The 56,016-nt window shown below is 55.3% G+C and carries 61 protein-coding genes and 5 pseudogenes (2 of these 66 cut by a window edge); 30 read left to right on the top strand and 36 right to left on the bottom strand.

What is annotated here, in order from left to right; translation table 11 throughout:
• Positions 1–279, bottom strand: partial view of a CPBP family intramembrane glutamic endopeptidase gene (locus CP556_RS24520; RefSeq protein WP_176548345.1) — the 5' end (the start) only. The gene continues 432 nt to the left of window position 1, outside the view; 279 of the gene's 711 nt are visible here — the first part of the coding sequence; its start codon is at positions 277–279; the stop codon falls past the left edge of the window.
• A gap of 531 nt (positions 280–810) precedes the next feature.
• On the opposite strand from CP556_RS24520, the gene CP556_RS24515 reads away from it, so the two are divergent.
• From CP556_RS24515 to fabG, 3 genes are read left to right on the top strand one after another with little or no spacing between them, the layout of a single operon-like run.
• Positions 811–1,026, top strand: a complete 216-nt coding sequence (locus tag CP556_RS24515; protein ID WP_098728166.1) for a helix-turn-helix domain-containing protein — start codon at positions 811–813, stop codon at positions 1,024–1,026.
• Positions 1,013–1,609, top strand: coding sequence for an HTH domain-containing protein (locus CP556_RS24510; RefSeq protein WP_098728165.1), 597 nt, complete (start codon positions 1,013–1,015; stop codon positions 1,607–1,609). The genes CP556_RS24515 and CP556_RS24510 overlap by 14 nt, the downstream gene beginning before the upstream one ends.
• Positions 1,606–2,406, top strand: coding sequence for a 3-oxoacyl-ACP reductase FabG (gene fabG, locus CP556_RS24505; RefSeq protein ID WP_098728164.1), 801 nt, complete (start codon positions 1,606–1,608; stop codon positions 2,404–2,406). Before CP556_RS24510 ends, fabG begins: the two co-directional genes overlap by 4 nt.
• 32 nt (positions 2,407–2,438) lie before the next feature.
• On the opposite strand, the pseudogene CP556_RS24500 reads toward fabG, so the two are convergent.
• A pseudogene (locus CP556_RS24500) lies at positions 2,439–3,074 on the bottom strand (IS6 family transposase).
• Between the two features lie 233 nt (positions 3,075–3,307).
• Here CP556_RS24500 and CP556_RS24495 point away from each other — a divergent pair.
• Positions 3,308–3,490 carry a HalOD1 output domain-containing protein gene (locus CP556_RS24495; protein WP_098728163.1) on the top strand — a complete coding sequence of 61 codons (183 nt, stop codon included), beginning with the start codon at positions 3,308–3,310 and terminating at the stop codon, positions 3,488–3,490.
• A gap of 160 nt (positions 3,491–3,650) precedes the next feature.
• Here CP556_RS24495 and CP556_RS24490 read toward each other — a convergent pair whose 3' ends face one another.
• The 4 genes from CP556_RS24490 to CP556_RS24475 all read right to left on the bottom strand — a co-directional run bounded on the left by CP556_RS24490 (position 3,651) and on the right by CP556_RS24475 (position 6,913).
• Positions 3,651–4,481 carry an IS5 family transposase gene (locus CP556_RS24490; protein ID WP_098728280.1) on the bottom strand — a complete coding sequence of 277 codons (831 nt, stop codon included), beginning with the start codon at positions 4,479–4,481 and terminating at the stop codon, positions 3,651–3,653.
• A gap of 219 nt (positions 4,482–4,700) precedes the next feature.
• Positions 4,701–5,510 carry an IS5 family transposase gene (locus CP556_RS24485; RefSeq protein WP_098728162.1) on the bottom strand — a complete coding sequence of 270 codons (810 nt, stop codon included), beginning with the start codon at positions 5,508–5,510 and terminating at the stop codon, positions 4,701–4,703.
• A 328-nt stretch (positions 5,511–5,838) separates the two neighbouring features.
• On the bottom strand, positions 5,839–6,093 hold the full coding sequence (locus CP556_RS27665) for a DUF7344 domain-containing protein (RefSeq protein ID WP_486187795.1): 255 nt from the start codon (positions 6,091–6,093) through the stop codon (positions 5,839–5,841).
• Positions 6,094–6,343: 250 nt separating this feature from the next.
• Positions 6,344–6,913 carry an HTH domain-containing protein gene (locus CP556_RS24475; RefSeq protein WP_098728160.1) on the bottom strand — a complete coding sequence of 190 codons (570 nt, stop codon included), beginning with the start codon at positions 6,911–6,913 and terminating at the stop codon, positions 6,344–6,346.
• Positions 6,914–7,669: 756 nt separating this feature from the next.
• Here CP556_RS24475 and CP556_RS24470 point away from each other — a divergent pair.
• Entirely contained in the window at positions 7,670–8,419 is a 750-nt protein-coding gene (locus CP556_RS24470; protein ID WP_098728159.1) for a proteasome assembly chaperone family protein, read from the top strand.
• Positions 8,420–8,755: 336 nt separating this feature from the next.
• Here the strand turns inward: CP556_RS24470 and CP556_RS24460 are convergent, their stop codons facing one another.
• The 4 genes from CP556_RS24460 to CP556_RS24445 all read right to left on the bottom strand — a co-directional run bounded on the left by CP556_RS24460 (position 8,756) and on the right by CP556_RS24445 (position 14,166).
• The gene (locus CP556_RS24460) at positions 8,756–9,034 is read right to left on the bottom strand and encodes a hypothetical protein (RefSeq protein ID WP_098728157.1); all 279 of its coding nucleotides are present in this window, start codon (positions 9,032–9,034) and stop codon (positions 8,756–8,758) included.
• A gap of 253 nt (positions 9,035–9,287) precedes the next feature.
• Positions 9,288–9,548, bottom strand: a complete 261-nt coding sequence (locus CP556_RS26330) for a DUF7521 family protein (protein WP_486187794.1) — start codon at positions 9,546–9,548, stop codon at positions 9,288–9,290.
• Positions 9,549–10,003: 455 nt separating this feature from the next.
• Positions 10,004–13,189, bottom strand: a complete 3,186-nt coding sequence (locus CP556_RS24450) for a PAS domain-containing sensor histidine kinase (protein ID WP_098728156.1) — start codon at positions 13,187–13,189, stop codon at positions 10,004–10,006.
• Between the two features lie 149 nt (positions 13,190–13,338).
• Complete coding sequence (locus CP556_RS24445) at positions 13,339–14,166, bottom strand: nucleoside-diphosphate kinase (RefSeq protein WP_098728155.1); 828 nt, start codon at positions 14,164–14,166, stop codon at positions 13,339–13,341.
• A gap of 253 nt (positions 14,167–14,419) precedes the next feature.
• Between CP556_RS24445 and CP556_RS24440 the strand changes: the two genes are divergently transcribed.
• Complete coding sequence (locus CP556_RS24440) at positions 14,420–15,730, top strand: hypothetical protein (protein WP_255291599.1); 1,311 nt, start codon at positions 14,420–14,422, stop codon at positions 15,728–15,730.
• Positions 15,731–15,800: 70 nt separating this feature from the next.
• Here the strand turns inward: CP556_RS24440 and CP556_RS24435 are convergent, their stop codons facing one another.
• Positions 15,801–16,664 (bottom strand): CPBP family intramembrane glutamic endopeptidase, encoded by an 864-nt coding sequence (locus CP556_RS24435; protein WP_176548342.1) that lies wholly within the window; start codon positions 16,662–16,664, stop codon positions 15,801–15,803.
• Between the two features lie 317 nt (positions 16,665–16,981).
• On the opposite strand from CP556_RS24435, the pseudogene CP556_RS27100 reads away from it, so the two are divergent.
• Positions 16,982–17,065, top strand: a pseudogene (locus CP556_RS27100) (MarR family transcriptional regulator); the annotation flags it as partial.
• A 131-nt stretch (positions 17,066–17,196) separates the two neighbouring features.
• Here CP556_RS27100 and CP556_RS26325 read toward each other — a convergent pair.
• The 3 genes from CP556_RS26325 to CP556_RS26320 all read right to left on the bottom strand — a co-directional run bounded on the left by CP556_RS26325 (position 17,197) and on the right by CP556_RS26320 (position 18,285).
• Entirely contained in the window at positions 17,197–17,367 is a 171-nt protein-coding gene (locus CP556_RS26325) for a hypothetical protein (RefSeq protein WP_176548341.1), read from the bottom strand.
• Positions 17,368–17,400: 33 nt separating this feature from the next.
• Positions 17,401–17,799 carry a type II toxin-antitoxin system death-on-curing family toxin gene (locus tag CP556_RS24430; RefSeq protein WP_098728153.1) on the bottom strand — a complete coding sequence of 133 codons (399 nt, stop codon included), beginning with the start codon at positions 17,797–17,799 and terminating at the stop codon, positions 17,401–17,403.
• A 345-nt stretch (positions 17,800–18,144) separates the two neighbouring features.
• The gene (locus CP556_RS26320; protein ID WP_176548340.1) at positions 18,145–18,285 is read right to left on the bottom strand and encodes a hypothetical protein; all 141 of its coding nucleotides are present in this window, start codon (positions 18,283–18,285) and stop codon (positions 18,145–18,147) included.
• Positions 18,286–18,341: 56 nt separating this feature from the next.
• On the opposite strand from CP556_RS26320, the pseudogene CP556_RS24420 reads away from it, so the two are divergent.
• From CP556_RS24420 to CP556_RS24390, 7 genes and pseudogenes are all read left to right on the top strand, one after another.
• A pseudogene (locus tag CP556_RS24420) lies at positions 18,342–19,643 on the top strand (RNA-guided endonuclease InsQ/TnpB family protein).
• A 541-nt stretch (positions 19,644–20,184) separates the two neighbouring features.
• Positions 20,185–20,946, top strand: a complete 762-nt coding sequence (locus CP556_RS24415; protein ID WP_176548339.1) for an IclR family transcriptional regulator — start codon at positions 20,185–20,187, stop codon at positions 20,944–20,946.
• 132 nt (positions 20,947–21,078) lie between these two features.
• A complete protein-coding gene (locus CP556_RS24410) occupies positions 21,079–23,109 on the top strand; it encodes a hydantoinase/oxoprolinase family protein (protein ID WP_098728151.1) in 2,031 nt (676 codons plus the stop codon).
• A 14-nt stretch (positions 23,110–23,123) separates the two neighbouring features.
• Positions 23,124–24,857, top strand: coding sequence for a hydantoinase B/oxoprolinase family protein (locus CP556_RS24405; protein WP_098728278.1), 1,734 nt, complete (start codon positions 23,124–23,126; stop codon positions 24,855–24,857).
• 2 nt (positions 24,858–24,859) lie between these two features.
• Positions 24,860–26,002 (top strand): NAD(P)/FAD-dependent oxidoreductase, encoded by a 1,143-nt coding sequence (locus tag CP556_RS24400; RefSeq protein WP_098728150.1) that lies wholly within the window; start codon positions 24,860–24,862, stop codon positions 26,000–26,002.
• A gap of 344 nt (positions 26,003–26,346) precedes the next feature.
• Entirely contained in the window at positions 26,347–27,003 is a 657-nt protein-coding gene (locus CP556_RS24395; RefSeq protein WP_098728149.1) for a helix-turn-helix domain-containing protein, read from the top strand.
• Between the two features lie 71 nt (positions 27,004–27,074).
• Positions 27,075–27,434 (top strand): DUF7344 domain-containing protein, encoded by a 360-nt coding sequence (locus CP556_RS24390; RefSeq protein WP_098728148.1) that lies wholly within the window; start codon positions 27,075–27,077, stop codon positions 27,432–27,434.
• A gap of 429 nt (positions 27,435–27,863) precedes the next feature.
• Here the strand turns inward: CP556_RS24390 and CP556_RS27095 are convergent, their stop codons facing one another.
• On the bottom strand, positions 27,864–27,998 hold the full coding sequence (locus tag CP556_RS27095) for a DUF8158 family protein (protein WP_255291598.1): 135 nt from the start codon (positions 27,996–27,998) through the stop codon (positions 27,864–27,866).
• A gap of 584 nt (positions 27,999–28,582) precedes the next feature.
• Between CP556_RS27095 and CP556_RS24380 the strand changes: the two genes are divergently transcribed.
• Entirely contained in the window at positions 28,583–29,071 is a 489-nt protein-coding gene (locus CP556_RS24380) for a DUF411 domain-containing protein (protein ID WP_098728147.1), read from the top strand.
• Between the two features lie 663 nt (positions 29,072–29,734).
• On the opposite strand, the gene CP556_RS24370 is transcribed toward CP556_RS24380, so the two are convergent.
• The gene (locus CP556_RS24370; protein ID WP_098728145.1) at positions 29,735–30,373 is read right to left on the bottom strand and encodes a MaoC/PaaZ C-terminal domain-containing protein; all 639 of its coding nucleotides are present in this window, start codon (positions 30,371–30,373) and stop codon (positions 29,735–29,737) included.
• A 286-nt stretch (positions 30,374–30,659) separates the two neighbouring features.
• On the opposite strand from CP556_RS24370, the gene CP556_RS24365 reads away from it, so the two are divergent.
• The gene (locus tag CP556_RS24365; RefSeq protein WP_098728144.1) at positions 30,660–31,364 is read left to right on the top strand and encodes a DUF7546 family protein; all 705 of its coding nucleotides are present in this window, start codon (positions 30,660–30,662) and stop codon (positions 31,362–31,364) included.
• Between the two features lie 36 nt (positions 31,365–31,400).
• Here CP556_RS24365 and CP556_RS24360 read toward each other — a convergent pair whose 3' ends face one another.
• The 5 genes from CP556_RS24360 to CP556_RS24340 form a co-directional block, all read right to left on the bottom strand.
• Positions 31,401–32,402 carry a potassium channel family protein gene (locus CP556_RS24360; RefSeq protein WP_098728143.1) on the bottom strand — a complete coding sequence of 334 codons (1,002 nt, stop codon included), beginning with the start codon at positions 32,400–32,402 and terminating at the stop codon, positions 31,401–31,403.
• A 50-nt stretch (positions 32,403–32,452) separates the two neighbouring features.
• Positions 32,453–34,678 (bottom strand): copper-translocating P-type ATPase, encoded by a 2,226-nt coding sequence (locus CP556_RS24355; RefSeq protein ID WP_394340758.1) that lies wholly within the window; start codon positions 34,676–34,678, stop codon positions 32,453–32,455.
• A 111-nt stretch (positions 34,679–34,789) separates the two neighbouring features.
• The gene (locus tag CP556_RS24350) at positions 34,790–35,191 is read right to left on the bottom strand and encodes a hypothetical protein (protein WP_098728142.1); all 402 of its coding nucleotides are present in this window, start codon (positions 35,189–35,191) and stop codon (positions 34,790–34,792) included.
• A 52-nt stretch (positions 35,192–35,243) separates the two neighbouring features.
• A complete protein-coding gene (locus tag CP556_RS24345) occupies positions 35,244–35,519 on the bottom strand; it encodes a DUF7521 family protein (protein WP_098728141.1) in 276 nt (91 codons plus the stop codon).
• Between the two features lie 3 nt (positions 35,520–35,522).
• Entirely contained in the window at positions 35,523–35,873 is a 351-nt protein-coding gene (locus tag CP556_RS24340) for an ArsR/SmtB family transcription factor (RefSeq protein WP_098728276.1), read from the bottom strand.
• Positions 35,874–35,987: 114 nt separating this feature from the next.
• Between CP556_RS24340 and CP556_RS24335 the strand changes: the two genes are divergently transcribed.
• Complete coding sequence (locus CP556_RS24335; RefSeq protein WP_098728140.1) at positions 35,988–36,548, top strand: DoxX family membrane protein; 561 nt, start codon at positions 35,988–35,990, stop codon at positions 36,546–36,548.
• Between the two features lie 30 nt (positions 36,549–36,578).
• Positions 36,579–36,974, top strand: coding sequence for an SHOCT domain-containing protein (locus CP556_RS24330; protein WP_098728139.1), 396 nt, complete (start codon positions 36,579–36,581; stop codon positions 36,972–36,974).
• A gap of 69 nt (positions 36,975–37,043) precedes the next feature.
• Here the strand turns inward: CP556_RS24330 and CP556_RS24325 are convergent, their stop codons facing one another.
• Positions 37,044–37,241 carry a heavy-metal-associated domain-containing protein gene (locus tag CP556_RS24325; protein WP_098728138.1) on the bottom strand — a complete coding sequence of 66 codons (198 nt, stop codon included), beginning with the start codon at positions 37,239–37,241 and terminating at the stop codon, positions 37,044–37,046.
• A 278-nt stretch (positions 37,242–37,519) separates the two neighbouring features.
• On the opposite strand from CP556_RS24325, the gene CP556_RS24320 reads away from it, so the two are divergent.
• The 6 genes from CP556_RS24320 to CP556_RS24295 all read left to right on the top strand — a co-directional run bounded on the left by CP556_RS24320 (position 37,520) and on the right by CP556_RS24295 (position 41,492).
• Entirely contained in the window at positions 37,520–37,891 is a 372-nt protein-coding gene (locus tag CP556_RS24320) for a DUF411 domain-containing protein (protein ID WP_255291597.1), read from the top strand.
• A 452-nt stretch (positions 37,892–38,343) separates the two neighbouring features.
• The gene (locus tag CP556_RS24315; protein ID WP_098728136.1) at positions 38,344–38,889 is read left to right on the top strand and encodes a DoxX family membrane protein; all 546 of its coding nucleotides are present in this window, start codon (positions 38,344–38,346) and stop codon (positions 38,887–38,889) included.
• A 14-nt stretch (positions 38,890–38,903) separates the two neighbouring features.
• Positions 38,904–39,191, top strand: coding sequence for a hypothetical protein (locus CP556_RS24310; RefSeq protein ID WP_098728135.1), 288 nt, complete (start codon positions 38,904–38,906; stop codon positions 39,189–39,191).
• Positions 39,192–39,280: 89 nt separating this feature from the next.
• Positions 39,281–40,012: an ABC transporter ATP-binding protein gene (locus tag CP556_RS24305; protein WP_098728134.1), complete on the top strand. Its 732-nt coding sequence runs from the start codon at positions 39,281–39,283 to the stop codon at positions 40,010–40,012.
• A gap of 110 nt (positions 40,013–40,122) precedes the next feature.
• Positions 40,123–40,743, top strand: a complete 621-nt coding sequence (locus CP556_RS24300; RefSeq protein WP_218012009.1) for an ABC transporter permease — start codon at positions 40,123–40,125, stop codon at positions 40,741–40,743.
• The gene (locus CP556_RS24295; RefSeq protein ID WP_098728133.1) at positions 40,740–41,492 is read left to right on the top strand and encodes an ABC transporter permease; all 753 of its coding nucleotides are present in this window, start codon (positions 40,740–40,742) and stop codon (positions 41,490–41,492) included. The genes CP556_RS24300 and CP556_RS24295 overlap by 4 nt, the downstream gene beginning before the upstream one ends.
• A gap of 137 nt (positions 41,493–41,629) precedes the next feature.
• Here the strand turns inward: CP556_RS24295 and CP556_RS27090 are convergent, their stop codons facing one another.
• The 9 genes and pseudogenes from CP556_RS27090 to CP556_RS24255 all read right to left on the bottom strand — a co-directional run bounded on the left by CP556_RS27090 (position 41,630) and on the right by CP556_RS24255 (position 47,324).
• Positions 41,630–41,848 (bottom strand): SHOCT domain-containing protein, encoded by a 219-nt coding sequence (locus CP556_RS27090; RefSeq protein WP_255291614.1) that lies wholly within the window; start codon positions 41,846–41,848, stop codon positions 41,630–41,632.
• A 172-nt stretch (positions 41,849–42,020) separates the two neighbouring features.
• Positions 42,021–42,278 (bottom strand): plastocyanin/azurin family copper-binding protein, encoded by a 258-nt coding sequence (locus CP556_RS27205; RefSeq protein ID WP_343124894.1) that lies wholly within the window; start codon positions 42,276–42,278, stop codon positions 42,021–42,023.
• 342 nt (positions 42,279–42,620) lie between these two features.
• Positions 42,621–42,968, bottom strand: coding sequence for an SHOCT domain-containing protein (locus CP556_RS24285; protein WP_098728132.1), 348 nt, complete (start codon positions 42,966–42,968; stop codon positions 42,621–42,623).
• 5 nt (positions 42,969–42,973) lie between these two features.
• Positions 42,974–43,390 carry a DUF302 domain-containing protein gene (locus tag CP556_RS24280; protein ID WP_098728131.1) on the bottom strand — a complete coding sequence of 139 codons (417 nt, stop codon included), beginning with the start codon at positions 43,388–43,390 and terminating at the stop codon, positions 42,974–42,976.
• 104 nt (positions 43,391–43,494) lie between these two features.
• A pseudogene (locus tag CP556_RS27480) lies at positions 43,495–43,841 on the bottom strand (SHOCT domain-containing protein).
• A gap of 64 nt (positions 43,842–43,905) precedes the next feature.
• Complete coding sequence (locus CP556_RS24270; protein WP_098728130.1) at positions 43,906–44,223, bottom strand: hypothetical protein; 318 nt, start codon at positions 44,221–44,223, stop codon at positions 43,906–43,908.
• A 272-nt stretch (positions 44,224–44,495) separates the two neighbouring features.
• Entirely contained in the window at positions 44,496–45,200 is a 705-nt protein-coding gene (locus CP556_RS27660; RefSeq protein WP_486187793.1) for a DUF7546 family protein, read from the bottom strand.
• Positions 45,201–45,213: 13 nt separating this feature from the next.
• Entirely contained in the window at positions 45,214–45,810 is a 597-nt protein-coding gene (locus CP556_RS24260; RefSeq protein ID WP_098728128.1) for a helix-turn-helix transcriptional regulator, read from the bottom strand.
• 125 nt (positions 45,811–45,935) lie between these two features.
• Positions 45,936–47,324: a permease gene (locus CP556_RS24255; RefSeq protein WP_098728127.1), complete on the bottom strand. Its 1,389-nt coding sequence runs from the start codon at positions 47,322–47,324 to the stop codon at positions 45,936–45,938.
• Positions 47,325–47,651: 327 nt separating this feature from the next.
• Here CP556_RS24255 and CP556_RS24250 point away from each other — a divergent pair, with 327 nt between their 5' ends.
• The gene (locus tag CP556_RS24250; protein WP_098728126.1) at positions 47,652–49,118 is read left to right on the top strand and encodes an amidohydrolase family protein; all 1,467 of its coding nucleotides are present in this window, start codon (positions 47,652–47,654) and stop codon (positions 49,116–49,118) included.
• Positions 49,119–49,491: 373 nt separating this feature from the next.
• Here the strand turns inward: CP556_RS24250 and CP556_RS27475 are convergent, their stop codons facing one another.
• The 4 genes from CP556_RS27475 to CP556_RS24225 all read right to left on the bottom strand — a co-directional run bounded on the left by CP556_RS27475 (position 49,492) and on the right by CP556_RS24225 (position 51,921).
• On the bottom strand, positions 49,492–49,785 hold the full coding sequence (locus tag CP556_RS27475) for an NAD(P)-dependent oxidoreductase (RefSeq protein ID WP_394340759.1): 294 nt from the start codon (positions 49,783–49,785) through the stop codon (positions 49,492–49,494).
• A gap of 17 nt (positions 49,786–49,802) precedes the next feature.
• Positions 49,803–51,119, bottom strand: coding sequence for an RNA-guided endonuclease InsQ/TnpB family protein (locus CP556_RS24235; RefSeq protein ID WP_098728123.1), 1,317 nt, complete (start codon positions 51,117–51,119; stop codon positions 49,803–49,805).
• Positions 51,120–51,268: 149 nt separating this feature from the next.
• A complete protein-coding gene (locus tag CP556_RS24230) occupies positions 51,269–51,700 on the bottom strand; it encodes an NAD(P)-dependent oxidoreductase (RefSeq protein WP_098728122.1) in 432 nt (143 codons plus the stop codon).
• Complete coding sequence (locus CP556_RS24225; protein ID WP_255291595.1) at positions 51,697–51,921, bottom strand: hypothetical protein; 225 nt, start codon at positions 51,919–51,921, stop codon at positions 51,697–51,699. The genes CP556_RS24230 and CP556_RS24225 overlap by 4 nt, the downstream gene beginning before the upstream one ends.
• A gap of 419 nt (positions 51,922–52,340) precedes the next feature.
• Between CP556_RS24225 and CP556_RS24220 the strand changes: the two are divergent.
• The 3 genes and pseudogenes from CP556_RS24220 (at position 52,341) to CP556_RS24210 (ending at position 54,833) form a co-directional block, all read left to right on the top strand.
• Positions 52,341–52,720 (top strand): annotated as a pseudogene (locus tag CP556_RS24220) (SHOCT domain-containing protein).
• Between the two features lie 236 nt (positions 52,721–52,956).
• Complete coding sequence (locus tag CP556_RS24215; RefSeq protein ID WP_255291594.1) at positions 52,957–53,379, top strand: hypothetical protein; 423 nt, start codon at positions 52,957–52,959, stop codon at positions 53,377–53,379.
• 446 nt (positions 53,380–53,825) lie between these two features.
• Positions 53,826–54,833 (top strand): serine hydrolase domain-containing protein, encoded by a 1,008-nt coding sequence (locus tag CP556_RS24210; RefSeq protein WP_218012008.1) that lies wholly within the window; start codon positions 53,826–53,828, stop codon positions 54,831–54,833.
• Between the two features lie 160 nt (positions 54,834–54,993).
• Here the strand turns inward: CP556_RS24210 and CP556_RS24205 are convergent, their stop codons facing one another.
• On the bottom strand, positions 54,994–55,518 hold the full coding sequence (locus tag CP556_RS24205; protein ID WP_098728118.1) for an ArsR/SmtB family transcription factor: 525 nt from the start codon (positions 55,516–55,518) through the stop codon (positions 54,994–54,996).
• A 199-nt stretch (positions 55,519–55,717) separates the two neighbouring features.
• Here CP556_RS24205 and CP556_RS24200 point away from each other — a divergent pair, with 199 nt between their 5' ends.
• A complete protein-coding gene (locus tag CP556_RS24200) occupies positions 55,718–55,933 on the top strand; it encodes a heavy-metal-associated domain-containing protein (RefSeq protein WP_006183492.1) in 216 nt (71 codons plus the stop codon).
• Between the two features lie 4 nt (positions 55,934–55,937).
• Positions 55,938–56,016, top strand: the 5' portion of a protein-coding gene (locus CP556_RS24195) for a heavy metal translocating P-type ATPase (protein WP_098728117.1). Its footprint extends 1,841 nt past the window's final position; only the first 79 of its 1,920 coding nucleotides appear in the window; it begins with the start codon at positions 55,938–55,940; the stop codon falls past the right edge of the window.

Below are 56,016 nucleotides of genomic sequence, written 5' to 3'. Positions count from 1 at the left end.
TGCGAGTGCGAACGCGAGGGTCAGTCCGATGAGTGGGAGTGCAACCACGGCGGCCGCAGCAAGCCATCGGAGTCGGCCACGTTGCAGTCCGGCATCTGCCAGTGGGATACCCTGGGACAGGCAGACTGCGAGGCCAGCGACCATCGGCGAGAACATGTAGGCCGGTGCAAGCGTGATCGGGTTCATGTCCAAACTGGCTGCAATGAGAACAAGCGCTGCGGCAGCAACCAGCAGGATACCGACAAATATCCCGATTCGGCCGCTATCGGGATCAGTCATCGAAACCACCCTGAAATACATCGCCGTATATGGACGGCTCACCCGCTTCAAGGGTGGTCCAGCAGAGATGGTGACAACTCATTTTCATCATGTCGAGTCCCTACAGAATACGGATACATGATATTACCTGACAACTTCTTCTGACATCAGCCACCGATAGAGGAGTCCTGAGTAAGTGCCGGGTGATTTCCTCTTCTGTTCAACTCCGTGTAATCAGTCGCTCTCGGCATCTACCCAACTATGTTGGCCATACAGCTTTGTCCTCTAGTGATATGGAGTGAGATGCGGTTAATCCAGATCCGGTATCTGGATGTCCCGCACACGGCTGGCCGCTACGCAGCGGTCACTCGTGGACATCATCTCCGTTCCAGTCACGGTTCTGCTTCCAGTGATCTATCCGCTGTTGCTTGTCTGCTAATTATTCACCGGTAATACCACTTTACTATGGCTGTTCTTTCCCTTGATTTTCTGCCCTGCATGTGCATGTGTCTCAGTCTGTCTTTATACGTCGGGCTGTGGGAGTAGCGGGTGATGTCCACGAGTCAGCAGCTGACCGCGATTCCAGGAGATCTTACATCACCACAGGCAAAACTTGTCTATCTGTCCCTCCTCGTGACTGAGGATGCGACAGTGACCGATCTCCAGGAACTGCTCGGACTATCCAAGCTCACACTGTTCGCCGTGCTTGAGTCGCTTCTTACAAAGGATCTCGTCCAGCGGACGGAGGATGGCTATGCCAGCCAATAACGTTTCAGCGTCCCCGATCGTCCCGACCGAGACAGCGACCGATCTGCGGGTTGACTGTTACGTGCGGTCGACCATTTCGGGACCGACTGGCGAAACGATCACCACGATCGACAACCGGCTGCAACAGCTCTGTGACCACGGGCATATTAGCGCGTATCAACTCCACTCATGGCCGCCGGAACAGCATGCGGTCAGTGAGACGGACGACACACATGAACCGACGCGACACGATCTCGTGGCCGAGTTCGAACGCTGGGCTGACCAGCACGGTGTGACGCTCGAGCCAGCATTCCGGCGACAGGAGGTTCCCTCGTCACCACTCGGCATCAGCGCCGACGAACCGCGTGAACGCGTTCGGGTTCCGATCGTGGCGCTGGCACTCTACGAGGACGAGTCCTCTACGGCAGATCAGGAGAGAGCGTCCCTCCAGGGAGTTGTCCCCTATACGGACCAGCCACGGACAGACACCGCGCGGACATACACCGTCGACGAGTGGCTTACTGCAGTCGGCACGGATACGGGAGAAATTGTTACGTATGATTCCCAGGACGATCAGCAGCCCCTGCTGGAGCGACAACAATGAGTGTCAAACAGAAAGAGCGGCCACCCGAACTGGAACAGCCGTCTCGCCAACTACTTGCAGGCCGGACGTGTCTCGTTACCGGCGGCTCGTGTGGTATTGGTCGCGGGATCGTCCGTGAACTAGGCCGTCACGGTGCGACTGTCATCGTGAACTATCGGTCGTCGGAGGCTGCCGCCCACGAGATCGCTGACGTGATCACGGAAGCCGATACCGAGGGAACGGCCCATCCGATTCAGGCCGACGTCACGAACCGTGACGAAGTCGACGCGATGCGCGAGGCAGTTTCCGACTCGTTTGGGTCGATCGACGTCCTCATCAACAACGCCGGGATTACAGCCGATTGTACGCTCGCCAATATGAGTCATGAGGACTGGCACCGTGTGATCGATGTCTCTCTCCACGGGTCGTTCAATTGCACCAAGGCGTTCTACGATGATTTCCAAACTGTCGACGATGGACGGGTTATCAGCATCTCGAGCGTGATCGGGAAGCAGGGGAACGTCGGCCAGGCGAACTATGCGGCGGCGAAAAGTGGTCTGTTCGGCTTCACCCGGTCGCTTGCGCTCGAGTTGGCGGATGTGGGCGCAACGGCGAACTGTATCGCGCCCGGCTTCACATTGACGGAGATGGTGGAGGCGATTCCGGACGAGATTCAGAACGATCTCCGTGCGGATATCCCGCTTGAGCGGTTCGCCGACGTGAGCGAGATTGCAGGGCTTGTTCGCTACCTTGCCAGTGAGGAATCGGGCTATATTACCGGTGAGGTTATCGACATCAACGGCGGACTTGATCTGTAAGTAACAGCATCTAATCCGCTCTTCGGCATTATTCAGATTAGCTGATTCCAGCAGTATGCGTAGCTCTGCAACCATGTTTCAGCGGTTGCTGGATCGGCGTTTCTAAAGTAGTTTCCGAGCTGAGTAGTACGTCGTTTTTATCTCTTTGAATAGACGTTCGACGGCATTCCGGTTTCCATGTTTCTCATATCGAAATCGGAGCCCAAGGTGATAGAGTGCAGCTTTAAGCCACGGAGCTGAATCAACGAGAAACACGGCATCTTGGACATCGTGTTTCTCTCTCAGTTCACTCAGAAACATCTCAGTAAGTGCGGTTGTACGCGTTGGGTAGAGCTTGACATGGAGAAATTCGTTCGTTTCGGGATCGACAGCAGCATACAGCCAGTAGCGCTGATTATCAGGTTTGATCACAGTTTCGTCGAGCACAACGTGATCTGGCTAGCTTCCCGTTGTCGGCTGTAGATGTCTTTCTGTACCCAATTATGGATCGTCAATCTCGCCCGTTCGACACCGAATCTCTCTAAGACAGAAACAGTATCTGAAAGTGACAAGCTCGGTAAATGGAGCTAGATACTCAATTGCATCAGCTCGCGCGGTGTCGCTTCTCGCTCCACAAAATCTAATTGAACGCCGTTACTAGAGCCGTTGGGGTGGCTAAATTCGGGCATGGACGTCTAGAATTCTGACCGCCTCGCTTTTCAGACCTTATCTGAACAGCGCCAGTCACCCCAGCAGGATTCATGTGGTGGGAAACGTAGTTACCCATGAGTGAAGCAGACAACAGTCACAAAGCCGCAGTCTCTCCACTGTACATGACTTCCGTCTCAGCAGATCAACCGGCCAGTCTTGCAGTAATCGATGCTATTGCGCGGTATCGGACCGCTCGTCTGTCTCTGGATCGGTGGCTGAGGAAGAGGGTACTGAGGCGCTCGACCCGCTCTACGAAGCGATCGATCCTGACGCCTTAGATTCGTTCTTCCTGTCAGAAACCGCTGGGACACAGCTCACGACGGTCACGTTCACATACTGTGAATATGAGGTAACAGTCAATAATAGCAGAACGATAACGGTTGTCGAGAACTAATGCATCGGACGCCACCCTTGGACTGAATTTCTGCTGGTTTGTATCGATATTTTATCAATTGGTTGAATTATCTGTACCGATACTCCCTCCCCAATTGAAGGCGTCAGTGACTGCTGAATCCGCGCGGTGGGGCTTGTTTAGACGTGTGAGATCAGTGGTATCAGAGCTTCACGGCTTGCTCGATGTTTCTGACGGCAGCCTTTAGGACGAGCTTTCTGAACTGACCAAACCACGATCTGGCCCGCAACGTTTCGCCGAACCGATGCTTCAGCGCGAAGAAGATCGCTTCGACGATCGAGCGGCGGTGATAGACGTTCTCGTTGTGGCGAGCGTTGTGCGCTTTGTCAAGTGCGTAGAACTCTCGATGTTTAATCACCGGACGGATGCCAGCATCCCTGAGTTCGTGCCGCAGCGCGTCCCAGTCGTAACTTTTGTCAGCAGTGATCGTGTTTAGCTGTGCCAGGTTTCTCGTCAGTACCTGTCGTCCAACTTGTGTATCGTGCGGCAGTTTCATCGAGCAATGGATATCGAGGATGACGCTGGTATCGCAATCTACGAGCGCTGTCGTCTTAATATCGTCAAAGTTGTAGCCGACGCGGAGGACATAGTGGCGGCTGGCTTGATGGCGTTTGAAGCCGGTCGCGTCGATCGCCTGAACGTCGCCGAGGTCGTGCAGTGAGACAGACAGCCGCAGTAACACCCGCCAGATCCGCATTTTGAGATCTTGTTTCCGCGTACAGACGGTGGTGAAATCCGGTAGCTGATCCACAGAATGTCCGAGATTAGCTGCGATTCCGGGGATCTCGTACAAGATATCGAGTAATCGGCGGTAGGGCTGGTTCAGATACTCTCTGAGACAATGGATCGAGACAATCACCCAGTCAGCGTAGCCGCCGTCACCCTTCTTGATCGCCGGCGCTGGCTTGCTGATGACAGCGTTCTGGGACAAATCGACGCATCGGTCGGTAAAGCGGGCGAGTTGAGACGGCATACTCGCCGCTTCCTCGCTCAACTCCACATAATCCTGGTCGAGGCGTCAACTGAGCGGCGTCTAAACACGGCCCGCGCGGTGTATTCAGCATGGCTCTGCCGATATCACCGATAGCTGATAGAATTGCCAGCGTTAGATTTGCACAATCTATTTAACGGCTCGTTCTTGAGCGGCTGCATTGATGAATACACCCTCTGGGCCTTGTTTGAACGCGCGATTTCACGGGTGTGAGTCCTCGATGGCGCGTTCGATGTTGCGGACGGCGGATTTCATGACAAGTTCATAGAACTGTCCGAACCAGGTTCTCGACCAGAGCGTATCGCCGTATCTGCGGCGGAGCCCGAAAAACGCTGATTCAGCGTTCGAGCCCTGGTGATACGCCCGATCCTTGATGAGCAAGTTTCTCGTCCACCCCCGCATCCCAGGATCTCGCTGCGGAATCAGCGGCGTGATACTTTCTGCACGCAACCTCGTACGAAGTTCCTCCCAGTCGTAGCCCTTATCGGCAGCGACAGCCGCCAAATCGTCGAGATTCCGCACTAACACCTGCCAGCCAACTTGCGTATCGTGCGGTTGTTTTATCGAACAGTGTATATCGAGAATCGCACTGGTTTCACAATCGATGAGCAGCGTCGTCTTCACCGCCTCGAACGTGTAGTCCGTCCGTTTTGCGTAGTGCTGGCTGGCCTGGACGTGATCGACACCGGTTGCGTCGATCGCCTGCACATCACCGAGATCATACAGTTCGACGGACTGATCGAGGATCGCTCGCCACCGCTTCATCGGAATCGCCTGCTTTCGCGTACACACCGTCGAGAAGTATGGCACCGTTTCAGGCGTCAAACTGAGTGATTTCGTCACTCTTGGCATCTCGCGGAGGACATCCATCAGCTTCCGGTACGGATGGCCGAGATACTCTTTCAATCCCTGAACGGCGAGAATCACCCAGTCAGCGTAGCCTTCCTCTCCCGGTCGGTACGCCGGAGCTGGCGGACCAACGACGGCTTTTTGAGCGAGCGACACAACCATCTCTGTGAAGCGGGAGGTCTTCGTGTGCACAACGAGCTCGTCCCGCTTCCCTTCCTAGTAGATTTGGTATTTCCTCCGAGATACTAGCACAGCGATACGAGTTCGATCGACTCTACACTGCTAAAGTTAGAGCATCTAAACAAGGCCCACCCTCTGTATTCAGCACGGCACTTTTAACAGTAACTGGACAGATTAGGTGCCGCTTCGGTAACTGTCTCTCCTGTACTTACCGCGATTTTCACACCATACCCTGAATAAAGAAACTGTATTACCAACTACTGATATGAACTCGAGTGCTAATGAGTTGCAGGTGGAAAATGACCAATACCTATCTGTTTTCTTCAATTGGGAGACTGGTAAGGATATCCTCAAGGACAGCATGACGCCGGTACCGCAGTTCCTCGGACCGCTGGTCATACTCAATAAGACCCACCTCTTCCAACTTTGGCAAATGAATATGATGGAGAGAGATTTTGATCTCGGCCGAGGAACACCCCGGGTGATTCCCTATCTGCTCGGTTTCTCGACTTCTAAGGTGTTCTACAAGGTCATCAATGGTCGTTGTAGCGTCGCAACTGTCCATGAGAAACCGCAGGATTTCACGTCGTTGATGGTGGGCGATTGCTTCAAGAATCACCGTCTCTGACAGGTATTTAGTATGGACGGTTGACTTGATGGATACCTCTGATATGGACGTCCGATCACAATCATCATCTGTCATATGTTCGAGGGGGAGATAGCGCCATTGATGTGGAGGATTTTGTCATCGGTGGTGTTTATCGCTAGAGCGGATACGCACAGTGATTTGTATGATGGCAAGCCACGCAACCCCATCATTGCTCTCCTTCCACGAGTGACCACTGTTCATCTTGGCAGTCGTGCGCTTTATTCCCGTCCTCTGCTCGTTCAACTGTAGAGAGCAACTCTTCAACGGTGTGTGTCCGCTTACCACCTTCAGAGGTCTCTTCCGTGTATGGAATGACACCTTGGAGTGTCTTCGAGTCGGCTTCTCCATCAGTATCGGCCTCGTAGAGGGCGAGCGCTACAACTGGCACTCGAACGCGCTCACAGGGGTCGTTGAGTCCAGGCAATGAGGGGGTGATTTGTTTTCGGTGAAATGCTGGTTTTAGCGAACACTCGTGCTGCTCAGCCCAGCTTTCGAATTGAGCTATGAGTTCATCACGCGTTGGTACATTCGTATTGACCGTTTCTGGCGGCCAACAAGTGACATGGCAGTCAGCAATACTTCCGTTCTCACATAGATACAGCAACCGGTCAATAATTGTATTGATTGTCTTGATAAGAGGTGCCGGGACAGTGGACCGGACATAGCAGTCGATCTGAATAGACTCTGCTGTATCGATCGCGATAGCAGGAGTCGTTAGTGGCTTATTGACTGGCATATTCTTCCTCCGTACTTTGAACAGAACCCTTTGCTCTAATTGTCATTATGAATGGTCGAAGCGTATACCTAGGTAGACTTGACAGGGCCTGGAGGCAGGTTACTGCCGTCATTTCCGACATGGGGATGGCTAAATTTCCACGTTTAGCCTGTGGTAACAGGGAACTGTCCGATATTGCTAGTTGGTGTTTACTCGCGGACATCATCCTGGTATGTGACGGATAAACACATAAATTCAGGTGATTAAAACTCTCCCACTGTTTCAGAATAATTGCCTGAATAAGACCTATTCCCTGGTTTTAGTAGTGGGAAATAAATTCGAAGACTGTTTTTCATTCTCCGACGCTCTTGTGAAGGGCGTTGTTGGTTAGTGAGAGGGCAGTTTGAATAATTTCTTTCAAGGCTTCTCGTCCCGGTTTGCGTAGGATTCTCCGGCGAAGTTGGAAGAATCTGAGATACGCTGTGAATTTGTCCTTCGAGATTCCTCTCGCACGTATTCACGTACACGTTTTGAACCGGACGTGCTGGAGCCGCTAGAGGGCGAGACGCAGGACGAGTACTTCTACGCGGAGTTTCTGGACGAGTAGGCGTTTTCCTGTGGATCCCGTAGATCAGATTCGCCACGGAGTGAGACACAGGAAGACTACTTTACACAGAAGAATCAGGGTGAGTAGTGCTATACAGAAGGCTGAGTGGCTGACACGAATCTACTGGTGCCCCGTACGCATATCTGACTGGTCGGTGTAGGTCGCCGGGCATGACTCCAGAGACGCCTGACGTGACGTTTCACCGGTCAGCCGATCTCGATGCAGCGGCACCGACACTGATCGAGGGACTGCCAGGCCACGGATTGGTGGCTTCAATCGCCGTCGATCAGATCACCGACCAGCTGGGCCTCGAGCAGTATGGTGCAATCCGGTCCGACACCTTGCCACCCGTTGCATCGTTTACGGACGGTCTGGTTCAGGATTCGGTACGCGTCTACGGTGGTTCGGATCCTGACATTATGACGCTGCAGAGTGATGTCCCGATCCCGGAAGACGCATTCTTGGATCTGAGCCAGTGCGTACTAGAGGAACTGGTCGAGGATTTCAACCGGGCGATCTTCCTTGCTGGTGCACCAGCCCAGTCAGAGGAACAGCAGGGCAACGTCGTCGGTGTGGCAACGACCAATGACCGGAAGACGGAACTCGAGGAGGCGGATATCGCACTCGCAGAGGAGGACGGCGCTGTGAGTGGTGTGACCGGTGCCCTCATCAATGCGTGCTATCTGGCGAGTGTTCCGGCAGCGTTGCTGCTCGTCCGGGCGGATCCACGGCTCCCGGATCCGGCCGCGGCCCGGTCCGTGATCGAGAACGCGCTTGAACCGCTCGTCGAGTTCGAGATCGACACCAGTGAGCTACAGGAGAAAGCAGAGGAGATTCAGCGCCAGAAACAGCAGGTCGCACAGCAATTACAGCAGGCGCAGGGCCAGCAGGAAGAACCTGTCCGGGGGATGTTTCGATAGGAGAGCACCTCGATCTTGGGAGATCACGCTGACCCCGGTATTTCGGTTACTCGATCGCGTACGTCGCAATTTCTGATACACCGCATGCCGGACAGTACTCCGTTCGCTGATCCACAGTCGTTCCACAGTGCCGACACTCATAGATCACGTCAGCGGAGTCGGTTTCCGTTGAGCGCCTCGGTTCCCCATCTGCCGAAACCGCTCGTTTCAGTCGCTCCCAGCCCCCCATATTGAATCACTCGTGCCTGTTTCACCAGTAACGCCGAAAAGCGTTTCGCTGGTCCATCTCCTCGCCGTCCGGCGATATACACGTCACTAATGCTGGACGACGTGGACTTAGATGTCTTCAGGTGGCTCGGTGACGCGGAGTTCGCTGTCAACCTCGTAGAGATAGCCACGCTCGAGCAGCCGCGTCAGTGCATGGTCAGCATCCCCCGGTTCAAGCCTGATCTCGTCAGTGGATCGCAGCACTTTGATCGCCTCGTCACGAGGGATCGCCAGGACGTGGCGCTGGCTTTCACCGTGTTCCTGCTTGGTGATGTGATCACGGAGGATAGTGTATGCGTCCAACACCCAGTCGGGAAGTGGTGGACGGGGATCAGTGGCCAGGGACATCTGTCAGATCACCTGTCAACAGACCGTTCCAGATGCTCGGGCTTAACTATATTCCCCGATCCGACTGCCGGCACTGTACTCGTGACTGTTCACACGGTGACAGAGTGTACCGAATGTCAATTCATAGTATATAATTAGCAGTATCTCGGAGCACGACTTCTTGATTCGGAACTGCTCGCGAAACTCGTGTTCAATACAGGGCACCTACCTAGTAGGGTAGTCGGGCCGGATTAGTCTGCAAGATACGCCAGCCTCATTCCATCGCCGGCGCGATGAATCCGTACAGAATCGTCCCCATGCCGAAAATTTCGACGAACTGTGTCGCGCCGCCGACGACCAGTGGCGGTATGGGGAAGACCAGTGAGACGATGAAGATCAGTCCGGGTCCTCCAAAGGTGAGGACGAATCCAGTTGCGATGAGGAGCATCGGTCGGCTGTCGTTTCGACTATACCCTTGATAGGCGATGTACGCGATGACGAGTGCTATTGCGACAGTAACGTAATCTGAAAGCAGAAAGATGAGTTCGACGGAAACTCCCCATTCGTCTGTGCAAAGATCGTCTCACTCATCGTAGAGCCCCTCAATGAAGTTCGTGAATCGGTCGGCGGCGCGTTCCCGTTTCCTGATCTTGACCTCGAATTCACCGTCGGCGAAATCGATCACCACACGATCCAGATTCGATACGTAGACCGTGTGGTGGTGCCCCGCTGGATCTGGCCTAGTTTGTTCCACGAGCAATTCACGGCAGTCAATTCGTCGAGACGGCGATAGACGGTCGCCAGTGAGGCTTCACAAGTTTCGGTGAGTTCGGCTGCCGACATGGGTTTCTGGGTAGTCTCTTTGAGGATCGACTGAACACAATCATCCCCGAGTAGCCGTGTAATTGCGTCAAGTCGGTTGTCAAATCGAGGCGTTTCAGTCGGGTGCCTCATTCTGGGTACACAGCCTATATTCTCAATCCAGCAGGATCACGCTGCAGGGAGGGTGAACGAGAACGTCGTTCCCTCACCGGGTTCGGAGTCGACCCAGATTTCGCCGCCGTGGCGTTCGACGATCCGCTGACAGAGTGCAAGCCCGATCCCGGTCCCCGGATGCTCCTCCCGGCTGTGAAGCCGCTGGAACACTTGGAAAATTCGGTCCTGATCCTCAGGGTCGATCCCAATCCCCTCGTCGAGAACTGAGATCACGTACTCTGCTCCGTGTTGTTCGGCATCGATGTGGATCTTCGGCGGCTCATCGCCACTGTACTCGATCGCATTACTGACCAGATTCTGGAAGACTTGCTGAAGCTGGCTATGATCGCCATGGACCTCCGGCAGGGAATCCACCGTGATCTCGGCGTTGCTTTCCTCGATCGTCATCTGGAGGTTCTCGATCGTCTCTTCAAGGACATCATCGAGGTTAATCGGTTCGAACGGGTCACCCTGTGTTTCGACCCGTGAGTACTGGAGCAGGCCGTCGATCATCTCACTCATCCGCTCTGCACCATCGACGGCAAACTCGATGAACTCTTCCGCATTCTCGTCAAGGTCGTCAGCGTAGCGATTTTCAAGGAGTTGCAGGTAACTGGTGACCATCCGCAGCGGCTCCTGCAGGTCGTGTGATGCGGCGTAGGCGAACTGTTCGAGGCGCTCGTTGGATTCTTCGAGCTGCCGTTGTGTCTCTTTGAGTTCCGTGATATCTTGGACGACGAGCATCCCCGCATAGATTTCATCATCGGCGTCCCGGATTGGCAGCGTATAGGCGAGCAGGTGGCGGTTGTGATACTCGATTTCGAACGAGTTCGCTTCACCGTCGAGTGCATCGTGGAAGTACGGTTCGACTTTCTCGACAATGTCGGCCGGATAGAGGTCGGAGACACGATTGCCGACCCGCTCCTCTGGATCCACACCGGTTGCATCCATAAGTTCGCCGCCAGCAGCCGTATACCGGAGATCGTCGTCGAACAACGCGACGGCACCGTTCGGGAAGTTCTCGACAAGCGTCCGGTATCGGCGTTCACTCTCCTCGAGTTTGCGCCGGTTCTTCTTGCGTTCCGTAATATCGCGTAACACGCCGATCCGCTGCTGGTTCTCTCCATTCTGTGAGAGTGGTGTGAAGGAACCTTCGACCGGAACGTGGCGACCGCTCGCAGTCTCAATCGTTCCCTCCAGCGTCGGGTCGGTGACATCGCCCTCTGCAAGTCCTTCCCGTAACTCACGTCCCTGCTGGATCGTCTCCTCGTCAACGACCAGTGATGCGTGCTCACCGATGAGTTCATCACGATTATAGCCAGTTAGCTCTGTATACGCTTCGTTGACCATCCTGAACCGCAGCTCGTCATCGAGGACGTAGATCGCGTCGTTGATCGTCTCGACAATGGTTTCATACTTTGCCAGTTCCCGCTCGTATTCGACCTGATCAGTCACATCGCGGAAGTAGATCGACAGACCGGACTCAGATGGATAGACATTGAACTCTAACCAGGCGTCCAATTCATCCCCGTACACGTTGAAGCTGACTGGCTCCTGCGTCTCCATTGCCGTCTGGAATTCATCCCAGTACACGCCCTCTGTCGCCTCGGGGAACACGTCCCAGACGTTTCGCCCAAGCAGCTCCTCCCTGGATTGTTGCATGATGTCGGCAGCCCGTTCATTGAGGTGAGTGAACTGCCACTCGTCATCAATCGCGTAGAAGGCGTCTGAGATCCGCCCAAGAATTTCGTTGAGCTCGGTCTCAAGTTCCGTCTTCCGCTGTTCGAGTTGCTCTTCCCGTTCTTTGAGTTCAGTAATGTCTTCTCCGGCCGTTACAACACGGTCGATCGCCCCATCAGGGCCGAACAGCGGTGCCGCATTGATCCGGAACTGCATTGGGTCGCTGTCCGGCGGGTCGATCGTGAGTTCTTCGTCAAACACTGGTTCTCCAGTCGCGAGGACACGGGCAGACGGCGTTTCCTCTGGGGCAACCGGTTCACCATCCGCATCGTAGACGTCCCATTCCTCGGTGTCTTCCGGTTCCTCGATGAATTCCTGTTCGGTGAGGCCGAGAGCATCCTGTGCCCGCTGGTTCGCCATCACTGTCTCGCCGTCAGCGTCCTGCACGGCGATGGCAACGGGTGCCGTCCGCAGCAGTTGTTCCGTTTGGTTGTATTGGCGGCGGAGTTGCTGTTCGCGTTCTTTCTGCTCGGTGATATCGTCGACAGAGACGATAACTCTCGGTTCGTCCTGTTCCTCGGAGTCGAGTGGCACGGCATTGAGCGAGAGCCAGCGCCGACCGATCTCCGGGAGTTCAACCTGGCATCGGTAATCGTAGACCGGGTCGCCGGTATCGATGACCCGTGTCCACGGCCACTCCTCAACCGGAATTGGCTCATCGTCAGCGTCGTAGATCTCCCACGAGTCAACGCTGTAATCCGGGAGTTCTTCGTCATCACTGCCGATCCGGTCGAGCATGCGCTGGTTTGCGCGGACGAACTCACCGTCACCGGTCACCACGCAGATACTGACCGGGACGGTCTCGAGGATCTGCTCGGTGAGATCGCGTTCCTGCCGGAGCCGCTGTTCGTATTTGCGGCGCTCGGTCATGTCACGCGTGACCTTCGTGAATCCGCGTAGTGTGCCGTCGTCGTCACGGATCGCAGTGATGGTGACGTGTGCCCAGAACCGGGTGCCGTCCTTACGGACGCGCCAGCCTTCATCCTCGGTACGGCCTGCTTCCGCCGCTGCCTCGAGGTTCTGTTCAGGTACTCCGTCAGCGGTAGCGGCATCCGTATAGAAGGTGGAGAAGTGTTCGCCAACCATCTCGTCCTCTTGATACCCCTTGATCCGTGCAGCGCCCTCGTTCCAGCTGGCAACGGTACCATCGGGATCAAGCATGAAAATCGCGTAATCCTTGACAGCACTCACAAAGGAAGCAAACTCCTCTCTATCAGGCTCTGCAGGAAGGTTCCTTGATTCGGGCCGCCACCAGACCCGTGTGCCATCGTCGATCTGTCTGGTCTGAAGTTCACCGCTATCGGCGAGATCCTCTAAACTATTCTGTGCAGTTTGCCGCGGACAGTCGAGGGTGTCGGCGACGTCATCGGCAGTGATCGGTGTCGATGGTTGATCGAACTGCGTAAAAACACCCCGCACCTCCTCCCGAGTGACTTCTGGAGTTGAACCGGGGAATCCCATGGACTCGTATAGAGCCCTGTCCCGGTAAACGCTTGGCGTTGGACAGGCATGTGCTGGGGGCGAACCAGTGTATTCTATCGGCTAGCGGCACTCCAGTACTCCACGATTTCACAGCTCAATACCACTGATAAAGATGAGATAGCTGCTCGCTATTCACCGAACCAGAGTATGATCTCCTCTTCCGCGTCCGCGGGTTCGGCCGTGTGGATCAGGTTGCGCAGGGCGCGGCCCTCTGCATCGGCTTCCGCATACGAGTCATCTGCCAGCCCACCGCGGATCGTACCCGGTGCAGTGGACGCCGTCTCAGTATCCCCGGCCAACTGTTTCGTCCGTTCCGCCTCGTTCTCGCATTCAACGATCCCGACGATCACCCGGTCCGTCATATAATCAACGAGCGGGTCGTAGAAGTCTTTGTCCTCGTGTTCCGCGTAGTGTGCCTTGATATGTTCCTGTTCCGCGTCTACGGTCTCGAGTCGTTCGATCACTCGGTCGATCGTGATGGGCGCCGGGGCTGTGGATATACTAGTCATCTTCCCAGTAGTCGTCGTCCTCGAGTTCGACGATATCGATCTGTGTCGGGTCCTGCTGGTCGTGGCGGTACACGTGTTATGCGATGTGGCCCAGAGGCGTCCGACGATATTGAGGGCGGGCCGCCGGTCCGGGTCAGCGGTGTGGTCACTGCCGGTGTCGTCGCTGGTGGTGCGGTCGCGGAACGTTGGCATGGACAGATCGATAGAGGTGTCGTACCCGGTCAGCCGCTGTACCACCAGCAATACGGGGGCGATGATGGTCAGCAGGCCGGTGATGAGGATGATGACGTCGACGATGATGACGAAGATGGCCGTGATAGTGGACGCGATCAATCCGGGGTACAGGATGGCGGAGTCGGATCGGGCCAGGTACCGGGAGAGACGAAAGCTCCTGATGAAGATAAGCGCTACCAGTAACCATCCGACTAACTGGATGATTCCGTTCATTCTCCCTGTGCGAATGTGTAGCAAGGATAGCCGCAAAATTTTTTGAGGTATTAACGAGTGTCTGCAGTGATAGAAAGTTCGAGACGGGAATGATTTCTGTGTATGGTCGCTATGATGGATATTCTTGTACCGCTCACGCACCGATCAGCGGACGACAACTGCTTGGTATAGAGCTCTGTGTATTGGTTTTGAAGACTTATCGGAGCTGATGCCTATGTAAACTTCTTGCCAATAGGTGAAATGGGGGACACACATGAACCGGCGGCAGTACCTAGTTGGAGCTGGAACGGGCCTCAGCACACTTCCACTTGTGTCGTCCAATGGTAGGGCGACCGGGCACATCTCTATCGACATCACCGAGACGAATGCTCCGATTGAGGCTGGTAATCTCCTCGAGATGGCCGCCGAGCTTGAGAATAGCGGATCTACCGATGAACAGGTTGAACTGGACTTCCTCGTGGGTGAGGACGCAGTGGTGGTGGGTGAGCGGACAGTTCCAGTTGGGGCAGGCGAGACACGGACCGTTGATTTTCTGCAGTTTCGGACGTATCCGGTCCGTACCGATGACACGTTCCCGGTCCGGCTTGAGACTGGGGTCGGCATGGCCGAGACAACGGTCACTGTCACTGGTGTAGACCCGTGTGATGCCCAGTATACGTATCCTGACCGCAGCCAGAAGCTAACAGTTCAACCGGGGACGACGATCATCTTTGAGGTTGATGCCGAACTGGTACAGCAACAAGGCTCCACGCACTGGTATGTTGACGGCGAGTACGTCACGACGCCAGTCGGGCCGTGGCCGGCAACGTATTTCACCGACGTTGGTCGAGAACTCTTCACGCATACGTTCGACGCTACAGGGACACACCTCGTGGATACGGCTGTAACCGCGGATAGCGGGAATACTGCCTCCCGTTGGGAGGTGACGGTAGCTGAGGACGGACTTGAATCGCCAACCGTCGATGCTACGCGGCCATCCTCCCGTGAGCTTGCCGCTGACGAAACGACTCCGCTCGAACTTGATGTTTCGAGTTCTGCCACCGAACTGGATCGTGTCGTCTGGTGGATGACCCAGTCGGACGTGATCCTTGGCGTGTCTGATCTTACTGGATCTAGTGACACCGCTGCGATCCAGGTCGACGGCGGCTGTCATACATGCCAGATTGAGACATGGGTGATCGACGAGAATAACATGTATACCTCGGTCACTCCGTGGCAGTTCGAAGGCTTCGGCGCAGACGATGATGGCGGGAACGGGGGAAGCGTTGCCGTGAGGATTCAGGGGACGAACAGCCCGGTGACCGGTGGTGAGGTTTTGGAGGTCACCGCGGCACTCGAGAATACGGGCACGTCAGAGGTGACACGTGAGGTCGCTCTCGTGGTCGGTAACAACCCGGAGACCGTGGACACTCAGGCGGTGACGGTTCCTGCCGGTGAAACGAAACAGTTCACGCTCGAGTTTGAGACGTATCCAGTGAAGCAGGACGATGAGTTCCCGGTACGCGTGGAAACCGGTGAGAGTACAGCTGAACGCGGCGTCTACGTATCCGGGACAGAAACGTAGGTACTCGATGCTGTTGGAGCACAACTCTCCATGTCGCTAGCTGGGGAGGGGCTCTAGATGAGACTCTGCGCTATGCGTGCTCGCTGTTCCGGTGGTGACCCGTCTTGTCGATCTGGATTTCTCCGTGGTGCAGGTAGACCCATGTGAGGATACACAGGCAGATCAGTCCGATACGGAGCAGTTTGAACTCGAGGTTCGCCAGCAGTGTATCCTGTGTAATCTCCACGACTGCAGAGACGTTGAACTCCCCTCTCGTCACGCGCCCGTGGAGGAACTCGATCAGGATACGGCCAAAATGAATCCCGGCAGGAAGAGCCAACCGATCGGTAAGGAGATAGGCCAGTGCGAACGGAATCCCCGTGAGAGCGGCGTCAAGTGCTACCACGATGTTGCCGCGAAGCGGGATGTGGTAAACGCCGAACAGCAACAGGCTGACCGCGGTGGCAAGGATAACAGCCACTCGCGGCGACACGCCGCGTGCAGTAAGTCCCTCCAGAAAATTCCCGAGCATGATACGCCGGTAGATGACTTCCTTGTAAATATTCCCGAGCAAAAAATAGCAGACGAATAGTCCGAACACGGCACCCAGTAAAAGCGGCCTCTCAGGTCCAGTGATGCCAGCAGCTGTGAGAGTAACAGATCTGATTCCGCGGACATCAGCCCACCACAACGATACCGTGATCCCAAGTAGCGTAATCACGACCCCGACAACAAACTCTTGCATCCACTCCCCGTCGACAGTCAACCCGAAGTCCGTATACTCCCGGTGTTCGAGTGTTGCTGCACACCAGACTGCCACCCCAATCAGCGCGGTATACAAGATGATCTGCCCAATAGAAACCAGGAATACCTCGGTACTGGAGCCTGCTTCTGTGACCGACTGAACGATCAACCCGAGTAATGCGTTCCCACCGAGGAACAATACGAGTGTCACTACAGCGGGCAACACACCCCGAAAGCTTGCACGGACACGTGTCGAACCCCGTTCACGAAGCAGCCACATCTACCGGCGGAGCAGGCCGAGTGCCTCGGGGTCGTCCGAGAATCGGAGGTTCTCGGGATGACGAGAGAGCGTCGCTCTCTCGAACCACTTGACCCCGAGGCGGTTCACTGCTCGTCCGTTGAACAGGACTCTTAGTCGATTAGGATGTCGACAGCATCGTACAGCTGCTATTCCTCTCGGTTCAGCCACACGCTTCGAGCGCCTCAATGGTGTCGACGAGATTGGGTGAGGCTCCAGAACGGGTGGTTACTCGCTGCAAGACACTCGTCAAGTACGGCCTTCTGGTCAATCTCGGCAACGGCGTTTACGACATCACTCGTCAGGGAAAATAGTATCTCGCTGGCGAACTCGACGCTTGGGATTTTGAGGGTGACTGTGCCCAGCTGGCGACAACCCTCTATCGAAAACCAGCTAGTCGCCACTCCTGACTGACTTCGAATATGGTTGCCTAGAAGAAGGCCCCTCACTCGTCTTCGAGCGCTGCGTAGATTTCCGCATGGCGGCGTCCGTCAAGCTTCCCCATCTCGAGGGCGATCTCGTGACGTTCGGCGTCGCTCTCGGCAGCCTGATACCGCTCATACAGCTGGCGGACCTCGTCGTCGACTGCCGTCGAGGAATCGGTGCTGGACGCCATCTTTCTACTGAATGTAGTCGGTGCGTCCCTTTATCAGTTGCGGCGAGCGCATGCCCGAAAGTAGATGACTGCAGTGTCCGTGTCGACCGCGGCTTCGTCGGTTGCGAAGCGGTGCAAGAGGGCTCGAATTTCATCACCGTAGTTAAATGTGTATTCGTTCAGCATATAGAAGACGACCACCGTTCGGAGCGCCGTTCGCTTGTTCCCGTCGACAAATGGATGATCCGCAACGAGCAACCGCATCAGATGGACCGCTTTTTCATGGATCGTCGCGGGCACCTCCCCGAAGAACCCCTCCGAGATGTACTGCAGCGCGGAGGCAATCGCGTCTTCTGATCGAACTCCAGGTTCAGTGGTGTCGCCTTCTGCCACGATCTGCTCGTGGAGATCGAGGATGAGTTCGACAGAGGGATACGCGACGTCATCAGTCACGTTCTCAACTTTCTCATGCCACCCGTTAACCGTTTCTCAACTGTCGAGATCAAGTATCGTTGTCGACAGCGTGGGGTAGCCAGTCATCGATATCCTCACTGCCGAACCGGTCGTTCGCTGTGCGGGTGCTTTCATAGAACTCGGTCATCTCAGGCCCATCTTCGGGATCGTCTGGAGTGGCGATATCAGAAACTGACCCCCAGCCCGCCTAGACTACCTAATTCAGCGAGAGAGTCCCGCCGTTTACGGCGTTGACGAGACGCGAAGCGTCTCGTTCGCACATCAGAACGCTTCGCGTTCTGAGGACGGGAGTGAATCGCGCCACTCGACTACGCAAACCACCGATTACTCCTCGGCCGGTGTCTCCAAGTCGTCGGCGGCGTGGATCAACATCCCACGCCATGTCAGGCCGTGTTCGTTTTTCACACGTTTGATGCGCTCGTACTGTTCGTCGTCAGGGACTTCGATGTTAACGTGGTTCGACACAGTACCTACGATAATCCGTAGATTTATGTTAGTTTTGCTCGTACACAGAAGTAGCGATGAAGCGTACCAACGAGTTCGAAGTAGTTCCCCAGTCCGACGAGGACGGGGAGTTGCTTCGTCGACTGTTGGACGCTTCAGCCGCTCTCTGGAACGAGATCAATTATCAGCGCTGAACCAACTTCGACGACCCGGACGGCGACGTTTGGGAAATCGACGAGTACCGCGGTCGGTACGGCGGTATGCTTGGCGCGTCGACCGTTCAACAGATCGAGCGCAAGAACCGCGAAGCGTGGCGCTCGTTCTTCGCACTCCGAGAGAAGGGCGAAGCTAACGGCAAGCCCGGCTTCTGGGGCAACCAAGACGAGGGTCGCGAACTGCGGACGTATATACGCAATACGTCGTACTCGGTCGAATGGGGCGAACACTCCCGGCTCGAAATTCTTGTTGGCCAAGACCTGAAAGAGGAGTACGGTCTTGGATACCAAGAACGGCTTCGGCTCGAGGTTCAGGGCGATCCGAACTGGAAGGAGTACGACAAACAGGGCCGGTTGGAACTGTATTACGACGATGTGAGCGAGACGTTCAGGGCCTTTCAGCCAGTCACAATCGACAATTCTAGACTGGCACACCCACTGGCGGACGAAACCGCCGCTCTGGACATCGGCGCAAACAATATCGTCGCTTGTACGGTTTCGACTGGCGAGCAGTACCTGTACGAAGGCCGCGACCTGTTCGAACAGTTCCGCAAGACCACGCAACGGATTGCCGAACTTCAGTCGAAGCTTCGGGAAGGCCAGTACAGTTCGAAGCGAATCGACTCACTGTATCGACGCCGGACGCGACGGCGCAACCACGCAATGGACGCGATCGCTCGCGACGTGATCGAACGGCTGTACGACGAGGGCGTTTCGACAGTATATGTCGGCGATCTCACCGACGTACTCGAGACGCACTGGTCGGTTCGGACGAACGCCAAGTTGCACAACTTCTGGGCGTTCCGGCGGTTCATCAAGCGACTCAGTTGCACCGGCGAGGAGTACGGTATCACCGTCGAGGTTCGAACGGAAGAATGGACCTCGCAAACGTGTCCGAACTGCGGTTCGACCGAGGACACGACGCGGCACCAGGACACGGTGACCTGTACCTGCGGCTTCGAGGGCCACGCGGACCTTTCGGCAAGCGAGACGTTCCTGAAGCGGCACGAAACAGACGTAGCACGGCCGATGGCACGGCCTGTGTGCCTCAAGTGGGACAGTCACGAATGGCTGGAGTCACCACGCTCTCCCCGTCCCAACGAGGAGCACACGAACCCGCAAGTTGCCTCCGTGGTCGTTCGAGACGACGAAGTCGTCTCGTGATGACGAGAGAGCTTGCTCTCTCGAAGCAACTCGGCATAGCCGAGACTCCCAGCGCGAGGAAACCCCGGCGTTCACGCCGGGGAGGATGTCATGAAGAGGTTATCTGGTAGACTGAAAACTAGTCCCACGTCGCGCTCGGTTCTGACCGCTGATTAATACTGACACCCCCTCCAACTCCTCGAAGCCGTGCGAACCCAGAATATCCGTGTTGTGCTTGCCTTGAGTGGGATATCTATCGAAGTCTGAGCCACACAATTTGAAAGCAAAAAGCGACAGGATCCGAATCAGAACACCAGTAATAGACCCGAAAGCTACGAACCTAGTTAGCAAATACCGAACAAATATTCGTAGTTTCTAGTATAGATAATGAAGAAATTTGATGGGAGTATGTCATCCTCATCTCTCAGCACACGTAAAGCCAGAGTTACGATTCAACGGAGAGGAGATACTGTTCGAAAATACCGAACAGCTTCATATAACATTAGATATAATAGTCCTGGAATTAGTGGCCTTTAATAGGGCGCCCATTGATACCATGGGTATGTCACAACACAACATGGGTCGTACTGTCAAGACAGCAGATACTGTCTTTGACATCATTGAAGCGATTCAAGAAGTAGATGGATGCACCGTAACGGAATTAGCAAGTACTCTTGATATCGCGAAGAGCACCGCTCATACATACCTCTCAACATTAGTCCAAAAAGAGTATTTGAGGAAAGAAGGTAGCGTTTATCACCTTAGTCTAAAGTTTCTCGATCATGGAATGTATACACTGCGGAATGATAAGGTTGCATCAGTTGCTCGTCCTACTCTCGAACAAACAGCAGAAGAGACGGGAGAGGTCGTCTGGCTCATCGTCGAAGAACACGGTCGAGCCGTATACGTAGATCGAGCAAAAGGTGAGAAAGCGGTCCAGACAAGCGGCCGACGCGGACTTCGAACACATCTGCACTTTCTCGCGGCGGGTAAATGCATTTTAGCTAATATGGATGAGGAGGAAGTAACACAGATTATTGATCGGCACGGACTCCCTGCACAAACCGAAAATACAATCACCGAGAGAGAAGCGCTATTTGAGGAATTACAGCGTGTACGAGAAAGCGGATACGCGTACAACAATGCAGAGGAGGTCAGCGGCGTCTGTGCTATTGGAGCGCCGATTATGCAGAACGGAACAGTGTATGCTGGAATAAGTGTTCCAGGACCGACAGCGCGACTCCAGGACAAGGAGTACGACCGGAAAATTCGAAAAGCCGTCGGGGAGGCAGCAAATACTATCGAACTCAATCTAGAATATTAATCAGAGCGGAATCCCTCCATTAATTCTGTTTTATTCCCATTGATTTCAAGGGGGAGTTCAAGACAAAGCGAGATCGACAGAGTTGTTCGGGCACCCTCTCTGTATAAGTTCTAATCACCAGTCGAATGAGGTATGTCCACAATTGCAGTGGATGTCGGTGGCACACACACCGACCTGTACGGGTGGCTCAGTAGCGAGAATAAAACGGTCCAAGAGAAAGTGCCGACCACAGCCGGAGATCCTACAGAAGGCGTGATGAACGCGCTTCAGGCAGCGAATGTGGATCTCACATCGGTCGACACGTTCATGCACGGCAGTACGATCGCCACGAACGCAGTAATCGAAGGCGAATATTCAGCCACACCGTTCATCACGACGGATGGTTTTCGGGACCTTATCGAGATTGGCCGGTACCACCGTGAGGAGTTGTACAATCCATACCAGTCGAAGCCGGAACCGCTTACGTCTCGACGGCATCGATTCACAGTTCCTGAACGGATCGATGAAGCGGGAGAGATTACGGAACCGCTGGATGAACAAGCAGTGTATGACCTCGCCGAACAACTCCACCAAAACGAAGTTCGGAGTGTCGCAATTGGATTCGTCAACTCGTATGTGAATCCTGAACACGAACAACGGGTAAAAGAGATTTTGGAGGACACCGTCGATGAGATCTACGTCGCTATTTCTTCGGAGGTGAGCGGCAAACTTGGATCGGTCGCACGGTTCAACAGCACGATCATGAACGCCGCCTTAGAACCGGTTATGGCGGGATACTTGGACACACTCGACCGGAAACTCACAGACGAGGGATTCGGTGGTTCGTTTTACGTTATTCGTTCGGATGGCGGTGTAGCCGGCACGGAGAAAGCGAAACGGCAGGCGGAATCAACCATTCTCTCAGGCCCCGCTGCAGGGGTCAAAGGGAGTCAGGCGATCGGCGAAGCCGTCGATCAACCGAACGTCATCGGGATGGACATGGGAGGCACGTCGACGGACATCTCACTGATTGAGGACGGGGAGCCGCTCATCACGACGGAGTATGAGGTCAAATTCGATATTCCGTTAGTCAAGCCGATGCTCGATGTGACGACGATCGGCTCGGGCGGAGGGAGTATAGCGTGGATAGACGATGGCGGCTCACTACGCGTTGGGCCCCAGAGTGCTGGCGCTGATCCCGGACCAGTTTGCTACGATAGGGGCGGGACCGAACCCACAATTACTGATGTCCACCTCGTTCTCGGCCGTCTCGATCCCGAGACGTTTTTGGGTGGGAAACGAACGCTCAACGAAGACGCAGCCTATAGCGCAATCGAAAAGCTCGCTGACCAACTGGGAATGGATGTTCTCGAAGCTGCCGAGGGAATCCTAGAGATTGCAAACGAGAATACGGCGGCTGCAGTCCGTGAGACGACAATCGAGCGCGGCCAGGATCCACGCGACTATTATCTCATTGGATTCGGTGGCTGTGGGCCAATGCATGCTGCTGAGGTTGCAGAGAGCTTGGATGTAAGCTCTGTTGTCGTTCCAAGTGCATCGGGTGTGCTCTCAGCGGTCGGGGGGACGATGATGGATATTCGGCACAATGATGATAAAACGTTTTACACTCCCGCTGAGGGAGTAACCCCCGCTGAGTTAGCGGCTGAATTCCAAGAACTGGAAGAAGATATTCAGTCACTCTTCAAAGAAGAGGGCGTCGACCCTGCAGCTGTAGACGTAGAACGAGTTGCTGAAATGAGATACGTTGGGCAAACGTATGAGGTTGATGTTCCCGTCTCTGATGAGGATCTCAGCGCGGACTCTATAGACCACCTATCAGAGGAGTTCCACGAGAGGCACGAACAAGAGTATGGAATTGCATCTGACGAATTCCCAGTCACGTTCGTGAATCTGCGTGCAGTCGGAAGCAAGGAAACAGCAAGTCAAGAGTTCCGGAGCCCCAGTATCACGGACACTGAAACAGCGGACGGCGATACTCGCAAAGTGTACTTTGACAGCGAATGGCACGAGACTTCGATCTACCCTCGAGCAACGCTCGATCAGGAAATGGAGATTGAAGGGCCGGCTATCGTCGAAGGCGACCACTCAACGATAACGCTCAATCCATCGATGAACGCATCGGTTGATGAGCACGAGAACGTAATCATCAGCACTAACAAGTAATGGAGGATCCAAAAATGAGCCAACAAACAGAACGGAAGACCGAAATCGACGCAGTGACCTTCGAAGTACTACGAAGCGGGTTCGAGCATACCGCAGATCGGATGAGTACGGTGCTCCAGCGGACATCGTTCTCACCGATTATCTACGATATGGTGGACTTCTCGAACGCGATTTTCACTCCTGATGTCGATCTTGTCGGCCAAACAGCGAACTGTCCAGTCCACCTTGCCGCCATGCACTTCAGCGCTGAAGCGTCCCTTGAGGAATATGGCGTTGACGAACTCGGAAAAGACGACATCGTCCTCCTCAACGATCCGTACAACGGCGGGACCCATATCAACGATGTCACGTGGACACAGCCAATATACGATAGTTCGGATGAACTCCTTGGGTTCGGCGTTAGCCGTGGTCATTGGACTGACCTCGGCGGTGGTGGACCTGGCGGACAATCATGGGGTACTCACCTCGCCGAAGAGGGGCTCCGAATTCCACCTTCAAAAATCGTGGAAAACGGCGAAATGAATGAAACGCTTCTCGAGATTCTGAAAAGCAATACTCGAGTTCCACAGTACATCGAAGGCGATGTTCAGGCACATCGAGCGGCACTTACAGCCGCGAAAGATGAACTCCACCGGCTCGAAAGGAAATATGGAGCAGACACGGTACGGCAGGGAATGGGTGATGTATTAGACTACACCGAAGAGCGAACACGCGAAGCGATCCGTGAGATCCCTGACGGAGAGTACAGCGCCCGTGACTACGGGGATTGTGACGGAATAACGGAGGACTCGATCTATCTCGATGTCACCCTCATCGTTGAGGATGATGAGATTACGGTTGACTTCGAGGGAACTGACGACGCCGTTCCCGGGTCAGTAAATTCGCCGAAAGCAAACACACATTCGGCAGTCTACTATGCGCTGAAGTTCTTCACCGATCCGGATGCGCCTGCTAACGCCGGAATGTACAGGCCGATTGACATCGAACTCCCAGAGGGATCGTGGGTAAATCCCGAATGGCCGCGACCCGTAATCGGCTGTACGACGTTTGCGGCATCAAAGATCTGTGCGGTGATCTGGCAAGCGCTCGCAGATGCGATCCCTGAGGATATCGTCGCTCCGACGTACTCCGAGTGTAACTGGTTTACTGTTCAGCAGGAGGATCCGGATACAGACGACGCCTATGTGTGGTCTGATCTCCCACCCGGTGGCTGGGGCGGAACGCCCGTTGGTGATGGAATGGAGACGACGGCAGATCCGCTTGGGAACTGTATGGACCTTCCCGTCGAACGAGCCGAATTGCTCTTCCCGGTAACCGTGGACAGACGGGAATTCATCCCCGACTCCGGTGGAGATGGCAAGTACCGTGGTGGACTGGGCCTTCGAGAGACGTTTACCTTCCATGGATACGCGGAACTCAGCGTCGAAACAAGCCGAACAAAAGAGGGGACTCCTGGTGTGAACGGAGGACAATCAGGGGGACTAGGCCGGCTGATCAAGAATTACGGGGCCGACAGTGAGGAAGTGATCGGCGGTTGGAAGACCGACTCCGATGAGTGGGAGATGTGTCTGCTTGGGAGTGAACCGTTCCAACCCGGTGAATCATTCACCATTGAAACGCAAGGCGGCGGAGGGCGAGGCGATCCAACTGACCGTGACGCTGAAGCGGTCCGTGAAGACGTCCGTGATGAAAAGGTCAGCCGCGAAGTTGCAGCTAAAGTGTACGATATCGATATCGAACAAGAGTAATCATGGCTGACCGTAATGTGATCGTGATCGGTGGTGGTGTTGCTGGCATGAGTTGTGCGTACCATCTCGCTGCTGCTGGCGTTGAAGATGTGGTAGTGCTCGAAAAGGATCAGCCAGCTAGCAAAGCGAGCGGGCGTGCAGCCGGGTTCATAACTCCTGATCAATTCCTCAGTACCGGAACCCACCCTGAAGAACACCAATACATTCTCGAGTTCTGGAAAGAGATGGCTCAGGATTCAAAGATCGAACTCAACTATGATGATGGCTATACGTTTGCTCGAAATGAGGAGTCAGTCTCGTATCTCGAGCAACTTCATAAAGAGACGGCGATAAACTCACAACTTCTGACGAGTCCTGAGATTGGTGAGCGACTTCCGGATCTCACCACTGGTGATATCAAAATGGGATTCATGTTTGAAGATGGATTCTCGCTGGACCCATACACTGGTACGATGACAGTAATGGAGAACGCAACAGCACTCGGTGTGGACGTGCGGACAGAGTCGGTCGAATCACTCACCCCTCTCTCACAGGGCACAACTCGTGTTACGACATCCGACAGGTCGTATACCGCTTCAACAGTGATTCTGGCTACAGGAGCATGGAGTGGTTTACTCGCGCAGGAGATCGATGTTTCACTTCCATTAAAACCACGAGTTAGCCAAATCATCACGTTAGATCCCGAGTCTGATGTTCATCTCCCATTGGTTAACGATCCGGATCTCCTCCTCTATTACCGGACAGAAACAAATGGAGAAGTTCTAATCGGAGGTGGGACAGGCAAAAAAGAACTCGATCCGAAGTCGTTCGACCCATCAGTTCGTGAAGAATTCCTTCATGAGGTGGCAGACAAAGCGCCACTAATATCCGAAAAACTCAGAAACAGCGATGTAACCGGAAAATGGGCAGGGCTTTGTTCCGCGACTCCTGATCGCCATCCACTTATCGGCAAGGTCCATGCAAACGATATCTACGCGTGTTGCGGCTTTAATGGCGAAGGCATCATGTATAGTGCCGTTGCTGGACATTTGATCGCAGACTTTGTTACTGGGACGACACCAGAATTCAACGCCGAAGCATTTGCTCCGGACCGATTTCCCTCACCAGAGTCTGATTTCGAGATACGGAGCGCTATCGAGTGGTGAGTCGAAAACTTGGTCGCACTCTGGACACTGATACCATCGAATAAGTGAGTTGTCTGGTTGCTTTTCGCCCTCTTCGGTTCGGACTGGAGAGTGCCCTTTCCCACATCTGTGGTCGAAATTGGCAAACAATTCGTCACGGTTACCCCTACCTATAGGATAGATTATTGGTGGTTAAGTATAGGGGAAGCAGAGAACGACCTCGGGGACCTCATCAATGATTCCACTGTTGGTGTCGAAACTTACCTACAATCAAGGTCTAGTCCAAGAAAGCAGGTATCCACGAACAACGGCGTCACGAGCACTCGGTCGTAGACCTTTCCTGCTGGGAGCCACTGGCACGGACAATGGCTACCGAGGCGACGTTCACGGTTCCATCCGACCAGTTCCCGCTGGGGACAGTATTCAACCAACTGCCGGACGTGACGGTCGAACTTGAGCGTATTATCCCCGCACGGGACGTAGTGATTCCCTATTTCTGGGTGCGGGGAACCGAAGTTGATAACATTGAGAGCGCGTTCACCGACCATCCCGGCACGAAAGAGATTCGACTCGTAGACTCCGTCGAAGACGAGTATCTGTTACGAGTCGAGTGGGCGCTGGACTACGACGACGTGCTCACCGTATTAGCGAAGACGGAGGTACCGCTCATCGAGGCCACCGGTACGAACCACCAGTGGACCTTCGAGATCCGCGGCGACGACCGAAGCGACATCGCCGAATTTCAACAGCGCTGTCGAGAACTGGACATCTCGACCACGCTGACAGAGTTGCACGCGCTCACACCGGTCGAAACGGGGACCGAAGCCGCCCTCACCGACACTCAGCAAGAGGCGCTGGTACTTGCCTACGAGCGTGGCTACTTTGAGTCTCCCCGTGAGGTCACGCTGGAGGTGCTCGGTGAGGAGTTTGGAATCTCACAGCAGGCCGTTGGATCCCGTATCCGAGGTGGGATCAAGCACATCCTCGGGAGCACGCTCTCCGCTGTCGAAGACCGATCCTGATCGGCTACGTAAAAGCGGTTTGTATCTGAAACAGCCAACGTGATTGGCGTCAGTCGTCTGCACTACATATAATGAGTGAGGATTCCTCCACCTTTGACTCGGTCCTCAACCTCTGTCAACACCAACATCGTCGGATCGTACTTGGGATACTCGCAGCAGAACAGCGGTCGCTAACGCTAAATGACCTGACGCAAACCGTCCTCAAGTACAACCATCAGACGTCAATTACAGAGGTCTCTGAGGACGTACTAACCGAGATTCGCCTCTTACTCTATCACGTCCACCTCCCAAAGCTGGCCTCGGAAGGGATCATCACCTATGATCCAGACCGACAGCTCGTGGAACCGACCGAGCAGTTCAAGCAGATACAGCCGACCGTGTCTACGATCATTGATGATGATCCCTCACTTGAAGCGCCGATCGAACTCTAATGTCGATCAACCGCTCTCCATTCTCGTCTGGTACCAGACCACTCCATTGAGGGAATGAGGGCGACGAACAATACGCAGACCTACTTACCGAATCGAGTGTCCCTATCATACCTCATTCTGAATTGAAGAAACGGTCCTCCCAATGACTGCTACTTGGACCCATCGCCGAATAATCGTCCCCACAGAGAGGATGTCTCTGAAGCGGTCTCACAGTCGGGTGGTGTCCTGTCTTGTTCTTCTCGAGTCTGCTCGATCTCTCGGTTACGCTCTGCAAGTTCGGTTCTGAGATTTTCGATCGTTGTCTCGAGGCGATCGATACGTTCAGTTTTCTGTTCGAGCGTGGCCTCGAGTTCGTCGACACGATCGGTCAACAGTCGATTTTTCTCAACCAGATCTGCATGATTCCGATTCCGCTCCGATTCGTCACGGCTAGCACTGGTCGACGACTCGCTCGTTCTGGGAACAGATTCGGTTGGCGTAATTACAGACGTCATCGACCGACGCATGGGCAGCGTTCCCCATTTGGTCTTGGACCGCGTAGAGCGCGTCGCTATTACTCATCATGGAGTCAGGGTTTGTCGAACGGGATTTCAGAGGATCGTTTTGATCAGTCGCGGAGTTCGGCGACCGCCTGACTGACCTCTCGGACGTGGTCACTTCGCGAGATCGAGTTGCTCGGCAAGGTAATCCACTGTCTCTTCGAGGCTCACACCTAAAAGAAGTCTTCCGAGTGATATGAACCTAGTGCTGTACCGAATAGACGCGCTTAGCAGGTCTGGAATCAGAGGCACAGTCTTAAATATTACGTATATTTGGCAGTAAATAAGGGATCCGACCTCAAGTTATTCCTTGTTCATCCGATTTCTCGACCACGTCGCCGATGACGGCTGGCGACGATGATCTCAGAGTTTGCTTTCCCCGGTCTGGTGGACGGCCACAGGAGGATGCCATTTGACGTGCCGGATACCGTCAAGATTCGTACGAACGGAGGCACTCGACGTTATCGAACTCGAACGGATGCAGATTGGTATCGCGCCAGTTCGGCTGTCCGTGAACGGACGACTGTACCACTGCCAGTTGGGGGATTCCTGTTCGTTTGGAATCACCGATACAGAAATGCAAACCCAAAAGAGATTGTCGTAATACCTATGATCAACACATCGAGACGGGCGGTTCTGACGGCTGGCGCAAGTACAATCGGGGCTGCCTTCGCAGGTTGTCTAACCGACGGAACTGATGAGTGGGAAACCGATGAAACGATTCCGGTAACCTCCGCAACGATGTATAAAGGACCAAACTGTAGCTGTTGTGACTCCTACGGCGAGCATCTCGATGCTTCTCTCAGAACTGACTTAGAGACGAGTGTTACCGAGGATCTTACAGCAGTGAAAAACAATCATGGGATCGACGCAAATCTTCGAAGTTGCCACACAATCGAACTGGACGATTACCTTATCGAAGGGCACATTCCAGCTGAAATCGTCACCACTCTGTTCAAAGACGAACCCAAAATCTCTGGAATCGCGTTACCAGGGATGCCGCCGGGATCACCAGGAATGGGTGGAGAGAAAAGCGGAACGTGGACGGTATACGAAATCCACTCCGGAGACAGCCCAACAGTATATACAAAATTGTGACTGGCTAACAATCCGGTTCCCTAACGAGTGTAATAGTCAGTGAGTTTGATGCGGCAGTGAATGATGTTTGGATATCAAGGAGCGCGAGATCAAGATCAATAATTTCACATATAATTCCCTTCGTACGATCTCGTGTGGTAAGCAGAATAAAAAACGTCCTATGACTAACTGCAAAATCACGACCACGAAGCTGAAGTATATCGATGGGATTACCATTCTCCTGATTAGTTCCATTCTCCACATCGACAGGATAGTCATCTGGCAAGCCGACCGTCAATGGACTGCGGTGAACGCAATGGGTGGTCACAAGGGAATGGATACTGCTGCAATCCACGGAACGAATCCAGCCTGGTATCTCCTTGGAACGATTGTCGCCGCGAGCATTGTCGGCGGCGTCTATATTAGCGTTCGAGACCGAATCAGTCCACCTACTTCTACACTGAACCAGTCCACTCTCTCTCTCTCTCTCTCTCTCTCTTCGGGTGAGTCAGATTAGAGGGATCCAGCCGGAGAACTCTCGGACAAGCGTTTGGCTGCTTTTGAGAGCGTACCAAACCGGAGAGTACTCGATCAGCTCCCCAACAATGAGCGCCGAATCCTTGAGCCAGTTATCGATTTTGTAGTTATTTTATGCGATATAGATTGTAAAACGACGTTCGTGGATCATTTGGGGAGTTCATCGACGAGTACGGTTGCTGTGCCGTGTATCACGAGCTTTTCGGCTTCGTTCTCGATACGCGTCGTAAGTCGATACTCGTCATCTTCGAGTACCTCGACAATTTCACAGCTCGCGGTCAGCGTCTCACCGATATCAACGGGTCGTTTGAATTCGAGGTTCTGAGAGAGATAGATCGTGACGCCTGGAAAACAGGCAAGCGCTGAACTGATCAATCCGGAGACGAGCGTTCCGTGGGTGATTCGCCCGCCGAATCGCGTTTTTCGGGCGAAGTCCTCGTTCAGGTGGAGCGCATTCGTGTCGCTCGTCGCTTCGGCGAATCGCTGAACATCCTCGTTGGTGATCGTTTTGGTGACCGTGACACGATCGCCGACGCCTAACGCTCCTGGGTCGGCGATCTCAATCTCGAAATGTCCTTCCGCTCGTCCCGGCGAAAGACGGGGGACGGCCACCCCTTGGATCTCTTCAAGGTGCGGATGCGGCTCGTCCAAGTAGCTGTCCGGGTTTTGTTCGAATAGGTCGCGGCAGGCTTGCGAACAGAAGTGATATTCCGTTTCATCGTGTGTGACGGTCGTCCCCGGATCTGTATCGGTAACCTCCATGCTACAAACGGGATCAACGGGCATTGTATTGGGTGGATTGTCTGAACGGTTTCAGGTTGGTTTACAGCCTATCGTGTACGGCTGTCTCTCTCGAAATCGGTCGGATATGATTGAGTTGGTGCAGTAGTAGAAAAGACCTCTATTCAGATATAGCCTGGCCATTCTCCGAGATGGAAACAGATCTGAGACGGATCTCGGCGCTTTCACCGGCGAGAGGTATCCGTACATAGTCCGAATCGCTTTTCGTTATTCAGCCCTACAGGTCGTTGTAAGACCTCGCGTAAACGACCTGCTTCGGATTCACACGACTATGACACAAACCACACTTGAGAGAGGTCCAGTTAGAGAACTTCTCCAATCAAGCACATGGCTCAACCTGATTCTCGCCGTACAGTTAGTCGTCGGACTCGCTTACGCGTATGTCACGGGTGACATCGGAAGCCGACTCACACATTTTGTCATCCCGTTCGTTTGGTTAACCGTCTCTGCGTGGGTTATCTGGCACACTCGTCCCACTCCGACACGACGGTTATTTCATATCGGTTCTGCTCTCATTGCCGTTGTTTACCTCCTCCTCGTATTCTATCTCTCGGGGTTGCTCGGTCTGAGTTCCTCTCATCTCGGGGCACTCACTGGTTCGTACGGTGTCGGAATGACGTGGGGCCGGCCACTGGGCTGGAGTCCGGTTCTGCTCTATACTGGAGATTTGATCACGGTCACAATCATACCGTACCAGGCGGTTGGTCTGGTCGCGCTGTCATATCTCGTCTACGATGCGTTGCTCGATCTCTCACAGTCGGCGGTCGGAGGTATCGTCGGGATCGCAGCGTGTCCAGCCTGTGTCGGCCCATTATTTGCTCCGCTACTCGCGGGTGGGATCGGTGGTTCCTCAACGATGATATTACTGGGAGTTTACGGTTACGAGATTGCGACCATCCTGTTCATCGTGGCTGTCGGGATACTCTACCATCGAAAGCAACTCACGAGGCTGTACCACCAACTGCGAACAGAGTGAGTTTGGAGGTGGATGATCTTTCAGAAACAGGATAAGTTACTCGGTGCGTTGCGTAGGCCACTGCCGCACATCGGATTCGACCAACCCGAGTAATAACCGTCTGCGCTTCTTCATCTTGTCAAGTGACGTCTCGAACTCCTCGTCCGAAACGGTTGGGATATCCGCTTCGCGGAGGAGACAGAGGTCCAACGGGGGAGGGGAGCTATCCGCCGGATCAACGAACGACTCGTGCAGCGTTTCGAGGTAGTTTTCGACGCTTTTGCAGGCGTTTCGAACGACGATTTCGTTCGGTCGGTGTTTCTCCGAGACGCCGAACCGAATGAGCGTCAAGGCCTCGTCGAGGGCTACGATTTCGACGGCCGGGGAACGGTCAGCCCGAGCGCTGTGAAAGTAATGGAGAACAGGGTAGGCCTTGTGGTTCTCCGTAAGGACGGTGAGTTGGGTTACGAAGGTATTTAATGGCAGATCGAGTCCCTGAAATTTCTCTCCGTTCCAAGCCGTTCGAACGATTTCCTCGCTGTGCGTTCCGAATCCGCTTACATTGGCGGCGAACGCGCGTTTCTGGGTGACTGCATCGAGAACTGACAGCGTATAGGTGACGCTGAGCGTCACGAAGAGCAACCCGCTTCCCGTTGCGAGTATCGTGATAAGCTGCCAGATTCCTTCCCGAGGAGCAAAATCGCCGATGCCAAGCGTGAAAAACGTGTACCCGGCGAAATAGATCCGATCGGTCCACGACACGGGGCCGCGGTTGAGCGTATCGATGAGGATATTCTCGGCCCCAGCGAAGACGAGAGTCCATCCGATCCAGAGCAGCAGAAGCCATCCAGAGAGGCCCAAAACGAAGATCAGCGGTCCTGAGAGGCTGAGAAGCCGTGAGTTTTGGGTACTAATCTGTCGTAGTAATCGCCACGTCCACACCATCAAACGAGACGTAAGTGGACCAGCCCCGCCCTCAACCCAGAGCGTTGTCCAGAGAAGGTCGATTACGGCCCCGACAAGAAGAATCATGCCAAGAGCGAGATAAATAGGGTTCATTTTACTGCTGAGCGATGTGACGGCTAATTTGCTGTCGATAGTCGTCCATTCTAGTCGGCCGGTTGTGCGCCTCTGTCTGATGACACGTCCGGCAAACTCGGGATGGAAAGATCGATCCGCCGGAGCAGTTGCGCGTTGATCGCGACGATAACCGTACTCATCGACATCAACAGCGCGCCCACAGCGGGCGACAGCAGAATCCCTATCGGCGCAAGGACGCCCGCTGCAAGCGGAATTGCGAAGATGTTGTACCCGGCCGCCCAGACGATATTCTCCTGCATCTTCCGGTAGCTCGCCTTGCTCAGTTTGACGAGCCGAACCACGTCCATCGGGTTGTTCTGGACGAGGATAACGTCAGCCGACTGGACCGCGACGTCGGTGCCGCTCCCGATAGCGATGCCGACGTCTGCTCGCGTCAGTGCCGGCGCGTCGTTCACGCCGTCGCCAACCATCCCCACGAGCTTGCCCTGGTCTTGGAGTTCCTGAACTTTTTTGTCCTTGTCTTCAGGGAGAACCTCAGCGAACACCGTGTCGATGCCCAGTTCGTCGGCGACGGCGTTGGCGACGTCTTGGGAGTCACCAGTCAGCATCGCTACCTCAATGCCCAAGTCATGGAGGGCGTCGACGACGCGGAAACTCTCCTCGCGGATCACGTCGGCCATCGCGAACGCGGCGATCAATTCTCCTTCGCGAACGAGATACACGACAGTCTGTGCGTTCTGTCCGGCCTCGTCAGCGAAACGCCGGAGGTGGTCAGGGACCTCGCGATCGAGTTGGGTCAGCAGATTCGGCCCGCCGACGTACACCTCGTTTCCATCGACGTTCGCTCGGACACCCCTGCCCTTGATCGCCTCGAAGTCGGTCGCGTCGGGTGCAGTGAGGTCTTGCTCCTCGGCGGCTTCGCGGATGGCACGCGCAATCATGTGCTCGGAGTCGCTCTCGACGGCCGCCGCCAGCGCGAGTGCGTCGTCTTCGTCGACGCTGTTGACGGTCGCCATGTCGACGACACCGTGTTCGCCTTCGGTGAGCGTCCCCGTCTTGTCGAAGATGATGGCGTCCAGTTTCCGTGCGTCCTCCATCGCGATGCGGTCGCGCACGAGCATCCCGTTGCGAGCGGCGAGTGACGTGTTGATCGCGACGACCAGTGGGATGGCGAGGCCGAGTGCGTGTGGACAGGCGATGACGAGCACCGTAACAACGCGCTCGATAACTGTTGCGTTGAACGATACCGCGATTGTCCACGCGATTGCTGTCACGACTGCCGCCCCGAGGGCGACGTAGAACAGCCAGCCGGCCGCGCGGTCGGCCAGCACTTGGGTTTGGGACTTGCTCTGCTGGGCTTCCTCGACGAGTCGCATAATCCCCGCGAGCGTCGTCTCATCTCCTGTCGCACCGACGCGCACGCGGAGACTGCCGTCGCCATTGATCGTCCCGCCGATGACCTCATCGCCGGGTTCTTTCGAGACCGGTTTCGACTCACCCGTAATCATCGACTCCTCGATGTCTGAATCACCTTTTTCAACGATGCCGTCAGCAGGGACACTCGCACCCGGCCGGACGAGCATGAGGTCGCCCTCGGAGAGTTCGCTCACCGGGACTTCCTCGGTGTCACCGTCGTCGGTAATCCGCTCGGCAGTATCGGGCATCAGTTTCGCCAGCTCGTCGACCGCGCTCGAGGCCCGTCGTACGGACCGCATCTCGATCCAATGACCGAGCAGCATGATGTCTATCAGTGTCACGAGCTCCCAGAAGAACGCCGACTCCGTCGGGAAGAACACGCTCGCGAGGCTATAGACGAACGCGACGCTGATCGCCATCGAAATCAGTGTCATCATCCCCGGTGACCGGTCTTTCAGTTCCGGCACCGCCATCTGGAGGAACGGAACCCCACCGTACGCGAAGACGACTACCGCGAAGACGGGGTTGATCCACTCGCTACCCGGGAACGCTGGGACGGAGAAGCCGAGCCACTCCTGCAGCATTTCGCTGTACAGGAGGACTGGAATCGACAGGAGCGTCGAGACGAAAAAGCGCCGCCGAAACATCTGCTCGTGGCCCTCGTGCATCCCACCGTGGCCGTCGTGTCCGTCGTGCCCATCGTGCTGACTGTGTTCGCCGTGGTCTGCTTCGCCGGGGGACTGAGGTTCAGCCTCCGTTTTGAGGAGCGATTGCTCACTCTGCCCCTCAGTCTGTGACTCGTCGTGCCAACTATGTGCGTCCTCGTCGTGATGCGTATGGTCAGTTTCGTCAACGCCCCTTTCGGGTTCGTCGTCCATTACCGAGCAATTGACTCCGAGGGTGCTTCAACATGGAGGGTACTGTGAGTTGACACGCCTTCTAAACTGACCAGCCTCTACCGGACGTTCACGCGGTCGTGACGCTCGACACTAATCCGACATCTCCTTGCGGCGGTCTCTGTACGTTTTGGCAGCCAGAAAGACATATACTGCGCCGATACCCCGTACACCTGTCGTGAATCGTTCGTTCCATTCGATAGCATCTGGGCGCTCATAGAGGAACGTGGACGCAAATTCGCGATACAGGCCGGGGAACACGAGGACAACTGCACCGAACGCCCCGGTGAGATTCATCATCCACGCATACGAGCGTCCACCAAGCAGGGAGACCACGGCTATTAGAACCCCTTCCGATCGGATAGCTGGGTTGACCCATGCTCGAAGAGCCCCTTCATCGGGATTGGCGGTAGCGAGTTTCTCAAAGAGCCCAACGATCTCGTCCGGGAACAGTGCTGTCACGGTTCCGAGGACACCGAGGAGTATTCGTAACATACACTACTGTACAACCTATTCGGGTTTAACGTTCCTCACAAATTCTTGGCACTCAGGGATTGGGGGCGTAGAGGGCGTACAGGATCGACAGCATCCCTGCTGCAGTGACAAGTGCTGCCACGAAACCAGCTTCGAAGATCGATACTTGGAGGACCTCGAAGAGTACGCCCTCGAGAAGGCCACCGAGCCCGACAAGCGCGAAGCCCATCGCGACGTACAGGAGTAACTGCGTGCGATGCCGTTGGTACCCGCGATAGGCCTGATAGGCGATTACCAGCGCTAACGCGGTCGTGAACAGTTTCGCAATGATGAATAATGTGTGTTCCATGGGTCAGTCCCCCCGCATCTTCTCGAAAATGGATGTGATCCGATCGGCGGGATCCGGCCGGATGTCGATCTGGACGTCGAAGCCCTCCGCCTGGAGGAGGACTTCGATGCGTTCGAGTCGCGCCTCGTACTCGCTGTAATGCCGTCCTCCGGGATCGACGTGCGTGTACTCCTCGAGGAGGCCTTGCTCGACGAGACGGCCGACGCGGCGCGAGACAGTCGGTCGTGACATGTCGCATTCCTCACTGAGTTCTTTCGCGGACAGCCGTTCGGTCTTCGTCGCCACGAGGATGTCGCGGGCGTACTCGTCGTCGAGGGTGGCGAAGACCTCCGGCGGACTCGGCTCCTCAGTCACACTCACCTACTCGCGACAGGAGCGTAATATATCCCGCCGATTTTCTGACTCAGAACGCCGGCTTGCTAGTATATCATCTCACCTCACCTACTGATAGTTGAAGGTGAAATAATTATGTCTACACTCGACACCGGCATGAACCAGCTCGAGAGCAAGATCGGCGGACTGACCGTCGGCGGGAAAGTCCACAGCCTTAGTGCGTGGTTCGTGCTCGCGCTCCGCCTCATGATGGGCTACGCGTTCGCGTACTCCGGGTTTACGAAGATCACCGGTGAGTTCGGGGCCGGCGGCTACCTGTCGAACGTCGCCGCGACGAACGGCAACCCCCTCGCGGAGATGTTCGCGTGGATGGGGAGCACGCCGTGGTTCGTCGAGTTCGCGAACGTCGCCGTGCCGTGGGGCGAACTGCTCATCGGCCTCGGCCTGCTCGTCGGCGCGTTCGTTCGCCTCGCGGCGTTCTTCGGCGCGCTCATGATGCTCATGTTCTACTTCGGCAACTGGGACATGGGTCACGGGTTCATCAACGGGGACTTCGCGTACATGCTCGTGTTCCTCGCGGTCGCCGCGTTCGCTGCGGGCCGCATCCTGGGACTCGACCAGTACATCGAGCAGTACGAGGTCGGCGGCCAGGCGCTCGTCGAGCGCTACCCCCGACTCGAATACATCCTCGGCTAACCACGCCAAACTCTCTTCAGGAGTACAATTATGCAAAATCCAATTCAATCACGCGGGATTCGTTCTCTGGGACTCATCGTCGTCGTAGCACTCACGCTGGCAGTCGTCGGCGGGATGGCTCTAACGCACGCGACCGTTCCGGACGCAATGATGTGGGAGTGGCACGAGGGAATGTGGAACGACGGCCACATGGCTGGTTGGGGCGTCTGGGGCTGGGGAATGATGGTGTTCGGCCTGCTGTGGATGGCACTTCTCCTCGCCCTTCCTGTCTATTTCGTCTACTGGCTAATAACGCAGTCACAAACAAACGGTCACACTGAAGATAGCGCGCTTGCCGTCCTCCAGGAGCGGTACGCTCGAGGTGAGATCGACGATGAGGAGTTCGACCGCCGTCGCGATCGTCTTACACCTGACGACGGCCGTTAATCGTTCGCTCGGGGCTTCATTCCCGTTGTACGCATACTCGATAGGAGCTTTAATTGAAGCCGTTCTAGATTACGTCGACGCATCGTAGCCGGCGTCTTCGACGACAGTAACGAGTTCATTCAGTTCGGCAGACCCCTCGACTGTCGCGGACTCGGAGTTCCGATCCGCAGTTGCAGTAGTGACTCCGTCAACTCCTTCAAGTGCTTCCTCTACGGTTTGCTCACAGTGTTCACAGGCCATCCCTTCGATGGTGATGGTCTGGACCATATCCAGTTACAAATAGGGGCTAGACTTCCATGTGATTTTCTGCTTAGAATCACATATTTCTACCACCGACATCTCTTCCCGTCGTACTCGAGTCCGTTCTCAATACGCAGGAATGGCAATATACAATAGATACCACCGGGCAAAATGAAGATCATATGGAACGGGACGCAACTCGTCGCGGACTACTACGAGTCGGTGCGACGACGGTCGCACTCGGAGTCGCCGGCTGCCTAGAGTCATCAAGTGAGGACCAGTGGGACATCGCGGGAACGCTGGCAGTGACGAACGCTCAGCAATTCAATTCACCGGACTGTAGCTGTTGCGGACAGTATGCGTCGTATCTGCGCGAGTATCTCGACACGACACTCAGGGAAACCGAAACCGAGGATGTGACGGCTCTCAAGAGCCGAAACAACATTCCAGCGGAACTACAGAGCTGTCACACACTCGTACTTGACGAGTACGTTGTTGAGGGACACGTTCCTGCTGAGGTAATCGCGACGATGCTTGATGAAAAGCCGATAATCGACGGCATCGCGTTGCCCGGGATGCCAGCCGGTTCGCCGGGAATGGGCGGAACGAAGTCCGGCTCGTTCACCGTGTACGAACTCAGCGGCGGAAAGACTGGTGATGTGTACGCCGAAATTTAAGATTCAACTCGAGTGAGTAACTGGTCAAGATACTTTGAGACGGCAGTTGACAGCCTGAACGATGATTCGACGATTCCTCTACGACCTCGGATATGTGATCGCGAATGATCCCCACCTGAACGGGGTCAAACTCGGGATATTCGCCCTGTGAAGCCTGTAGACGATTTTCCTGAGTGAGTATTTGGCGAAAACTCCTGAAAACAGTCATGTTTTGGATGGTTTCTCATGGACTGGATGTTGTACGGTGCTCCATTATTTATGTGGGCGAAAGTACGAATTCGGGAGTATGCTCGAGCGATAATTTGGCATTTGTGAGGCACCGATTGTCAATTCCGGGTTCTGAAAGAGTAAACCGTGTAGCACCGCCCAAATCGCTCGGTATCTTGACTTTGGATTGCTAAAAGCAAAGTGCTTGATTTAGGACCCCATCATATGATGCGGGGTGAAACCGAATGGCAACCAATGATCTCACCACTGTTCAGACCCGAATGCTCGGGCGAGACGTAACGTTCAGCGTGTCCCAGCCGTGGCTGGCCTATTGGCTGGTCATCATGCGCCTCATCGCTGGCTGGTGGCTGTTGCATGCTGGACTCGACAAACTCATTAATTGGCCGTTCGACGCAAGTTGGTTCGTCGGCGGTGCGGCCCAAGGAACGAGTCTTGGGCCCGTCGTCACTCTGTTCAGTAGTGGTGCCGGCTTGGCATTCACAAACGTCGCGGTGCCTGTCGGCCAGTTGTTAATCGGTTTGGGCTTGGTCTTCGGAGCGCTCACCCGCACGGCGGCGTTCTTCGGCGCATTCATGATGATGTTCTTTTATTTCATCAACGGCGAGACTGGCGGCTGGGCCAACGGTGTCGTCACGGGCGAATTGCTAGGCCTCCTAATCTTTGGGATGATTGCCACGCTCGGTGCCGGGCGCGTCCTCGGCGTTGACGCGTACCTACAAAGCACTGAGTTCGTCCAGAACCACCCCCGGCTTCAGTACCTCATCGGCTAATAGAGGTGTCATATATGAGTTCCCTCACTACGGCGGACAAGGTTGCAATGTATGTCGGAGGCAGCTTCGTCCTTCTCGGTACAGTCGGTATCGGCTTCGTGGAAATACTTCTGGGAAGCCCCCACCCCGTATCCGGAGAGGGTCAAATCGTACACGAGGCCCTCGTCCCGCTTGAAATACGGTCCTACATCATCCTCTTGGGACTCCTCATCTGGGGTGTGTCCGCCATCTACAAGGTGGCTACTGGAGAACGCGTTCTCGGTACCGCTCAGTCAGACACAAGCACCGGTCAAGCAGAGTAAAGTAGTACGGCAGGCCGAAACTAGCTCACCGACGCGACTTTGGATTTCTAACGGTAACCCAGTTGAACTAGCGGGGCATCAATCTACGTATGGAGACATCGACAGACGTTGACGTGACATTAAGTACCAATGGGGAACTCGTCCGCGCCGAAGAAATAGAGAAAACGTATGGATCGAGATTCCCATTTACACGGTCAGTTCCCGTCCTATCCGGTGCTAACATCGCCATTCAAGCGGGAGAGATCGTCGGCATCGTCGGCGAAAATGGGTCTGGCAAATCCACACTCATGAATATCCTCGTCGGCGTACTCGATCAGGATGCAGGAACGGTTCAACGAGCGGGGACAGTTGGTTGGTGTCCACAGGAACCGCTGCTCTACGACCGCTTGACTGTCGCAGAGACGTTCCGACTGTTCGGGGCCGGATACGGGATGACCCTCGAGGAGGTTGACGAGGCAAAACACCGACTCGCAACGAAACTCGACTTCGAACAGTACCTTGAGTATCGAATCGACCAACTCAGCGGCGGGAACCGTCAAAAAATCAATCTCAGTATCGCCCTGATGCACGACCCGGACGTCCTCATGCTGGACGAGCCCTACACCGGATTCGACTGGGAGACGTATCTCACGTTCTGGGATCTCGCCGAGGAACTCGCTGCCGACGGAACAGCTGTCACGATGATTTCACACCTGATCGAGGAGCAAAATCGTCTCGACCGCATCTACGAGGTTCGTGATGGACAAGTCTACGACGTGACTGACCAGGAAGGCGAGACTGATGCAACGGCCAGTGAACGGGGGGAAGAGACTGATGAATAGGGTTTGGACGGGGATCCAGGCGAATGTTTCCACCTTCCTCAGACCCCCCCCTGAATGTTGTCCTGGCACTCCTCCTTCCGGTTGTCGTTATCGAAGGCTGGGGACAAGCGATGGCAGGACTGCCGACCATGCCGACGGTCGAGGCGATTCCGATCAATCTTGGTCGCCTCCTCGGAGCGATATTCGGAGTCGCCATCATCGCCGGCCTGATGGGACTCGCCCAGATGATTAGTGCGCGTGCAGCCGATCGGCGACTCGTTCAGACAGGCTATCCACCCCGAACACTGCTTGCGACTCGATTAGCGACACTCGGAGGTGTGACCGTTGTCGTGGCTGCCGTAAACTACGGCGTTCTCTGGCTGACGATTTCACCGGAAGCCCCTGTTCTGACGTTCGTATTCCTCGTACTCGCTGGCCTGGTCTATGCGTTCCTCGGCGCACTCGTCGGGGCGCTCCTTCCGCGACTGTTCGAAGGCTCGCTCGTCGTGGTGTTCCTCGCGATGATGGACGCGTTCCTCAGTGGCGACAGCCCACTGGCCGCCGACGTTCCCGAGTTCGTGGAGTACTTCCCGCTCTATCATCCGAAGGAACTCCTTCAGGAGGCGATGTTCCAAGGTACATATACAACGGGTGATCTCGGCTTCGTTGCCGGATACCTGCTAGTCTTGCTCGTGCTCGTCACCGCAGTGTTCGGAATGACGATGCGCACCAGTGGTGGGTGGTCCGCATGAACCGTACGACAACGGCGTTCTCAATCGGTATCAAAGAACAGGCACGAAACTACGTCCTCGTCGCTCTACTGGTCGTCTTACCGGTCTCGTTCATCACGTTGGCGTTCGCAGTCACTCAGGATGTCAAGATGCCGGTTCGGACGCTCGTCGACGGTGAGACGGTGACGGTCATGCGAGGGATGCCTGAGGTCCACGGAGTGATCATGACGCCGATTACGAGCGCCCTCATCGCGGGACTCGCTGGGTTGTTCCTGATGCGAGAAGCCAAAGACACAGACGGTCGTCTGGCAGTCGCCGGCTATCGTGCACGACAGGTAATCACTGCCCGGTTTGGGGTCCTCGCAGCAATCACTCTCATCGTCACCGGCGTCTCAGTCGCTGTGATGCTCGTCGATTTCCAGCCTGAGCATCTCTGGTGGTTCGTCGCAGCGATGCTCGTTGTCTCGGTCACGTATGGTCTTATTGGGATGCTCGTGGGGGCCGTTTTCGACCGCCTAGCCGGGATGTGGCTAATGCTGATTCTCCCGATGCTCGATATCGGACTCTTCCAGGATCCGCTGTTCATCCAGTCCGAGCCCGAATGGTGGATGAAACTACTCCCCGGCTATTGGCCTGTCCGTGTGATGGTCGATACCGGACTCACGACGGACGTAGATACGGCTCTCTCGTTAGTGTGGGCTACTGGATATCTCCTCCTCGTAGCTGTGCTCACAATCGGCGTGTACTACCGAGCCACACAGGGGAAATGACTACAGAAAAAATCGTTCCCAAATCGAGCTGGGACAGTAGTATGAGATCGTTAGGAATTCGAAGATATCCATGATGATGGGACCCCCCAATCCGCAAATTGCTTGACTCCGATCAGTTCGCACTTTTACGGTGGGAATTAATTGGAGACGTCCTCATCGGATGCGTCCAGTCGCTCACGACGGCGTCTATATTCTTCCTCATCAATCTCACCTCTAGCATAGCGCTCTTGAAGCACTTCTCTGGCTGAGTGATCAGTACTCGAACGAGGAGACGTTCGATTTCCGAGCCAGTAAAGGGCGCCACCGAGAATGCCCGAACTTCCAAGCACCCCACCAACAACTGGGAGTCCCCCCATTCCACCTCCATTGCGGCCGTTCATCATCCCGTGGCCGCCTGACCCCATCATTCCGCCTCCAGTATTTCCGCTCCCATCACTGTTCGAACCGTAGGCAATTACGCCCTGCTCGACGATAGCCTCACTCGCTGGGACCTCACCATTCGGGATCGAGCTCTCCTCCGCCGGCCCGCTAGGACTCCCAACAACGATCCGTCCGACCATCCCAATCGACTTGTGGGGGGATACAGTAGTAATCGTACGTCCCTGGCGTGTCGAACGTGTGTTCGAAACGCCCCTGCGAGATCGTGCCGCTATCGAAGGCGGAAGCACCGTCCGGAACGCGATCCGGGTACGCCGTGGCGGAATGTGTCCCGGCTGCAAGTTCAAACCGAACGGTTGTCCCGAGATCGACTCGCAGACCGATTGGATCGAAGTAATTGTTCCCCATCTCTACGACAGGTATCTCCTTTGCATTCGCGGATTGAGCCAAGCTCGTACTGGCCACTGCACCGGCACCAACAAAACCGAGGAATTGTCGTCGACTGTAAGGTGTCATAGTGATTGGGTCGGTCTCTTAGTGAGTAGCTCCACACGACATGGGCGCGAAGGGTGTGGTTCCCGACGTGGTGAACAGCACGTGCTTGTCGTTTACTTCCATTACTACTCACAATCGAATGTTAGACAGGGGTTGGGTCTTCGGTTCGAAGGTTCCTCTGCTCAGAGAGCCGGCTTCGATACTCCTCGTTTGTGAAAAGGCTGTCCGAGCAGGCACTAAGCTGTATAGAGGGAGTTACTCTGATTGTTCGAGTTTCTCACGTCGGGCTTCGAACTCTTCGTCGGTGAGATCTCCACGAGCGTACGCCAGACGCATCTCTTCAATCGCAGGATTGTGAGACGATTGTGTGTCGGGCACTCGACGGATAATGAGATAACCTCCGCCCAGAAGCACAAGGAGGAAGGCGAGCGGTACGACCATTCCGATGAAGGGCCACCAGCCACCTGTACTACCGTACTGGCCCATCATGCCCCCGTATTCCATCATCCCACCGAACCCCATCATGAGCATAGGAATGAGGATGAACGCACCGAGCACGAGGAGCAGTATCGTCGTCGTGTCCAGTTGATCTGATGAAGCCATCGGAATCAGGCCTCCGACGCGGATCCGAATTCATCTGTAACGGCTGCCAGTACACGGTCAAATCGTTCGTTGACCTCAGTTGCGATGGAGTCAAGTGCGTCGTTGTCAGCGATTCCGACCAGCTGTTCGGGGTCGACTGCACTCACCACGATGTCGCCGTCATCATTCTCGTAGACGATGACGTTGCAGGGCAAAAGCGCGCCGAGTTCGATTTCTGCACTCAATCCTTCGTATGCCACCGGTGGATTGCACGCACCGAGGATCCGATACTGTCGGAACTCTTCGCCGAGTTTCTCCTCGAGTGTCGCCTGAATGTCAATGTCACAGAGGACCCCGAATCCCTCATCTTTGAGTGCAGCGTTCGTTGCGTCGACGACATCGTCGAACTCACCAGCAGTTGTGATCTGTATTGTGTATTCCATGAAAACCCATACTCCGGTAACGGAGTTAATAGTTTGGTCCCACCGCGACAGCCGTCGGACGGGAGTAGTTTTGAACGATACTCCTTCTATTCCTTTCATTTGGTCTATTCAAGCTGTTTTCGTCGTCGTTCGAACTCCTCATCGGAGAGTTCACCGCGGGCATAGCGCTCACGGAAAACCGAAAGCGGCCGGCTATCGTCCCCCCAGAATCGCTGTTGAGAAGCGAGTAGCCGAGGTAGAGCGGCACGGCAATTAAGAGCCCCATCCAAAGGAGCCCCCAAAGGCCCATTCCACCACCGAAGAGCCCCCAACCGCTACCGCCCATCATCCCGCCGTCGTAGCCTCCACCACCGTGAGCAGCAGCGGTACCTGTTACAGCAACCAGCAGCGGAATGGTGAGCACCGCAATTCGACGAGCCGTTCGTCCGAGGGTGTTGGTGTAGTGTGTCATTGCGATCGTATATTTGACAGTTCGAGTGTCTCCGTTCTAGACGAGAGGCCCCGGACAGGGATCGTTAGCAACCGTGTCCCTGTCCGTTCATCCCGGCGGCGGTGTGATTGTCATCCCCCATGTCTTGGGCCATTTCGTCGACGGTCACGCCCATGTGCGCTTCCATCTCGTCATCGGCATCCGGTCCCATGTGATCGGTCATGTGACCTTCCATCCAGGCCGCCCAGTCCGCTGTATCACCATCGGTTGGCGTCCCTTCAGCTGCCGTCTCGTTCCCCTGGTTCGGTTCGTCACCGTGTGCGCTAACTAGCGGGGCGGCGAACGCGAGTCCGACGATCGCGAGCGCCACGAGCAGCCATCGTCCGAGGTTTCGATTGGTCATTATCTTTCGCCTCACGTAGTGATACGGTGGGTTCGGGGTTATCTTCGTGGGTGTAAATCCAAACAGCAGACCGTTCGAGAACGTCTATAACCCTATCTAAACGTTTTCTTTCGATGAGGTCGTTCATACTTACCGAATTCGAGGGATCTGAGATATAGTGAGGGCAAAGGAGATACCAGGAGACCGGTACCCTCACTTGCGTCGATCCAGTCGGAGACTACGGTTCGCAGCGCGAGTGAGGGTCGACGATCACTAAACGAGTATGGAGGATGTCAATCCATTCGGAGCTGGTGGTACTGTCTGGTGAGCGCTTTGCGATGATACAGGATTCCAACAGTCACGAGAAACAGAACCGTCGCAATCTCGTAGCCATACGCACCAAACAATAGCACCGTTGAGGAACCACTCAGCCCGCCTGCAAGTAATACTGCAAACAACGGACTGACGCAGGCAGGACACGCTACGATCCCGACAATCCCTCCGATTGCCGACCGCGAGAAATCAAGCAGCGCATCGTAGACGAGATACGCTAGCGCGAACAAGCCAACTGCTTGGTACGGAATGAGCGTAACCGTGATCAGGTCACCTGTATAGAGGAAGACCGGACTCCACCCCAAAGACCGACCCCATGTTATTCCGAGACCGCTTGACCCAGTAAGTTGCCCGAGATGAGAGGTACTCGGTCCGAGTAATCCCGAGAAATAGAACATAATGAGGAGGTATAGAGCAACGACAAGTGCGGCACCGATATGATACACGCGACGTGTCTTCGCGGGTCGAGTGTGCCAGATCACCCAGACAGAGGCGGTGAACCAAATGAATGGCAAGACGAAATGGGTCAATCGACTCCCCATATCCCCTGTGATATATGCGTACGCCAGCCCGACAACCAACTGCACAGCGAGGAGGAAATTGAGCCACGTGCTTGATTTGAGAAGTCGGCTAATACGATCGCTTTCTCGTGTCGTTTGTGACATGGTTTGTATGAGGTTACTGTGTCTCTTGATTTTGTAGGTCGTCACTCGGGTAAACACGATACGTCCGGCCTTGTCGTTCTCGGTACAGCAGACCGCGCTCTTCGAGTGAACTCACGGTCTGGCTCACTTTGCTCTTCGAGAATCCAGATCGATCCCGAAGTTCGATCTGCGTGATTCCGGGAGAGCTCAGGACGGGTTCGAGGACGCGTCGTTCATCGTCCGGTAAGAGATCGAGAACGCGCGCCTTCGGGGCCGATTCGGGATTGAGAGACTTCGCTTGCGAGGCTCCATCGTCCACCGACGTAGGCGTTGCTGCCGATGTTTGATCGGAACCGATATAGTCCGTCGTGTCGGCCACTTCCGAATCGGTGAGTTCTCCCCGGACCACGTAATAGACGCCACCGATAACGCCTGCGACTAGCAGGGTTCCAACCACGTACCAGAGAGGGTCTGGGCCGTGCATCGCCCCCACGGAAGAATCCATCATCGACCCCATCGATTGCTCGATAGCGCGACGCTGTTGATAGGCCCGCCAACTGAGTGCCCCGCCGGCTAGGAGAACGAACCCGAGGAGAATACCGACGACAGAATCTGCTCGACGTTGGTTCATATTACGTCCCCTCGTTTCGAGATCTGACTGCTCATACAGTCAATTTGGGGGCGACGGGTGTGACAATTGCGGATCACAACTACGGTGGTGAAGTCCTTCACAGCGGATGAACCACGGGACATTTATCAGTGGTCGTGATCGTGGCTTGATATCTGCGGGCTTTGATCAGCAAATTCCGTGGGCTCTTCCTCGAACGTTCGCTTGCAGGTCTTCGAGCAAAAATAGTACGTCGTCCCATCATGGGACGCACTCGGACCCTCATCGTCGGTTCGCATCCCACACACCGGATCACGATACTGACCCGGCGCGCCGAGTCCCCGCCGGTAAACGTAGAGAAGGAATCCAGAGAGCGCGAAGGCGATAATATTGAGGTAGAACGTGTAGTTCAGTTCGAAGTACGTCTGCTCGGTCGCGGTTTCGCCGCCGGCTAGATCCGGAACGATGCCGAGCGCGTCGAATAGCAGTTCCATGAGGAAGCCCGTGAACGCCATCGTGACGAAGAAGACGCCGAGGATGTACAGCATAATCTTCCAGCCGTAGTACTTCCGGTAGACGTTCAACACGGGGATCGTGATGAGGTCGGCGTAGACGAATGCGATGACGCCGGCGAAGCTGATGCCACCGCCCCAGAGCGCGACGGCGAACGGGACGTTACCCATACTGCCGACGAAGCTGATGACGGCGATGGCGACGCCCATGATCGCGTTCTCGGCGGTCACGAGCAGGCCGTCGCCCTGGATGAACAGCGTGTTCCAGACCCACTGCGGAACGAAGACGATGACAAACCCGGAGATGAGAAAGCCCGCAACGACGTCCTTCCAGATCATCGACCACTCCTTGCGGTACTGGTTCCCGACCTTGTACCAGCCACCCCACGACAGCAGCTCCTCGCGCCACCCGCCGCTACTCGATGTCTCCTGGCGGTAGGTCTCAATGCAGCCCTCCGAGCAGAATTTGAGTGTCTCACCGCCGTCAGTCGTGAGGGTGTACTCGTCTTTCCCCTCCATCCCGCAGGTGGGGTCCTCCGTGATGCCCGATGCGTGATCGCGCTCGTTGAGCGTTTCTCGAACTTCGCTAAACAGGTTTTCAGGAAGCGTGAGGTGAACGATGACCGCCATGACGGCGATAAGGATGAGGCCGCCGAGCAGCTCTGCGAGAAGGAACTCCCACCCGAGCAGGATCAGGATCATCAACCCAAGTTCGACGATGAGGTTCGTCGAGGCGAACATGAACGCGAGGAAGTTCACCGCGTGGGCGCCCTTCTTGAACAGGCCCTTCCCAATGGCGACGGCCCCGAAACTACAGCCACTACTCGCTGCTCCGAACACAGTCGCCTTGGTAAGTCCAGTTAGATCGCCCTCACCCAGCACCTGTGCCATCCGCTCCTTCGAGACGTAGACCTGGACCAGACTCGTAATCGTGAGGCCCATGATGATCGCCCACGCCGCCGTCCAGAGAAACCCGACCCCGATACGGAGAGACTCGAGGACACCATCAATTATCGTCGCCTGCATAGGTGTATTATTGTAGGGATCATCTATTGCGGTTTTGATTAAAATATGCTGCCTATGAGGGTGTCTATACTATGGTATCGTAACCGTTGGCCATAGATGATCTATCACGAAGAGGAATAACCTTGCAAACCTCCACAAGCGCCGCGGAATCCGACTTCAGATTCAAAAGGAGAATCGGATTAAATCATGCCGACGTATCAGATGCTAATGGGACCAGTAAAGACCAAAGACATCCCAAATATGGAGAACACCACTTGTACAAACAGTGTTCGCCAGCCTGTTCGTCCGTCTGGTATAGTAGCTTGCACATCCACCTCCTAATTCACAATGAGTGTCGATTTGGTAATCCAAGATGCACTCATTCTCACAGCCGACGAGCGGAACCGGCTGTATGAGCGCGGAACAATATCCATTACCGATGGCCACATCGAAGAAGTCCGGCCGTCACGCGAAGGAGACGGAGAAATAGAAGCACCCACCGTTATTGACGGGAACGGGAAACTGGTGATGCCGGGATTGGTTAATGCCCACACACACCTGGAAATGACACCGCTCATCGGTGCGTTTAGCGAACTCGATCTGACGGAGATGCTCGGGAGCGGGACAGCCCTGTTCAATAGATTGGGGAACGGCGACTTCGAGTACCTTATCGAGGCAGGTGTCGAGCTCGCAGCGCTCAATTTCCTCTTGGGCGGTGTCACGACCGTGAACTCCATGGACGCACGGCCTGCCGCAGGTGCGGAGGCGTTCGGCGAAGCGGGGCTCCGCGGGTTTTTCGGCCCGGCGATTTCGGATCTCTTCTGGGACCAACCAGTCGATCAGCAGTTCGCCCGTGCTCGCGAGTTCGTCGAAACGTACCACGACACGTACGACGGCCGAATCAGGGCGACGATCTGCCCGCACGACGACTGGTCGTGTACCCGGCAGTTGTGGGAACGGACCGCGTCCCTCGCCGCAGAGTATCCGGACCTGCTCGTCCACACGCACTTGCTCGAACTCGAGGAGAGTAACACGATGGCACGATCGAACGGCGGCGAGGACTCGGTAGGACTGCTGGACGACGTTGGACTTCTGGACGACCGACTGATTGCCGCTCACTTCCGCCTCGCCGACGAAGAGGACGTCCAGCGAACCGCCGAGGCGGACGCAGCCGTTGCGCACTGCCCGTCCGTCTTCTGTTACTGGAATCCGGACGGGGAGACGCAATGGACGCCCGTTCCCGAGCTTCGAGCTGCAGGCGTCGACGTTGGGGTAGGGATTGACGACCACTACTGGCACGACTCGTACAGTATGTTTGGAGAAGCGCGGCAAGCTCGTCTGGCGGCAAATCTCACGCGTTCTGCCGGGCAGTTCGACTCGATGGAACTGATACGAATGCTCACTATTGAGGGCGCACGCGCGCTGGGAGTTGGCGACGAGATTGGCAGTATCGAAGCGGGAAAGCGCGCGGATATTATCCTCCTTGATGTCGACAAACCGAAATTCACGCCACTGACTAACGTTCCCGCACACGTCGTGAACAATGCGGTCCCGGCCGATGTCGAGACAGTAATCGTCGATGGCGACATCGTTCTTCGGGACGGTGCACCCGAGACGATGGATTCAGACGACGTGCGACAGCGAGCAAATCAGGCTGTCGAACGCTTCGTAGACGAGACGGGTTGGGAGCTACACGTTGGTGGCAGTGAACCGCCGACCAGCATCGAGACTGTCCGGAACCTTCCAAAGCGTGGCCCTGCGCGACTCCTGACTCGCCTCGCAATTCAATCGGCGCGTGATCGGTTCCCCTTCTAAGCGGGTGGCAAAGACCAGTCCGCTCACCCTTCAGCGCAATATACGGAGCAGCCGTCTTGCAGCACACTCTTCAAGGAGACGCCAGCTATGTACAGCTATGCCCGGTAAACGGAGTGATTCCCCACTCGGTCGGGTGATTGGTCTCGTTGTTGCCGGTCTCGCTGTGGTGTTGCTGGTGTTGGATCAGACCACCGACCTACCGGTTCCCTACGGATATGATGGACGTGGCTTTAGCTTCCTGATTGGGGGCGTAGTAGCACTTCTGGTCGTGATTGTCATGGGGTGGCAGTACCGTGATGTTCTTTTTAGGTAATTCGCCCGGGGATCAACTCGCATTTGCGCAATCAGTCGCGGGACTCGCACAGCTGTTGTCTCAGTTAGTTCTGAGTCGCTTCGCTATCGTCGCAATCTGATCCAGAAAAAATCCGAGATCGGCGTTCTCTTGGCTGGTGACTATCGGCGTCTCTCGAACGTATCGGTCCTCTTTAACAATTTGAAGCAGAAAATCGGCGACATCAGCCCGTGAAATCGGCCGTGCATTCACATCCAGATCAACTCCGTGGACGTATTCGCCGGTTCGCGGTGTGTCCGTCAATCCACCGGGCCGTACGATCGTCCAGTCGAGGTCGCTTTGCTTGACATCCTCCCCGCCCTGAAGGGCGAGGATTCCCGAGCGTTGGGATATTAGGGTTTGCAGTCCACCACTTGGCCCCTCGGTGAGAATCCGTGGGACAAGTCGTGAAGGTAGACTCCGGGCTGTGCCAACCAGCCGGTACTCCTATCTCCGGACAACTGCCCGGAAGACTCGGAGTTACTTTCGTTGATGTCGAGACGAATGTTCTCCGCCCCGTTCACGTCAGCGTTAAACGCATCATCGTGTTCATCGCACACGTACAAACCGCGTTCAACGCGCTGACTCTCATCTTCCCTACCGCAGACGCAACACGTCTTGCTCGTGCCACGCTCTGAAACTTCTACGACCTTGATGCCCTCGACTTTTGCTTTGTAGGTGAGTATCTTCGTGAAGCGGGCGAACGCCCACCCGTGCAAGTCGAGGTTGCCGTGCCGACCCCAGTTTTTCGACTCACCGTTCTCGTCTTCACGGACGCCGTCGAGTTTCCCGATGTTGATGCGACCCACTTCTCGCTCAATACACCGTTCAACGATGTGTTTGGCGAGGCTGTGGAAGAAGTGGGTGCGGCGCTCCGACCACTTGTGATGAAGGCGGGTGGCTTCCTCACCCCCAGAGTCGTCGCACTTGGCGATTTCTTTCGGGAGGTAGTAGCCGTCCTGTTTCAAGCGGTTGCTGGGGTACAGGTCGGCTTCCTCGGTGCTGTATGCAACGGCGGCGAAGTTACAGATTCCAAGGTCGATACCCGCCGTCTCAGTGCCAGGGGAGTCGGGTGTCTCCACTTCGTGTTTGCAGACGAGGTGCAGTTCCCATCGCCCCTTCGCCTTATCGTATACGGCGCGGACTTGTTGCAGGTTTTCTACCGTGACCTCGGGACGTGTCTCATATTCGACGAGGATGTAGTCGCGGTCGCGTGGGTGGTCTTTGTGGTTCGCGCCTTTCGAGAGTCGAATGCGGTTGTGTTTCGAGTCGTGACGGATACCTTTCTGCTTCCACGTCACCGTACTGCGTGGGTGTTCTTCATGGACGCGATTGCCGTTGTCGTCGTAGTAGTTTTTCTTGCGGTAGCCGGGAGGATTCGCACGAGAGTCGTTCTTGCGTTTGCCGTACCACGAGTTAAATGCTTCAGCGAGTTCCTCCAGAACGCGCTGACTGGACTGAGAATGGAGTCCTTTGTAGTTGTCATGACCTTTCAACTCGCGCTTCAACTCCGAGTCGTCGGGAATCTCGCCCGTATCCTCCCACACTTGGCGGGAGTGATAGTTTGCAACGTTCCACAGTTTTGATGCACTCCACCCGTGTACGTCGAGCATCTCAGCCACTTGACTGTGGTTGAGGATTTTCGCCCGGTACGTGCGGTGAATGTGCATTCGTGAAACGTCTCCATAACTGGTTATGGTACGTTTTATTGTAAACATTTGGATTTCTAAGTGAATATCTAGCCGTGCAGTCATCGGTGGGTAGCGCCATCCAGTGACGGCGCGTATCCCCGCCGTAAACGGCGAGGTTTTGCGCCTGCTCATCCCATAACAAGTTCTTCTTGCCGCGCCTTGTCTGCCATCAGATCGTGGAGAACGGTTGCGTTTGCAATTCGGACATACCACGGAACGGTTTCAGAGCTCGAACCGAGCCCCATCGACGTTAACACGAGTAATCGGCTGACTGGCCGGTCATTCATCGCCTCGATAATGTTCCGAGTCCCCAGCGACACGACATCCGGTGGGTTGTTCGGCGTCCGTCCGAGGAGACAAACCACAGCGTCTGTATTCTCGACTGTTTCAGAGACAGTCTCTGGATCCAAGACATTTCCCTCGATAGCTGTGATCTGTTCACTTGGCGGGAGTTTAGTCTGGGATCGTGTGAGTGCCCGAACGTCATAATTAGCTGCGAGCGCCTGCGTTATCAGATGTCGTCCTGTCCCGCCAGTCGCCCCGAACACAGCCAGTTTCATGAGAGCGAACCTGGAAAGTAGTTGTGCAACTTAGCAACCATATAGGTGTATACACCTGTAATGATCACCGATTCAAGGATCCCAGCAAACGTACCAGCGGGTATCGGTGTGAAGAACAAGTGCCACCGATCCATCATCTCGACCCCGCTTTCGTAGACTCCAATCATCCCGAAGAGGCCGAGTAAAAGCATGATCACAGCTGCGACCGTAGCTGCTGCCACAGCAAGTGGAAGTGGACCGAGACGCGGTGATACCCGGCTGGAGCCCGGGGTTTCACGAACGCCGTTTCGATCAGGTGGTGTACTCATAAGGAACACTACGAGCGGGTAATTCACTGAGGTTGTGGATACGATTCGAAACCGGCTACATCGAACTGCTACCAGCCGCAATATGAAGACAGAAAGGCACCACGTCACGGCTTTGATCCATTACTGAATCTCTATCATCGCACGATCCACTCCGGTGAGTCAGCGTGACAGCGCGAAGTCTACCAGAATGAGATTGGATTCGAACGTAGAACTGGTGCAAAGCCGGGATATCAAAAGTATTTGCAGGGTAGATAACAAGAAGGGAAGACACAATCGCATTGAATAGCGAACCCGTATTGAGTACTGGAGACGAATCTCACGGAGGGGAAACTATGCCTGACAAAACAGATGATACACGACGCATTACGACTGTCCTCATTATCATCGGTGCGTTCGTCCTCTTCCCGATGTTCTTTATGGGCTTCGGGATGATGGAGTTGGCCCGATGATGGGTGTCACGTGGGGCGGCCATCTGTGGGGCGACGGGACGATACCAACCTGGATGGTTATCACTGGAATCGTGATGCAGATCCTGTTCTTGGCAGCCATCATCGGTGGTGGCTACCTCATCTACCAGGCAATAGCGGGGAATGAGAGCAACTCGGACCAGGCACTCGAAGAACTCCGACTCGCGTACGCTCGTGGCGAATTGACCGACGACGAATACGAACAACGACGAGAGGCGCTTGAACGCGACACGGAGTCGCAGTAAGACTGATTCGAGGAATGACGGGGACATCCGATCACCATCCCACAACGGCCCACCCCTCGCTCCCGGCCTGGCTCGACCGATATACAACGTTGGGCCTCTATGGACTACTCGTCGGGACGGGACTCTGTCTGATCGCATTCGTTACGAATCCAGTCCCTGATCCCTCATTCCCATGGGCGACGCTGCCGGAATCGCTCCGTCTTCCCTTCGAGCAACCACGAATCGAGCACTGGCCTGTGACATACACTATCGGTATCTGGCTTTGGATCGTTGGGTTTCCAGCGTTGTTCCTCAGTGGTTACAGACGGTTCGGTACTCGGACACCGTTCGGCTCAACAACGTGGCTCGCGGGGCTTCCCACGCTAGCGATGCTCGGCTGGACGACCTACTGTCGGTTCTTCTGGCCGAAACTCCACCCACCGACTTGGAATGCCCCTTCCTACACGCTCATCTGCTGGCTGTACTGCTCCTCGTACGACGTGCTCTGGAGCAACACAGCCTATGTAATTGCGCTATTCGGCATCGTCGCGACGCTCCTTGCCCTGCGACACCAGGACGCAGATGAGTATGCCCTTCTCGGATTTGGACTCCTCGCACTTCCCCTCGGATTACCAGCTCTGTACGAGGGATATCGACGGACGACGCGAACGGCGACCTGAGGGACTGTGATCAGTGGTTGGTTTCAGCCCTGTTGATAACAGTGGTGAGTGATTATTCTGACTCAAGTGTGGGAAATTTAGAGTGGTTACCTATCGTTCGATCTAAATAACATATCCTGTCGGATACTATCATTCAATTAGGCAGACCCAAGCAGAGTTCCGAGATCACCTCGTTCTCGGCGACACCGATCACTGTCCAATCCATCACTCCTATCCCGACATTCCTGAGAACCTCTCGAAGTGCGATTTCTTGTAGAAGACGTTCTTAGGAGTCGGGAACGATACCGCCATTTAATAGCCCTAAAACCGTACATTCGGGCGTTATGGAGCGCCAAAGGGCCAAATCTCGTCTGGAATCCAGGTTACAATCTGCCGTCGAAGACAACTCCGACCTCCACTCTGCGTACTTGTTGGTACATTCTGATAGCCGTGACTTACATTGGAATATGGCTACCGGGCAGACGGGAGACGTCGAGGCCGCTCCAGAGCAACCATACTACGCAGCCAGCATCGGCAAGACCTTCACCTCGACGCTCGTGGCCATGCTCTCCGACGGCGGCCAGCTCAGTTTTGACGATCCGATCTCGGAGTATCTATCGGAGTCGATTCTCGATAATCTTCACACTATCGACGGGACAGACTACACCGGCGATATCCGCATCCGTCATCTCCTCGGTCACACCTCTGGGCTTCCTCATTCCCTCCCCGAAGGCGGAAAAATGTTCTTGAACACGCGATTAGAAGAATCCCCCGAAGGGAAGACGCTGTTCGACGAAATGTTGGAAGAACCGAACCGGACGTGGGAACCGGAGGAAACGATCGAATGGGCAAAACAAAATCTGGAACCCCACTTCCCGCCCGGAGAGGACTGCTACTATTCGGAGTTCGGATACAATCTGCTCGGATTGATTATCGAAAGCGTGACCGGCCAACCGTATCACGAGGCTCTGGAGGAGTTCCTCTTTGATCCGTTGGAGATGGAGCACTCGTACTTACCGCCGTTCTCGGAACCCGCAGTAGACAGCGCGCTTCCTACAGCCCCGTTTTATATCGACGAAAAGAAAATCGAGGTGGATGATGTACCCTCGTTGAGCGCTTTCTATGCCGGTGGACAGACGGTGAACACCGCAGAAGAGCTGTTCCGGTTCCATCAAGCCTTGGTCGAGGGTAACCTCGTATCCGAGGAGACGCTACAGGAGATGCTACAGTGGAACAAATTGTGGCAAGGAATCGACTACGGCTACGGCGTCGTCCGTATCCGTCCGTTGCCGTTTCTCAAACGATTCCACTCGTGGGGTGGACTCGGGGCGAGTAGTGCATTCATGGTGTATAATCCCACTATTGATGTCTACCTGATCGGGACATTCAACCAGTGGTCGTATATGCGGAAGAGCATGATGTTTCTCTTCCAAACGCTACGGTCAATCTCGAAGGTGGATCGATCCGGACAATAGCCTTGCAGGCGATGGAAACTCGCTTTTGGAGTTAGCAGTCAGGAAGTTTAGGTACCAAGCTTTCGCATATTAGTGAGTAATCGATACGCAGTCTTCAGCGATCGGTTGTTTCGTGCCGTGTCGTATCTAATGAAATCCCAACAATCTCGAGGTGTCTCCCTCAGGAATCTCTGTGGGCGCGAACGAACGCACGTCGCAGGACTGTCAGAAGAACGTACGTCTCGTACTTCTGGGTCCGGCAGTGCTCGCAGGGCTGCATGTCCGCGACAATCTCCTCGATCGCACCATCGTACTCGTCGGTGAGCGTAGCGAGCGCGTCCGTAATCTGGGGCTGAACGGCGTCGATCATCTCTTCGACGGCAGCGTCAGCAGAGTTCGGCAGGGAATACGAAAGGACGATCGTGTTCGCGTGATAGTACTTCGTCGTTCCACCCCGACCCTCCTCGAAGCGGACGACGTCGACGAGGGCGGCGTCCCGTAACTCGTTGATGTGGTGGCGAACCGTGTTCTCCGTGCGGTCGACACCACGATTGTCGAGGCGTGCGTGGACCTCGGTCGCGGTCAAGGCTTCCTCGGACAGGATGTCGAGGATCATCGCCCGCATCGGTTCGTCGATCGCGTCCGAAACCCGGGGATCCCGCACCGCGATGTCGTCGAGACCGTGGTCGGTATCAGAATCACTCATACAGGAACTGAGAGTGAGCACGAGGGAAAAGGTAGCGGGATGCCAGCGAAGAGACGCCCACCGAAGAACGAGTCTCGAACGAAGCCACGAGGGCGAAAGCCCTAGACGACTTGTTTGACTGTTCCAACGACCCATTCAAGTATCCAAACATATCATTTAAAAAATATTTATTGGGGTAGGGGCACTATCTCAAACTGTAATGAGCGACACAACCCAGTTCCGCGTCCTCGACTTCGACTGCCCGACCTGTGCGAGTACCGTCGAACGCGCCCTCTCGAACGTCGACGGCGTCCAGCACGTCGAAGTCCACTACGCGACCGGCCGCGTCGAGATCGAGTACGACGATAGCGTCGCTGACCCCGACGCCTTCGCACAGACCATCGAAAACCAGGGCTACACGCCCCAGCCCGCCTAACACCATGAACAAACAATCGATCACGCAGTACTACCGGAAACACCGGAAGGCCATCGTCACGGCAACGAGCGGCCTCCTCTACG

The sequence above is a fragment of the Natrinema sp. CBA1119 genome (assembly GCF_002572525.1).
Lineage (GTDB): Archaea > Halobacteriota > Halobacteria > Halobacteriales > Natrialbaceae > Natrinema.
Note: the sequence above shows the minus strand (reverse complement) of the source record. Positions and strands in the feature narration are given on the sequence as shown.

Excerpts from the sequence above, each read along its gene's own strand:
- CP556_RS24515 (WP_098728166.1), top strand. The coding sequence starts at position 811 with ATGTCCACGAGTCAGCAGCTGACCGCGATTCCAGGAGATCTTACATCA.
- CP556_RS24510 (WP_098728165.1), top strand. The coding sequence starts at position 1,013 with ATGCCAGCCAATAACGTTTCAGCGTCCCCGATCGTCCCGACCGAGACA.
- fabG (WP_098728164.1), top strand. The coding sequence starts at position 1,606 with ATGAGTGTCAAACAGAAAGAGCGGCCACCCGAACTGGAACAGCCGTCT.
- CP556_RS24490 (WP_098728280.1), bottom strand. The coding sequence starts at position 4,481 with ATGCCGTCTCAACTCGCCCGCTTTACCGACCGATGCGTCGATTTGTCC.
- CP556_RS24485 (WP_098728162.1), bottom strand. The coding sequence starts at position 5,510 with ATGGTTGTGTCGCTCGCTCAAAAAGCCGTCGTTGGTCCGCCAGCTCCG.
- CP556_RS27665 (WP_486187795.1), bottom strand. The coding sequence starts at position 6,093 with ATGGACAGTTGCGACGCTACAACGACCATTGATGACCTTGTAGAACAC.
- CP556_RS24475 (WP_098728160.1), bottom strand. The coding sequence starts at position 6,913 with ATGCCAGTCAATAAGCCACTAACGACTCCTGCTATCGCGATCGATACA.
- CP556_RS24470 (WP_098728159.1), top strand. The coding sequence starts at position 7,670 with ATGACTCCAGAGACGCCTGACGTGACGTTTCACCGGTCAGCCGATCTC.
- CP556_RS24460 (WP_098728157.1), bottom strand. The coding sequence starts at position 9,034 with ATGTCCCTGGCCACTGATCCCCGTCCACCACTTCCCGACTGGGTGTTG.
- CP556_RS24450 (WP_098728156.1), bottom strand. The coding sequence starts at position 13,189 with ATGGGATTCCCCGGTTCAACTCCAGAAGTCACTCGGGAGGAGGTGCGG.
- CP556_RS24445 (WP_098728155.1), bottom strand. The coding sequence starts at position 14,166 with ATGAACGGAATCATCCAGTTAGTCGGATGGTTACTGGTAGCGCTTATC.
- CP556_RS24440 (WP_255291599.1), top strand. The coding sequence starts at position 14,420 with ATGAACCGGCGGCAGTACCTAGTTGGAGCTGGAACGGGCCTCAGCACA.
- CP556_RS26325 (WP_176548341.1), bottom strand. The coding sequence starts at position 17,367 with ATGGCGTCCAGCACCGATTCCTCGACGGCAGTCGACGACGAGGTCCGC.
- CP556_RS24415 (WP_176548339.1), top strand. The coding sequence starts at position 20,185 with ATGTCACAACACAACATGGGTCGTACTGTCAAGACAGCAGATACTGTC.
- CP556_RS24410 (WP_098728151.1), top strand. The coding sequence starts at position 21,079 with ATGTCCACAATTGCAGTGGATGTCGGTGGCACACACACCGACCTGTAC.
- CP556_RS24405 (WP_098728278.1), top strand. The coding sequence starts at position 23,124 with ATGAGCCAACAAACAGAACGGAAGACCGAAATCGACGCAGTGACCTTC.
- CP556_RS24400 (WP_098728150.1), top strand. The coding sequence starts at position 24,860 with ATGGCTGACCGTAATGTGATCGTGATCGGTGGTGGTGTTGCTGGCATG.
- CP556_RS24395 (WP_098728149.1), top strand. The coding sequence starts at position 26,347 with ATGGCTACCGAGGCGACGTTCACGGTTCCATCCGACCAGTTCCCGCTG.
- CP556_RS24390 (WP_098728148.1), top strand. The coding sequence starts at position 27,075 with ATGAGTGAGGATTCCTCCACCTTTGACTCGGTCCTCAACCTCTGTCAA.
- CP556_RS27095 (WP_255291598.1), bottom strand. The coding sequence starts at position 27,998 with ATGATGAGTAATAGCGACGCGCTCTACGCGGTCCAAGACCAAATGGGG.
- CP556_RS24380 (WP_098728147.1), top strand. The coding sequence starts at position 28,583 with ATGATCAACACATCGAGACGGGCGGTTCTGACGGCTGGCGCAAGTACA.
- CP556_RS24370 (WP_098728145.1), bottom strand. The coding sequence starts at position 30,373 with ATGCCCGTTGATCCCGTTTGTAGCATGGAGGTTACCGATACAGATCCG.
- CP556_RS24365 (WP_098728144.1), top strand. The coding sequence starts at position 30,660 with ATGACACAAACCACACTTGAGAGAGGTCCAGTTAGAGAACTTCTCCAA.
- CP556_RS24360 (WP_098728143.1), bottom strand. The coding sequence starts at position 32,402 with ATGAACCCTATTTATCTCGCTCTTGGCATGATTCTTCTTGTCGGGGCC.
- CP556_RS24355 (WP_394340758.1), bottom strand. The coding sequence starts at position 34,678 with ATGGACGACGAACCCGAAAGGGGCGTTGACGAAACTGACCATACGCAT.
- CP556_RS24350 (WP_098728142.1), bottom strand. The coding sequence starts at position 35,191 with ATGTTACGAATACTCCTCGGTGTCCTCGGAACCGTGACAGCACTGTTC.
- CP556_RS24345 (WP_098728141.1), bottom strand. The coding sequence starts at position 35,519 with ATGGAACACACATTATTCATCATTGCGAAACTGTTCACGACCGCGTTA.
- CP556_RS24335 (WP_098728140.1), top strand. The coding sequence starts at position 35,988 with ATGTCTACACTCGACACCGGCATGAACCAGCTCGAGAGCAAGATCGGC.
- CP556_RS24330 (WP_098728139.1), top strand. The coding sequence starts at position 36,579 with ATGCAAAATCCAATTCAATCACGCGGGATTCGTTCTCTGGGACTCATC.
- CP556_RS24325 (WP_098728138.1), bottom strand. The coding sequence starts at position 37,241 with ATGGTCCAGACCATCACCATCGAAGGGATGGCCTGTGAACACTGTGAG.
- CP556_RS24315 (WP_098728136.1), top strand. The coding sequence starts at position 38,344 with ATGGCAACCAATGATCTCACCACTGTTCAGACCCGAATGCTCGGGCGA.
- CP556_RS24310 (WP_098728135.1), top strand. The coding sequence starts at position 38,904 with ATGAGTTCCCTCACTACGGCGGACAAGGTTGCAATGTATGTCGGAGGC.
- CP556_RS24305 (WP_098728134.1), top strand. The coding sequence starts at position 39,281 with ATGGAGACATCGACAGACGTTGACGTGACATTAAGTACCAATGGGGAA.
- CP556_RS24300 (WP_218012009.1), top strand. The coding sequence starts at position 40,123 with ATGGCAGGACTGCCGACCATGCCGACGGTCGAGGCGATTCCGATCAAT.
- CP556_RS24295 (WP_098728133.1), top strand. The coding sequence starts at position 40,740 with ATGAACCGTACGACAACGGCGTTCTCAATCGGTATCAAAGAACAGGCA.
- CP556_RS27090 (WP_255291614.1), bottom strand. The coding sequence starts at position 41,848 with ATGGGGGGACTCCCAGTTGTTGGTGGGGTGCTTGGAAGTTCGGGCATT.
- CP556_RS27205 (WP_343124894.1), bottom strand. The coding sequence starts at position 42,278 with ATGGGGAACAATTACTTCGATCCAATCGGTCTGCGAGTCGATCTCGGG.
- CP556_RS24285 (WP_098728132.1), bottom strand. The coding sequence starts at position 42,968 with ATGGCTTCATCAGATCAACTGGACACGACGACGATACTGCTCCTCGTG.
- CP556_RS24280 (WP_098728131.1), bottom strand. The coding sequence starts at position 43,390 with ATGGAATACACAATACAGATCACAACTGCTGGTGAGTTCGACGATGTC.
- CP556_RS24270 (WP_098728130.1), bottom strand. The coding sequence starts at position 44,223 with ATGACCAATCGAAACCTCGGACGATGGCTGCTCGTGGCGCTCGCGATC.
- CP556_RS27660 (WP_486187793.1), bottom strand. The coding sequence starts at position 45,200 with ATGTCACAAACGACACGAGAAAGCGATCGTATTAGCCGACTTCTCAAA.
- CP556_RS24260 (WP_098728128.1), bottom strand. The coding sequence starts at position 45,810 with ATGAACCAACGTCGAGCAGATTCTGTCGTCGGTATTCTCCTCGGGTTC.
- CP556_RS24255 (WP_098728127.1), bottom strand. The coding sequence starts at position 47,324 with ATGCAGGCGACGATAATTGATGGTGTCCTCGAGTCTCTCCGTATCGGG.
- CP556_RS24250 (WP_098728126.1), top strand. The coding sequence starts at position 47,652 with ATGAGTGTCGATTTGGTAATCCAAGATGCACTCATTCTCACAGCCGAC.
- CP556_RS24235 (WP_098728123.1), bottom strand. The coding sequence starts at position 51,119 with ATGCACATTCACCGCACGTACCGGGCGAAAATCCTCAACCACAGTCAA.
- CP556_RS24230 (WP_098728122.1), bottom strand. The coding sequence starts at position 51,700 with ATGAAACTGGCTGTGTTCGGGGCGACTGGCGGGACAGGACGACATCTG.
- CP556_RS24210 (WP_218012008.1), top strand. The coding sequence starts at position 53,826 with ATGGCTACCGGGCAGACGGGAGACGTCGAGGCCGCTCCAGAGCAACCA.
- CP556_RS24205 (WP_098728118.1), bottom strand. The coding sequence starts at position 55,518 with ATGAGTGATTCTGATACCGACCACGGTCTCGACGACATCGCGGTGCGG.
- CP556_RS24200 (WP_006183492.1), top strand. The coding sequence starts at position 55,718 with ATGAGCGACACAACCCAGTTCCGCGTCCTCGACTTCGACTGCCCGACC.